This window comes from Emticicia sp. TH156 (assembly GCF_002855535.1).
Classification (GTDB): Bacteria; Bacteroidota; Bacteroidia; order Cytophagales; family Spirosomataceae; genus Emticicia; species Emticicia fluvialis.
In genome coordinates, this window is sequence record NZ_PKRS01000017.1 from 1 (window position 1) to 52,855 (window position 52,855).

A 52,855-nucleotide genomic window follows, 5' to 3' on the forward strand; every position below is an offset into this window, starting at 1 on the left:
CACCGTTCGACCCATCCGTTCTCCCTCTTTTGGGCATCGTTAAACGGTAAGCCAGGCTGTCGCCGTCGGCATCAAATGCACCCGGGTTATGGATGAATCTTCTGCCTACTCCGGCTGTATCTACCGGAATATTCAGCAGAACCGGCGTATTGTTCAGACCCAGTGCCCCGTTCACCACGATAGTGGTTTCTACAAAAAAACTAATCTGGTCGGTTGGGCCCTGAAGGTTAACTGTGTTGGCGTTTCGGTTGGTGATGGCACAGGAGATGGTGTAACGACCCGGACCGGGAAAGGTATAGGTGGTGTCGTAAACGTTGCACATGGTCCCTGAATTAATCAGAAACTTCTTTCTGCGTTTAACCTCAAAAAGAGGTACCCCGGTTACGCCAAAAGAAAACTGCGACGTATTGGCGGCATCGTTGGCTTGCACACCGTTTATCTGGTCGGTATAAGTAGTTAAAGTGATTCTGTAAGTTAGGGTAGTTGATGAAATTCTTTTTGCGGTTATCTCACCTGCGCGTAAGTGTGTGGCCTGTACCTGTGAGATTGCAAAAAAACTGAAAATAACAGAAAAAAAAGAGAATTTCAATGCTTTCATGAGCTCGCATTTAGGATTATCCGTAAATATAAACGAAAAAAAAACTTATTCGTTGTATCTGAAAGGTTTAGTATTATGAAATCATTCCGAATAAAAACCAGCCCTTGCCACAGTAAATGCCTGTTTTAAAAAAAGGGCTTTATTTTTATTGATTCTAAATAGTTTGTGGCTTACTTTTGACCCGCAAATGTAATTGTACTTTTCTAAGTATTTTTACTTAATAGCAAAATAGTTGAACCTTTAGTTTTCAAACTGGAATAAAGTATGTCTTGGCTTACAAAAACATTATCAAGCTCTATAGGGAAAAAGGTTCTGATGTCGTTGACCGGTCTTTTTCTTTGTACTTTTCTTGTAGTACACCTTTCGGGCAATTTACAGCTTTTCAAAAAAGACGGCGGTTATAGTTTCAATACTTATGCTGTCTTCATGACCTCGTTTCCTCCTATCAAGGTTATTTCTTATTTAAACTATTTTTTCATCTTATTTCACGCTTTCTGGGGATTGTACCTTGAGTATCAGAACCGTAAGGCTCGCCCTGTAAGATACGCTGTTGTAAGAAATTCTTCGTCGTGGTCCAGCCGCAACATGGCTATTTTAGGAACTGTTCTATTGGTTTATATTGTTGTTCACATGGGTGACTTCTGGTATAAATATCACAATGAGCCGCTTCCTTATGTACAATATGTTGAAGACGTAAGAACAGGAGAAGTAGCAGCCAGTGAAATGCCTTCTACGTACACACAGGAGGTTAAAAAGGTTGAAATAAGTGATCTGGAAACAGGAACGCACCTGGTAATTGTGAAAGACCTCTATAAAGTAGTTTCAGTGGCTTTCCAGAATCCTTTGCTTGTTATACTTTATATTGTAGGTATGATTGCTCTGGCTTACCACTTGTATCATGGGTTTCAGAGTGCGTTTCAGACACTGGGCTGGAACCACCCCAAATACACGCCACTGGTAAGATTTATCAGTACCTGGATTTTTGCCATCCTTATTCCTATCGGTTATGCGGCAATGCCAGTTTTCTTTTATGTAAAACACTTAATGGGTAATTGATTCTCAGACTAATTGATATACTGATATGTCCAATAAATTAGATGCCAAAATTCCCGCAACTCCTTTAGCGGAAAAATGGACAAAATATCGTTCTACTGTGTCGCTGGTGAATCCTGCCAATAAACGCAGTATAGAAATAATTGTAGTGGGTACAGGTCTGGCTGGCGCTTCAGCAGCAGCAACGCTAGCCGAGCTTGGTTATAAAGTAAAAGCTTTTTGTTTTCAGGATTCACCCCGCAGAGCACACTCTATTGCGGCTCAGGGTGGTATAAATGCAGCAAAGAATTATCAGAATGACGGTGACTCGGTTTACCGTCTGTTTTATGATACCATAAAAGGTGGCGATTACCGCGCCAGAGAAGCTAACGTGCATCGTCTGGCTGAGGTGTCTGGTAATATCATTGACCAATGTGTGGCGCAGGGTGTTCCGTTTGCCCGTGAGTACGGTGGGTTGCTTTCTAACCGCTCATTTGGTGGTACACAGGTACAACGTACATTTTACGCTGCCGGCCAGACAGGCCAACAATTGTTGCTGGGAGCTTATTCTGGTTTAGAACGCCAGGTAGGTATTGGTACAGTAACCATGTATAGCCGCCATGAAATGCTTGACGTGGTAATGATAGACGGTAAAGCCCGTGGTATTATTGCCCGGAATCTGGTTACCGGTGAGTTGGAACGCCATTTCGGGCATGCCGTATTGTTATGTACAGGTGGATACGGAAACGTTTTCTACCTCTCAACCAATGCTATGGGCAGCAATGTTACGGCAGCCTGGAAAGCCCATAAAAAAGGTGCTTACTTCGGCAACCCTTGCTTTACGCAGATTCACCCTACTTGTATTCCGGTATCAGGCGACCACCAGTCAAAACTGACGCTGATGTCGGAGTCATTGCGAAATGACGGACGTATCTGGGTTCCGAAACAAAAAGATGACAAACGCGCTGCCAACGATATACCTGAAGAAGAAAGAGACTATTACCTTGAGCGCCGTTATCCGGCTTTTGGTAACCTTGTACCGCGCGACATCGCCTCTCGTGCTGCTAAAGAACGTTGCGATGCCGGCTATGGTGTAGGTGCCTCTAAAATGGCTGTTTATCTTGACTATGCCTCGGCTATTGAGCGATACGGTAAAATTGAAGCCAATAAAAGAGGGTTGCATCACGCATCAAAAGAGGAAATTACCTTGATGGGTAAAGCCGTAGTAAAAGAGAAATACGGTAACCTTTTTGATATGTACAAACAGATTACCGGTGAAGACCCATACGAGGTTCCGATGCGTATATATCCGGCTGTTCACTATACCATGGGCGGCCTTTGGGTTGATTATAACCTGATGACCACCGTACCCGGACTATATGCTCTTGGCGAAGCGAATTTCTCAGACCACGGTGCTAACCGCCTGGGTGCTTCGGCGCTGATGCAGGGTCTGGCTGATGGTTACTTTGTGATTCCGTACACGATTGGCTCCTATCTTTCTGGAGAAATACGGACGAAAGCTATTCCGACAGACCATCCTGCTTTTGTGGAAGCAGAAAACGCCGTAAAAGAAAGAATAAATAAGTTTTTGAATATTAAAGGTAAACAATCACCTGAGTCTTTCCATAAACGCCTGGGTAAAATCATGTGGGATAAATGTGGTATGGCACGTAACGAGCAAGGCCTGAAAGAAGCGATTGAGGAAATAAGAGCTTTGAAAAAAGAATTCTGGTCTGATTTACGCGTGATGGGTGACGCTGATGAGTTTAACCCTGAACTGGATAAAGCCGGACGTGTAGCCGACTTTATAGAATTAGGTGAACTGATGTGCCTTGATGCCCTTAACAGAAACGAGTCTTGCGGTGGACACTTCCGCGAGGAATACCAAACCGAAGAAGGTGAGGCGCTTCGTGATGATGAAAACTATATGTATGTAGCCGCATGGGAATATGCTGGAGAAAGCCAATGGACCTTGAATAAAGAACCGCTGGTTTACGAAAACATTAAAATTGCGCAACGTAGTTATAAATAACCCTTTGCCCCGGCAGGGGTGAATTTAAAATATTTACTTTATGTCAGAAGGTAATATGAACCTCACACTGAAAGTGTGGAGACAAAAAAATTCAAAAACTAACGGTAGCCTTGAAACCTACCCCGTGAGTGGTATATCAGAAGACATGTCTTTTCTTGAAATGTTTGACGTACTGAACGAACGTCTGGTTTCTGAAGGAAAAGAACCGATTGCCTTTGACCATGACTGCCGCGAAGGTATCTGTGGTATGTGTTCAATGTATATCAATGGCCGCCCTCATGGCCCGCTTGAAGGCGTTACCACTTGCCAGTTACATATGCGTAGCTTTAAAGACGGCGATACCATTGTGGTTGAACCCTGGAGAGCAATGGCTTTTCCGGTTATAAAAGACCTGGTTGTAGACAGAGGTGCGCTTGACCGTATTGTTGCATCTGGCGGATATATTTCTGTTAATACCGGTAACGCGCAGGATGGGAACGCTATTCCGGTTCCGAAAGAAGATGCAGATAAAGCATTTGCTGCTGCAGCTTGTATCGGTTGCGGCGCTTGCGTAGCGGCTTGTAAAAATGCGTCTGCCATGCTTTTTGTATCTGCCAAAGTTTCGCAACTGGCTCTTTTACCTCAAGGACAACCTGAGCGTGAAGAAAGAGCTATTAAAATGGTAGCGCAAATGGATGCAGAAGGTTTTGGAGCATGTACAAATACCGGTGCCTGTGCCATTGAGTGTCCGAAAGAGATTTCGCTTGAAAACATAGCGCGTTTAAACCGCGAATATCTGGGAGCAAGCATTGCTTCAACAGTTGCTTAAAATACATCAAGCCAGCTTAAGGCCTGATTTAATATACAAACGCCTGTCATTTTCCGGATGACAGGCGTTTTTTTTATTGCTGTGCTTTCGCAAACTTTTGAGCCATTATGCTGGCGGCAATCAGCTGCAAAGCATGATAAACCATGAGCGGTAAAAGAATGATACCAATAATAATGCTTTGGGTAAACAACACTTTTGACATGACAGTGCCGTGTACTAACGATTTCTTTGAGCCACAGAACATCACTGTAATGGTATCGGCCATATCGAACCCCAGCAATTTAGCAATAAAGCGGGTTATGATAATAACTGCAAAGAACAAGCCAAGCAAACCGGCCATCAACAGAATGAGCTCAATAAACGATAAATGCCTGAACAGATTCAAAGCAAAAGACTTACAAAAAGAGGTATAAATAATGACCAGAATGATAGACTGGTCGAAGTTCTTCAGAGCGGTTTTGTGTTTATCAGCCAGCCAGCCCAGGCGCTTATTTAGCAGCAGACCTATTACCAGTGGCAATAATACCTGCAGGCAAAGTTTGATAACGATGCTTTGGGTGTCAAAACCGCCGGTATCGGCAGCAACAAAAATACCTACCCATAGCGGCGTCATAAACAAGCCTATCAGACTTGATATACTGGCATTAAAAATGGCCGAAGGCACATTACCGTTGGCCATTGAAACCATGACAACAGATGATGAAACCGTAGATGGCAAAGCCGCGAGGTAGAAAATTCCGAGCCAGAGATTTTCTGTATCTGCTCCTTTAAATAAGGGCTTTACCAGTAATGCGATGAGTGGAAACAATACAAAAGTAGTAAGCTGAATTACGAGGTGCATTTTCCAGTTGGCCAGGCCTTTCTTAAGTTTATCTATACTTAGCTTAAGCCCATAAAAGAAGAAAATGCCCGACACTCCATAATTGGCTAGTTCTTCTAAGGAAAAAGGCTCTTGCATAATGCCAAAAGAAGGGAAATAATAGGCCAGGACAACCATCAGAATAATGGCGCCTAAAAACCAGTCGAGACCGATACGAGAGAAAAAATTGCTTATCTTGTTCACAATTACTGACGGTTTTAGAATACTGAATCAAAAAAGTAAAAGCCCTACAAACCATTACTGGCTTATAGGGCTTTTGCATATCAATTAGCGGCTTATGCGTATGTATTTAACATTACCGGCATTACAAGCATCAAGGTATCTTCGTTATCAACTTTTTCTACAGGTATAATCAGACCGGCACGATTCGGCTGTGACATTTCAAGTGAGATATTCTTAACGCTCAGATTGTTGAGCATTTCTATCAAAAACTTGGCATTGAAACCAATCTCAATGTCGTCGCCGTCATATTCACAAGCCAGCTTTTCAGTTGCCTCATTTGAATAATCCAGGTCTTCTGCCGAAATAACCAGCTCGTTCTGTGATATTTTAAGGCGAATCTGATGCGTAGTTTTATTTGAGTAAATAGAAATACGTTTCAGGGTGCTCAACAATTCGGTGCGCTCAATTTTTAATTTATTAGGGTTGTTCTGAGGGATAACGTTTTCGTAATCAGGGAAACGCTCGTCTATCAGGCGGCAAATCATTTTTATATTGCCAAAACTAAAAAAAGCATTCGAATTACTGAATTCAGCCTTTACAGGCAATACTTCACCCGGCAAAGAAGACTTCAGGAGGTTAAGCGCCTTGCGCGGCAGAATCATTGAAGTACTGTTAGGCGAAGTAATATCTGTGCGTCGGTATCGTATCAATCGGTGTCCGTCAGTCGCTACAAAGGTAGTGGCTTTGTCTGAAGCCTGAACGAATACGCCGGTCATGGCAGGGCGGAGGTCGTCTGTGCTGGTGGCAAAGATAGTATTGGCAATGGCTGTACCCAGTATGTCTGAGTCCATTTCAATACTGAAATTTCTGTTGACCTGTGGCACACGAGGAAAATCCATCGGGTTTTCACCGGCTAGCTTATAACGGCCATTGGCGGTTACGAGTTCGGTGCCGAAGGTCTCTTCGTCAACATTAATCTGAACCGGCTGTTCAGGAAGGCTTCTCAGGGTATCAAGCAAAAGGCGGGCGGGTACAGCAAAAGATCCGGTATCGCGAGAATCAACCTCAAATTCGGTGATCATAACCGTTTGCATATCTGAAGCCGTTACCATTAAGTTGCCCTTGTCAAGCTGAAACAAAAAGTTTTCAAGAATAGGAACTATCGGGTTACTGGCAATGACACCATTGATGGTAGAAAGGTGTCTGAGCAGAGCAGATGAGGAAACAACAAACTTCATGTGTATATGCGTTTTTCTATTAAGTATCTCATTATCAATCCTTCACACAAAATACCATAAAAAGTAGCTTAGTTTGAGGATAAGTGAGCAAAAGTAGAAAAAAAATCACATATTACCCAAGTATAAGACAACAAAAAGCTTGCCGGCTTATTAACCGGCAAGCAGAGTATTGAGGTTAAATTCAGATGACATTAAAGCCGCTCTGCACCCAGGTTTTGGCTAGAAGAGCCAGTTTAATTGTACCAGGTACGCGTATTCGTTCCTGTTGAATCCGGGCAGCAGAAAGACTACGGATACGGCCAAAGAGTTTCAGATAATAGCAGTAGGCCAGGTATACGCCTTTTCTGGCGCCAGATGGTAGTGCCATTATACCAATGTAGGCATCATCAAAATCTTTCTGGATATCCTGCTCTATTTGTGTTTTGGCCGAAACGCCAAATTCGCTGAAATCTACATTCGGGAAATACACCCGCCCTCTTTCCATAAAATCGCTCTGCATATCTCGCAGAAAATTCACTTTCTGGAACGCCGCACCCAGGCTGCGGGCATGGTCTTTCAGTTTTTCATACATCGGCTCGTCTCCTTCACAAAACACCCGCAGGCACATCAAGCCCACTACCTCGGCCGAACCATAAATGTATTTGTTATAATTTTTATTGTCGTAGGCGGTATTAGAAAGGTCCATTTCCATGCTGTCAAGAAATGCGTCTATCAACTCCTGCTCAATTTTAAATTGCTTTACTACTTTTTGAAAAGAATGCAAAACAGGGTTGAGGCTGATGCCTTCTTCTATGGCTAAATAGGTTTCGTGGCGGTATCGGTCAAGCAAAGTCTTTTTGTCGAAATCATGGAAAGTATCAACAATTTCGTCAGCATATCTTACAAACCCGTAAATTCCGTAGATAGGGTCATGAAATTTACGGCTAAGTGTTTGTATACCCAGTGTAAATGAAGTACTGTAGTATTTGGTTATGAGCTTACTACAGGCAAAGGTGGTTTTTTCAAACAAACTAAACATATTTTGGTCTGTTAAAAGGTTGGGTAAAATCTATATTAGGCAATTGAAACTTCTTTTTGAGCTTTTCCAAACTCTTTTAATACCTCATTGGCCACTACCTGACCCGAAATTAAAGATGGAGGAACACCCGGCCCGGGAACTGTCAGCTGACCCGTGTAGTAGAGGTTCCTCACCTTTTTATTTTTTAAACTCGGTTTCAGAAACGCCGTTTGCAGCAGGGTATTGGCCAACCCATAGGCATTTCCGCGGAACGAGTGATATTCGCTTTTAAAATCGCTCACGGCAAAGCTGCGTTTATATACCACGTGTTCTTTTATGTTATGCCCCACGTAGTTTTCAAGCCGTGCCATTACCATATCGTAATACTTCTCACGCACGGTTTCATTGTCTTCCAGGTCTGGGGCGATGGGAATAAGAATGAACAGATTCTCTGAACCTTCCGGTGCTACTGAGGCATCAGTCTTTGAGGGCGCCGAAACATAGAACAACGGCTTTGAAGGCCATTGCGGACTAGTATATATTTCTCTGGCATGCTGGTTAAAGTCTTCATCAAAAAATAAATTATGATGTATCAGCTTATCAATCTTTCTATCTACACCCAGATAAAAGAGCAACGAAGAAGGAGCCATTGTACGGCTTTGCCAATAGCTATCGCTGTAGTTCCGGTAGGGTTTATCCAGCAGGTTTGTTTCTATATGGTGGTAGTCTGCGCCACCAATTACTACATCTGCATCATACCGGCCGGTTTTGGTTATTACCTTTTGAGCCATACCATTCTGAACTACAATCTGCGTTACCTCTTCGTTCAGGTGGATACCCACACCTTTTTCTTCAGCCAGTTGCACCATGGCTTTTACAATTTCGTGCATACCCCCCATCGGATACCAGGTACCCAGCGCTATTTCTGCATAGTTCATTAAACTATACAAAGCAGGCGTGTTTTGTGGCGTGGCTCCCAGAAAAAGAATCGGAAACTCCATTAACTGCAGGAGCTTTTTGCTGTTGAAAAACTTTCGGATATGCTTGCCAAACGAGGCAAATAAATCAAGGCTCAGGGCTTTGGTTAGTAGCCGAAAATCAAAAAATTCGGTAATCGACAAGCTGGGTTTCCAGACAAACTCTCCTACGCCAACTTCATACTTGTATTTCGACTCTTCCAAAAATGCTTCCAGCTTTTTACTGCTCCCGGGTTCTATGGTGTCAAAAAGTGTTTTCAGTTCGTTCAGATTGGCCGGTAGGTCAATGTCGTCTTCCGGTCCAAAAATCACTTTGTATGACGGGTTAAGCCTTACCAGATTATAGTAATCAGAAACCTTCTTACCATAGGTAGCAAAATATTGTTCAAATACGTCGGGCATCCAATACCAGCTGGGGCCCATGTCGAACATAAAGCCTTTCTCTTCAAAAATACGGGCACGCCCGCCTGCCATTGAGTTTTTTTCAAGTATTACCACTTCGTAACCTTCGTCAGCCAGTTTGGTTGCTGCTGACAACCCCGCAAATCCTGCCCCTATTACTACAGCTTTTTTCATTCAGAAATACCGGTTATTGCATTGTTAATTGTATAAACTTAGTTTGTTTAATTTTGTTTTCAAAAAGTTAAACAATTTATTTTCTTAGGTAAGATGCCTACTGCCCACAATCAGAAATTATCACTTTTTAAGTGTCGGGTATTCGTCTATCCCCAGGGTGGTTAGCTTCGGGTTAAGTGTTTTGGGAATAATAACTACCTGAAAGAATTTGGTTTTCATAGCGTCAAAGTCACACACAAATTTGTTTTTTGATTTCAATGCTCTATAAACGGCCGTGTAATTGACCTTCTTTTGCTCCCAGCCATTTATAGCCAGATTGGTCTGCACACATTCAATAGCTCTTTTAAGATTAGAGAAATAGACTGTAAATGGTTCCCGCTTTCTGACATCATTCAATGTACCAATGTATTGAATGGTAACTTCGTAAATAACTGATTGCCTCATAGAACATACAACTTAGTAATGTACCTGCCAGGTAAAAGAAGGCTTTACTTACTAAAACTACATATAAAAATAGAGTTTTTGACAAATTATTTGATAATTATTCTCAACCACAATAAAATCAATTGTAACACGTTATTATATCGTATTTCATTTAGTTATAAGAGAAAAAGCCTGAACATTTCATTTGTCGGGCTTTTTCTTTTGGTGGATGAGCTTATTTCTACGTTCTCCTGCCGACTTAAAACTCTGGGGCATCAACCGCACCGGCGCGAGTTATCCACATACCAACACACTTATCCACAGCATATTTTTAGTAGTTGCCTGTCATAATCTTTCGATTTTCCCCTGATTTTTCATAATAAATTGAGAACTTTGCCAGCTCATTTAAAATAGGCTGTAAAAAGGCCGCATTATCTTAAAAAAACCAATTTCAAATGACGCTTTTTAATGTGTATCCCCTTTATGACATTGAGCCGGTAAAGGCTCAGGGTTCTTATCTATGGGATAAGAACGGACAGGAGTATTTAGATTTATATGGTGGTCATGCCGTTATTTCAATAGGCCACACGCACCCTGTTTATGTCCGAAGGCTTACACAACAATTAAAAAACATTGGTTTTTATTCAAATTCTGTTAAAATTCCGTCGCAGGAAGAACTGGCAGATAAACTTGGTAAAATTTCAGGATTGAAAGATTATTACCTGTTTCTGGTAAACTCTGGCGCTGAAGCTAACGAGAATGCATTGAAGCTGGCTTCTTTTTATAATGGACGTAAAAAAGTAATTGCCTTTACCAAAGGGTTTCATGGCCGTACGTCTGCCGCTGTGGCCGTAACCGACAATCCTTCAATAAAGGCGCCCCTTAACTTTGCAGACCACGTGCAGATATTGCCGTTTAACAATGTGGAAGCGGTAAAGAAAGCCATTGACAATGAAACCTGCGCGGTAATTGTTGAGGGCATTCAGGGTGTGGGTGGTATTCAGGTGGCTAGCGATGCGTTTCTGAAAGCCATACGCACGGCTTGTGATAAAACAGGAGCCATTTTTATACACGACAGTGTACAGTGTGGATACGGCCGCTCGGGTAAGTTTTTCAGTTTTCAATACAGTGGTGTGAAACCTGATATTATATCAACAGCCAAAGGCATGGGTAACGGTTTCCCGATCGGGGCTATTCTTATATCGCCCAGGTTTGAGGCCAAGCATGGCATGCTGGGTACAACCTTTGGAGGTAATCATCTGGCCTGTACAGCTGCCAATGCAGTAATTGACGTTATAAAAAAAGAAAAACTGGTACAGAATGCCGCAGCCGTGGGCGATTATTTCTTTGAAAACCTGAAGCAGTTTAAGGGAATAAAAGAACTACGCGGCAAAGGATTAATGATAGGTATTGAGTTTGAACAACCGGTTGACCCTATCAGGAATTCTCTGCTTTTTGACCATAAAATATTTACGGGTGTAGCCGGGAAACACACCATGCGGTTGCTCCCCAGCCTTGCCCTTACAACCAAAGAGGCCGACATCTTTTTAGAAGCCCTGCATAAAGTTTTAGCTAAGGCTTAACAGCCTCAATGGCCAGCAGATACAATTTCATGGCCTGTGCTTTGTCAGCAATCCAGGTGTTATAATCCTGGATTGCTTTCCGCCGAACCTCTTCTGAAATAAACCCATCCTTCACAACCTGATTCCCACGTGTTTCTGCTACCACTGACCAGATTTCTGCATCACCTTTAAAACTAGCCTCTCCAACCCTGCTCATTTCATGTTGTTCAACGATTGTGACTGAATCCAGACCCAGGTCTTTGTAAATAGCGGGTAAATTATCAGCAATGGCGTTGTCATAACCGGCATCGGCCCGCCAGTTGAGAAATGCCTCATAAAAATCAAGCATTGACTGCGGTGGCTGTGGTGTCCATTCTATTCGGGTATGGTTATAATCAAGTATAGAAATTCGCCCGCCGGGCTTCAATAGATTTACCATATTTGAAACTACCTCTGCCGGGTTACTCACCCATTGCAAGGTTCGGGCCGCTATTACCAAATCAAATTTGTGGTCAGGGTTGTACGTGTTTATATCTGCCACTTCAAACGACAGATTGCTCAGAGTGGCATAATTTTTTGTGGCCATATTAATGAGGTGTTCGCTGAAATCGATTCCAACTACTTTACCATTTGGCCCTACCTGCCTGGCTACACCGGCAGTAATACTGCCCGAGCCACAGCCTACATCCAGCACTGACATACCTTCTTGCAGCAGTGGAATCAGTGACGAAAAGCTGTTTTCAACGGTACGGCGGTCAAGCACCTTGTTTGCTCCCTGCGGCATTTCTGCCCTTGTTTGAGACATCTGACTCATTACTTATTTGATAAATGGTTAATAATGCTTATTAAAAAATGGGGGGCCAACACAAAAAGCAATACATTTGTTTGTTCACATAAGCCTCTGAAAACATGGACATTGTACTATTAACTGTTGCCATTGTCTGCCTGCTGATTGGCCTTGCGGGGGCCGTTTTACCATTGCCCGGCCCACCGCTCAGCTTTGCAGGCATTGTTGCTTTGCATTTTACCAGATTTGCCCAATTCAGCGAAAACCTGCTCTGGACCCTGGGCTTGCTTACGCTTGTAGTAACAGTGCTCGACTACTACGTGCCCGTTTGGGGCACCAAAAAATTCGGTGGCTCAAGGTATGGGTCCTGGGGTAGTATGCTTGGCATGCTCATTGGTTTATTCTTTGGCCCCTTTGGCATCTTTATCGGTGCATTTGTTGGCGCATTGGTTGGCGAACTCCTTGCGGGTTCAACTTCTGAACAAGCCACCAAAGCTGCTATCGGGTCTTTTATAGGTTTTCTGGTGGGAATCGTTATGAAAGTAGCCCTTTGCCTGGTTATGATATGGTATGCCGGCAAAAACCTATGGTTTTATTTTAGTTAGGCCAGCTCAGGTATTTCGTTTCAGCTCCCACCTTAGCAGTTCATTCTCTACCCTAACCGATTGAAAACCTGCTTTTTGCAAAACTCTTTGCGAATGAAGCAAGTCGACAGGCGTATGTGCTACAATTGTATGCAGCTTGGGATGCATAAAAGCCCATTGGCTGATACACACCAGGGCTTCGGTAGCATAGCCTTTCCCTCTGTATTGTTGGCCTATTCCATAGCCCACCTCAGACTCCTGATTTTCATTAGGTAATCCGGTAAGACCAATGCCTCCAATTCCCACATTTTCTTCTTTCAACACCATAAGCCAGTTGGTAAACCACTGGTAATGCTGTGGGTTTTTCTCAACCGAGGGGATCCAGAAGTTTTGCAGGGCATCGTCAAACTCGTTCAGGAATAAAGGCTCCATAGCAATGCTTACTGAAGCAAGGCCCAGTTCTAGCGCCAGTGTGTCTGATTGCTGATATATACTTAAATGATGTAAATTTAAAGGGATGAGCTTTAAACGCTCAGATTGAATATAAAACATGATTGATAGTCTTTATTTGGATAAAAGAAAAGATCAGAACAAGTGAGAACTTGTCTTAAATTGTGCCGGTATATTGGTATTAAGCAATATCAGGCAGCAGACTATCGAGGAGTGAAGTATTAAATTTCAGAGGCAATAAATTACGCCTTAAAGGTATGAAAAAAAATTTAAAAAATAACCTAGACCTTAGTTGTAGCATATTTTACACAGTTCAATACAGGAAATTATCGACCCATAAACATTTAAAGCACATTAAGCTCACGCTTAAACCGCTACCTATCAACCTTTTGCATTGCCACCGTATAAATCTGGCACATTTCTTTAACAGACATTGAAGATTCATAAAATTCTAAATGTCATGAACCACACTAAATCCGTTTTTCAGCGAGGCCTTGCAGTATCGCTCTGTGGAGCCATACTATTGAGTTCTACTATCTCGTGTAATTCATTCAAGAAATTAACAAACGAACAAAAAGGCGCTATTATAGGCATAGGTACAGGTGCTGCCGCCGGTGCGGCTATTGGCAGCAAGAGTAAAAACCCGGCTGTTTATGCCATTATTGGTTCGGCGGTTGGCGGTGCTGCCGGGGTATTCATTGGCCGTTATATGGACAAACAGGCTGCTAAAATGAAAAAAGACCTGGAAGGTGTAGCTGAAGTTGAGCGTGTAGGCGAGGGTATTAAACTTACCATGAAGTCGGGTATATTGTTTGGCTTTGACTCGTACACATTAACACAGGCTTCAAAAGATAACCTCATTAAACTTTCGGAAACACTGAAGGAGTATGGCGATACCAATATTCTGGTTGGCGGCCATACTGACAACGTGGGTGCTGAAAACTACAACCTGAAGTTATCAGAAAAACGCGCCAATGCAGTTGCTGGTTTTTTAAGTAACAATGGTGTGAAACGCACCAGGATGTCGGTAATTGGATATGGGGAATCTACTCCTTTGGTTGATAATACCACAGAAAGCGGCCGTGATAAAAACCGCAGGGTAGAACTGGCTATTGTAGCGGACGAAAGCCTTAAAAAAGATGCCAAAAATGGCACTGGCGACATAGCCAAACAATAATAAGCGATTAACTAAAAAGCAGGTTTCAAACTTTTATTTGAAACCTGCTTTTTGTTTTGCTGCTTCAAAAACCAGTTGGCATAAGTTTTTGTTTAATTTAGTAAACTATAAAACTTTGTTTTCATGCCTCCACAACGTTTACCATTTAACTTGAAACTACCGCTTGCACTACTTTCAATTACCATTATTGTGTATTGGTTAAGTGTGTTGGAAGCCGTATTGGTGCCATTTATTATATCCATCATTCTGTCTATACTACTCTTCCCTGTCTGTGACTGGCTCGAAAAGCGGAAAGTAAACCGGGTGCTTGCCATTACAATTACGCTGGTTTTATTTGTTGTGCTTATAGCGGCCATCGTGTATCTGGCCTCTACACAGGTACGCGGTTTCTCAAAGATGATTCCACAGTTGATATCAAAAGTTGAACTGGCATATAAGAATCTGCTAAGCTGGACATCGAAAAAATTTGATTTGTCGATGGAAACCCAGGTTGACCAACTTAACAATTATACCGACCAGATTATTAATCAGGGTGGTGCAGTGGTGGGTACCGCGCTTTCTACTACATCAAACATGATCGGCAACATGTCTATCATGCCGGTGTATATGTTTTTTCTATTGCTTTACCGCGATTTCTTCAAAGAGTTTTTCTTTAAGGTGTTTAAGTCTACCAACAAAGACCGGGTAAACGAGATACTGGTTAAAATTTATGATGTCATTCATAGTTATTTATCTGGTGTTATTATTGTAACCATTATTGTTGGCACGCTCAATACCATCAGCTTGCTTCTGCTGGGTATTGAAGGCGCCATCTTCTTTGGTTTCCTGGCGGCAATTTTGCTAATTATTCCTTATATCGGTATTCTCATTGGCTCACTTCTTCCTATTGTTGTTGCACTGGTAACAAAAGACTCACCCATGTATGCAGTGGGTGTTGCGGCCTCTTTTTTTGCCGTGCAAATGCTTGAAGGCAACTTTATAACCCCCAATATTGTAGGTTCTAAAATCAGCATTAACCCACTGGCGGCTATTCTGGGCTTGCTGATGGGCGCCAGCCTTTGGGGTATTGCCGGCATGGCCCTGTGCCTACCCATTATTGCCATTATAAAAGTTGTTTTTGACTCGGTTCCCGATTTACAACCTTATGGCTTTTTAATGGGCGAACCCGCCAGCAGCGCTACCAGGATGGAAGAGAAGCGCAACAGAGCCAATAAAATTGAAAAAGAAATTGTTGAGACCATCAGTGAAACCACAGATGGCGTAAAAGCGCTATTCAAGAAAAAAGGTAACAACCAGAAAAAAAACAAATAAAAATTGCCTTAACCCACTTACCGGCTTGCTCATATTGTAGAGGGTTTTCCCCAGATGCAAGTGCTCGTTTTTCATAAAGTACTCATAATAAGCCACATACAAACTTGGCATATTAATTTTGACTGGGATAGTAACCATTTAACAATTAATAAATTTAAGCACGGTATGAAAAAAATTATTGCATTGGCATTTGTTTCTTTAATAAGTGCATCAGCATTTGCGCAAACTAAGGGTTTCACGGCGGGTTTAAGGCTGGGAACCAATCTATCGCAAGTGAGAGGAAACGACTTATCGATTACATCTGGCAATACTGTTTTTAATTTCAGAAACAACGAAAACAGAGCCTTTGGTTTTACAGGTGGTGTATTTTTAAGATTTGGTAAAACGTTCTTTTTACAACCGGAGATTCTGATTTCTCAGAAAGGCGGCAAGTATGAAATGTTCAACAACAATAACAACAGCACCACAACTGTCGATTTCAGAATGACCAACCTAGATTTCCCTTTACTTGTCGGTTTTAAACTGGGTAATGTGCTAAGAATCAATGCAGGCCCTATTGCCTCTTTTAATATCGGTAACGACGGCAACCTTGGCGAAGCAATTAAAGAAGCCAGCGGAGAAAGTACCGATGAGGTATTCAAGAAAGCGGTATTGGGGTATCAGGCAGGTGTAGGTTTTGATATCGGAAAAATCAACTTTGATGTTCGCTACGAAGGTAATGTAAACGACATTATTGATGTAAAATATAAAGATGCTGCCACGGCCAGCAAATTTGCCGCCAAAGGCAATTTGTTTCAGGCTACTGTGGGTTTCCATTTTTAACCTCCACAGCGTATCAGATACTATTAGTAAAATACATATCTAAATTATACACACTGAACAATGAAAACAAAAGTTATGCTGGCTTGTGCCCTTTTTGCTATCGGCACCATAGGCTTTACCTCTTGCTCAAGAGATGAAAAAAGAGAAGTAGCAGATACCGCCCAGGATACCCAGGACAAAGTAGAAGCCGAAGCTGAAAAAACTGCCGATGACATTAAAGACGGTGTTAATCAGACTTCTGAAGACATTAAACGTGAGAAAGATGAAATGGCTGCTAAAATTGAGAAGCAGCGATTAGAACTAAAAAAAGAGATTGATGAGGCGGAGGCAAAAGTTAAATCGGCCTCAGAAAAAGAAAAAGACAGATGGAAAGAAAGAAGAGAAAAACTAAAAGAGGAGCTTAACGACCTTGATAGTTCTCTTAAGGAAATCAGAAGCGATATGAAACAAGACTGGAAAGAGTTTAAGAAAAAACTGAACCAGAAAATAGATGATATTCAGAAAGATATTGACTAATAATAGGTGGTTTAGATTAGTAGCAATGGTTAGAAAAGCAGCGGATTTTATCTGCTGCTTTTTTTGTTTGTGGCTTTGTGCCGTTGTAAATCTTACGCATCCCTGCAATAGTTTTATACAGCGTACATTAAACACGACAGGCAAGATTATGGCTACGTAATACCCCTATTCTTTATGTTGTTAACCGGGTGTTTTTAAAACAGCCCCTACCCTATGAACAAAACTGCCGGTAATGGTACCCACCCGAATGGCAATTAAATGCGGATTAATTAGAAAAAAGCCAGTATAAAAAGCCCCCGGGGGACAAAAAAAACGGGAAATGCAGTTGAATGTGCATTTCCCGTTCTGAGTTAAACAAATAGCTGGCTAGGCCCTTCGTATCAACCCCACAATACCAAGTACTACCAAGGCGCCTATAACAGCTGTAAGAATATGTGCTATTGCACCCGTACCCAACGAGATACCAAGCGCTGCAAATAGCCAGCCACCTACCAGTGCGCCTATAATACCGACAATGATGTTGCCAATAAGGCCAAAACCGAAACCTCTTTTGATTTCGCCGGCCAGCCAACCTGCTATGGCTCCAATAATAATTGCATACAATAATCCTTGTCCTTCCATGTTTTTTGTGTTAAAGGGTTTAAAATAAACTGTTTATAAAACAATTCGATTTACTGCTTTTCTGACACGGATATACTGAAAGGTCATAAAAGTTGTGGGATTCAGTAAATCAAAATTTTTGTTTGCTTATTATAAAGAACTATCAATAGAAGCATAAGACAGGGGTTTTTCAATAAAGTTATGAGCCCCCACTTCTAACGCTTTTTCTTTAAGTTTACCAATGGCAGTTATCATAACTATTTTGGTATCAGGCAGTAACTTCTTGAATTCCGACAATTTTTCAATCCCCAGCCCATCAGGCAGGTTATTATCCAGAAAAACCCATTTGGGTTGTGGTGTCAGGCTACTGGCTTTTTCAAACCCATCCTGCAAAGTATGCGCATGAAAAGACTGTATTCCTTTCTTTTTCAAATACATCTTTATCAATAAGCAGGTATCTATTTCATCATCTACTATCAGGGCAGACAAACCATTTTCTTCTTCGCTTTTCATCTTTGCATAATTAACTTCTTTCTTGACTATTATAGAATAAAAAACTGTGCCAGCCCCATTTTTATTCATTTGGCAGGAGGGTAGTATTACACCCCAATAATGAGCAAAAAGTTCTACAAAATGGTTTGCGCCGTCATTTTATTGCACAAAATATGCTCTTTTAGCATAATGGAATAGGATTTTTACCTGTATATGCATCTTAATAAAAAACTTTTAAACATTAACTATTATGAAAAGTACTTCAAAAATCTTTTTGGGAGTTATCACGGCTGCAGCAGCCGGTGCAGTTATAGGAATGATGTTTGCCCCAGACAAAGGTGAGGAAATCCGCTCTAAAGTCAGAAAAACTGCTAACGAATTAGCCGACGAATTATTGAATGCGATTCGTCGTGGTAAAAACCAATACGAAGACACAAAAGATGAGCTACGCAATAAAGCATACGACCTGAAAGGTAAAGCGCAGCAAAAGTTTGATGATTTGGCCTCTGACGCCGAAGATCAATATAACTCTACAAAAAAGAAGCTTCAAATGGGCTAAGATCTTAAAAATAGCGTATGTCGAGTCAGTGAGCCAGGTTTAAACCCGGCTCACTATTTCAATTAAACAATCTGATGACATGGAAATATACAATGACATTAAAGAAAAAACAGAGGATGTCTTTGATGATTTATCCAATCATCTGGAAGCCCGATGGAATCTGGGAGTTCTGAATACCGTTGAAAAAGTTGCCGAAGGCATATCAACTGCCGCCTCTGCAATTGTACTGGGTGTGGCAGCAACTTTTGCACTTTTTTTTATAAGCCTGGGAGTAGCCTGGTTAATTGGCCAGCGCTTAAACAACCTGGCATTCGGATTATTTATTGTAGCCGGTGTTTATGTAGTTGCCGGATTTGTAATTTATCTGCAACGCAACAACCTGATTAAAATTCCAGTCATTAACTCTTTCATTCAGAAATTCTACTATGAAGACTAACATCAGAAATTTGAATGACCTGCGAGCCGAAAGAGCACGGCTAAAAAATGAGATTCAGCTTTCTCAATCAAAAATAAGAAGCAATTTTGATGCTATTAAAGAAGACCTGAGCCCTGCCCGCCATGCAGTGCGTTTTCTGGGAGACTTTCTGACCAACCGTAATAATGGTTTGTTGAATGTAGGCGTTGGGCTGGGTGTAGACACCATTGTGCGCCATGGCATTCTAAGGAGCTCGCCCTGGCCCATTAAGCTTCTGGTACCTTTCTTTTTGAAGAACTATGCAAGCAACATGATTCTCAAAAATAAAGATGCTATTATGGACAAAGGCCTGAACTGGGTAAAAAATGCAACTGACACCAAACCTAAGTTGGCAGAGCTTAACGGCGGCGCTTATATAGAAAATTACAAACCATCATTAATTGAAAAAGCATTAATGTGGGTAAAAGATAAAACCGCCGACAAACCTGCAACCCCGCCAACGGCCACACAAAGCAGGTTACCTGTTAATGCTTTGTAGGTATTGATGCTATGTTAAACCAGAACTTGTTTAGTTCGCCAATCATTTTCATGAGGCCTTCAAATGTAGAAGGCTTTGTTATAAAACAGTTTGCACCCAGAAAATAGCAATTTTTGATGTCTTCGGGTGAGTTTGAGGTAGTTAATATCAAAATAGGAATACTTCTAAACTTCGGATTCTCCTTAATCTCTTTTAGCGCCTCTCTTCCATCTTTTTTAGGCATATTCAAATCCAGAAGAATGATGCTTGGCAACTTCTTGGCCTTATGCAAAAAATCTACTAACTCCTGCCCGTTATCAACAAAAGATAATGGTGCCTCTATTCCGCTTTCTTCAAATGCAGATTTCAGTAAAAATTTGTCATCTTCATCGTCGTCCGCAATGAGGATTGATAATATGCTCATTCCTATATCCGAATTATTATTTATTTTGTTGGGAAATATAAAATAAAAGTGGCGCCTTCATCGGGTTGGCTTTCGGCAAAAATAAAGCCGTTATGATTACTCATAATACGTCTGCAAATAGCCAGACCAACACCGGTACCTTCGTAATGATTCCGCCCGTGTAAGCGTTGAAAAATAACAAAAATCTTTTCGGCATACTCTGCCTCAAAGCCAATACCGTTATCTTTAACAACTATTTTGTGGTAATCAAATTCTTTTCTCAGGTCCTCAATTCCCGGTATTTCAGCTCCTTTGGCAATGGTGTAGTCTATCTCAATAACAGGTAATCTGTTTTCACTGGTAAATTTAAGCGCATTACTGATAAGGTTGAGAAACAACTGATTAATCTGGAAAGAAACACCCCAAATATACGGCAATTTTTTGGTAATTATGACTGCTTTTTTTTCTTCAATTTTTACAGATAAATCGTTAAGAACCTTATCAAGAGTTTCCTGCAGATTAACATTCTGAAAATTGGCTTCCTTGCGGTTAACCAGCCTTGAGAAATCAAGTAAATCGTTTATCAGGTTCTGCATGCGTTCGGCGGCAGTAGTAATTTTCTCAAGGGTTTCTTTACCATCTTCATTCAGGGCGTCGGCATGCTTTCTCACAAGCCTGTCGCTAAACGACCTTATCTTTCGGAGTGGCTCCTGCAAATCATGAGACGACACATAGGCAAACTGCTCCAGATCGGCGTTAGAGCGGTTCAGCTCGTCAATCTTGTTTTCAAGCTTATGCTGAAACTTAAGCCTGCGGCGCAATTCTACAAAAATCAGAAAAAAACAAACAATCAGAAGAGAGAATGAAAATACAGAAAGCATTATCAGTATAGATGAGGTTTGTTGGTCGTTAACACTTTTCTGGTCTCTTCTTTTGTACAACAAATTCCGCTCTGTTTCCTGAAACTTGTTTATAATGGCTCTAATTTCATCCATCTCCTGCTTACCAAGTAAAAATGTCGACTTATCAATTGGCTTATTACTTTCAACTTGCAAAATATTAAGTTTCAGCAGACGTATACGCTCGGAAATAATACCCGACAGAGTATCTACCCTTTGCAATTGTTGAGGGTTTTTTCTAACAGCGTTTTTTAGTGTATGATAGATTCCATTTATCTGGTTTTCAGCTTTATAATAAGGTTCCAGAAAAATGCGCTCATGGGTAAGAATATAACCTCTTTGCCCGGTTTCGTAGTCTTTCAGAACTGATATGAGTTCTTCACTTTTGCGAAGCACCTCATGGGTGTCTTCTACGGCAATGGCATAGTTGGTTGACTCTTTTATTTTTTTATATGAAAGCCAGCTGAGCGTAGCCAGCAATATAACACAGATAATAAAAGATGAAAGAATTAACCGTAGACTTTTTTTCATAACAAAGGGTTGGTATCAATATAGGGCGTTTAAATCAAAATGTGGAATATTATACTCACATTGTGGAATATTTTTCTTTTGCCGTAAAACAAAAAAACATTACAGGAATTTTCTTAAAAAAAGTCTAATTTTTTAAATTACTGATAATCAAAATTTTACAATAACTTTTTTCGTTTTTTTATCTTGCTGATGCTTGTGGGCTATAAATTGATATATATACGCTTATAAAAAACCTTATGCCATGCTAAATCTCAGCCAGACCCAGAAACAAACTTTAAGAATTTCTCCGTCGCAGATACAACTATTAAACTTTTTGCAACTCTCAACCATAGAGCTGGAAGAACACATTAAAACAGAACTGGAAGAAAACCCCATGCTTGAAGAAGCCACAGTGGGCGAAGATACAGACGCAGATGATTTTGACCGTGACGATAAGGACGCACTTTCTGCTAGTTCTGCCGATTATCTCGACTGGGACGAATACGACGATGATACTCCCAACTACAAAACGCAGCTGAATAACTACAGCAGCGATGACGACTTCTACTCGGCGCCAATAATACAGCAAACATCGTGGCGAGACGACCTGAAAGAACAACTGCACGTACTTGCCCTGAACGAACGCCAACAATTATTAGGCGATTTTATAATTGATTCTCTTGATGAACACGGCTTTCTGAAATATGATGCTGAAGCACTGGCCGATGACGTATCGTTTACCAATAATATATTTGTAGACGTACCAGACGTTGAGGAAGTAATGGCTATTATACGTAATCTTGAGCCTATCGGAATTGGCACATCAAATCTGCAGGAGTGCCTGTTGATACAACTTGATAAAAAAAGAGAAGAAGGGCAGGACGTTGACCTGGCGTATGATGTTGTGCTAAACAACCTGGACGACCTGGCCGTGCGTAATTATGAGAAAATTATGCGTTCGAGAGAAATATGTTCAGAAAAACTCAAAAATGCTATAAATCTTATTACTTCTCTGCACGCAAAGCCTATTTCAGAAGAAAACACAAGTTCAATTCTGATAAAAGATAACATTATACCAGACTATCTGGTTTTTTATGAAGACAACAAGATTGAAGTGTCGCTTAACAGCAATCAGATACCGCCGTTACGGGTTAATAATTCTTTTAATGACTTAATACAAGGCACGCCCGATAAGGCAGCCGCAAACTATATCCACACAAAGGTTTCTGCAGCTAACTGGTTAATTGATGCTATACAGCAAAGAGAAACCACCATGCTGAAAACAATGAAAACCCTGATAAAAATTCAGGAAGAGTTTTTTAAAACCGGAAATGTGCAGAAATTAAAACCCATGACACTGAAAGATGTAGCAGAAATAATAAAAATGGACATCTCGACGGTATCAAGGGTAACCAGCGGAAAATACGCACAGACACCCTTTGGAACCATACATCTGAAAGACCTGTTTTCGGGAGGTATCTTTACAGATTCCGGAATTGAGGTATCGAATCGAGAGATTCAACAGACACTGGCGGGCTTGATATCTGAAGAAGACAAAAGCGCACCGCTGAATGATTTTCAGCTGGCCGATATGCTGGCCCAGAAAGGGTATCCTATTGCACGGCGCACAGTAGCAAAGTACCGAGACCATCTGGGTATTCAATCGGCCCAACTCAGACGTGTCTTATAATTTCCAGTTTTCAAAATCTTTAAAATTCAACCATTATACTATATGCAACGTATCCTTGTTATTGATGATGATACCGATATTTGTCTTTTACTACGCCGCTTTTTAAGCAAAAACGGGTATGATGTGGCTATTGCCCAAAACGGACAAACAGGCCTCAGTTTGCTGGAAGAGTTTACACCAGACCTGGTAATGACTGATTTTAGGCTGGGCGACTTAGATGGCGGCCAGATTCTCCGTAAAATAAAAGAGCGTTTCCCAGAGGTGCCGGTACTGATTATTACAGGCTATTCAGACATCAAAATTGCGATAGATGTAATGAAGATGGGTGCTTTTGATTACATCACCAAGCCGCTTTTCCCTGACGAAATTCTTTTGACAATTAAAAAAGCCTTAGGCCAGGAAAAACCGTCAGGCCAGATGCAGTCTGCTATTGAAAAAGACACAAATACGAGCGTTAATAAATCGGCACATAAAACCTCCAGAAGCAAGTCTGATAACAACTATATTTTCGGAAGCGGGCCTGAATCAAAAAACCTTTACAGACAAATAGACCTGGTAGCGCCAACCAATTATAGTGTTATAATATATGGCGAAAGCGGCTCAGGAAAAGAATCAGTAGCACAGGAAATCCATAAAAGAAGTAAAAGAGCCAATGGCCCTTTTGTTGCCATGGACTGCGGAGCGATATCAAAAGAGCTGGCAGCAAGCGAAATGTTCGGCCACGAGAAAGGCTCATTTACCGGCGCGTTGAATCAGAAAATAGGGCATTTTGAAATGGCCAACGGTGGTACGCTTTTTCTTGACGAAGTAGCCAACCTGCCATACGATGTGCAGGTTGCTTTGTTACGGGTTGTACAGGAACGTAAATTGCGCCGCATTGGGGGTAATAAAGAGATTTCGGTAGATGTAAGAATATTGGTGGCGTCGAACGAACGATTAATGGAAGCCTGCCGCAAGGGGAAATTCAGAGAAGACCTATACCACCGGTTTAATGAATTCAGCCTTGATGTTCCGCCTTTGAGAGACCGCAAGGCTGATATCATGGAGTTTGCCCGGTTTTTTCTGGACAACACAAATGAAGAACTCGGCAAAGATGTAAAAGGCTTTGAAGAAGACGTAAAAACCGCTTTTTTGAGTTATCCGTGGTATGGAAACCTGCGCGAGATGCGCAATGTAGTAAAAAGAGCCACGCTGTTGTCAGACGGCGACTACATAGAGTCTAAATCTTTGCCTTTTGAGATTATAAACTATTCAAGGCTTTTGTTCTCAGACCCTATTCAAACGGTGGTGCCAGAAGAGATTGCCCCCAAACAGGAAGACCCCGTTAAGCCGAATCTGAAATCGGCTGCCCTGGACGCTGAATATGAAATGATACTGCAGGTACTTAAACAAGTAAACTACAACAAAAGTAAGGCAGCCCAGGTATTGAGCATTGACCGCAAAACGCTCTATAACAAAATGAAGAGCTATAATTTATAAATTTTCTTAACCTGAGTACAGTTTTAAATAACCATTATAAAACCTTAACTCTCTAAATACCACAATAATGATTCAATTTCAAAAAGACAAAAGCAGTATTATGATTTTGATGGCTGACGATGACCCGGACGACAGAGCGATGACAAAAGAGGCTCTGGAAGAGAATTTTTTATTAAATGAGTTAAGATTTGTAGAGGATGGTGCCGAATTAATGGATTACCTGCGACGCAACGGTAAATATAGCAACCCGGACAGCTCGCCAAGACCCGGTGTAATTTTGCTAGACCTTAACATGCCTAAAAAAGATGGCAGAGAGTGTTTAAGAGAAATAAAATCAGACGATGACCTGAAGAGCATCCCTGTTATTGTACTTACCACCTCAAAGGCAGAAGAAGATATTCTGAGAACCTATGACCTGGGCGTAAACAGTTTTGTAACCAAGCCTGTAACATTTGTTGAATTGGTAGAAGTAATGAAAAACCTGGGCAACTACTGGTTTGATATAGTTCAATTACCCAAACTTAACGCATGAAAGAACTCGACACAATCAGGGTTTTAATCGTTGATGATGATGAGGATGATTTCTTCCTGACAAGCGACTACATTAATGACATACAAGGCAAAAAGTTTACTATAGATTGGGCAAAAAATTTTGACAATGCCGTTGAAAAAATCATAACTGCAGCGTATGACATTTGTTTTTTCGACTTCCTGTTGGGTGCCAAAACTGGTTTGGACCTCTTGAAGAGAGCCATACAGGAAGGGTGTCAGAGTCCGATAATCTTACTTACCGGTAAAGGCGACCAGAGAATTGATATGGAAGCCATGAAGCTGGGTGCGGTGGATTATCTGATAAAAAACGAACTGGACCCCGAAAAACTGGAACGATGCATCAGATACTCTCTTGAGCGTGCCGATACCTTAAAAACACTGCGCGAAAGTGAGCAGCAGTATCGAACCATTTTTAATCATGTAAGGCAGGGTATAATTGTTACCCAGCCGGAAAGCGGCCGGTTTATTTATTATAACCCGGCCACGCTTGAAATGCTTGGCTATGCTGCCGACGAGCTGAGCCAGATGAGTACCGCCACCATTTTTGAAAAGCCGGAAGTTTGGGAGCAGTTTAATGAAAAACTGGAAGAAAACGGCAACCTTGACAAATTTGAGGCCATTTTCATAACCAAAAAAGGAGAAAAGAAAATATGCCTGATTGATGCCCAAAAACAAAAGAACAGCGAAGGCAAAGAATCTTTTCTGAGCATTATTCATGATGTAACCGCACAGCGAAAAGCCGAACGTGAAGCCATGATGCACGAAAAAATGGCTGCTACCGGGCGGTTGGTACGCACTCTGGCACATGAAGTACGTAATCCGTTAACAAACATCCACCTTTCTGTTGAGCAACTTGAAAGTGAATTTGATGATGAAGATGCAAAGCTTTTTCTGGGGATTATCAGACGTAACAGCCAACGCATCAGCGACCTCATAACAGAACTGCTGAATAACTCCAAGCCATCTGAGCTGGCGTTTTCTAAAATATCTGTTCATGAAATTCTGGACGAGACACTAGAGCAGGCCATAGATCGCATCAATTTGAAAAACATTACGCTTGAAAAACAATATGGGAGCGATGTGCTGCTGAATCTGGATAGAAATAAGATAAAAATTGCATTTCTTAACATTATAATCAATGCAGTAGAAGCCATGGAAGAAGGCAATGGCGTTTTGATTATAAAAAGTACAATAGATAATGACCTCTGCTATATCTCTATCAAAGACAATGGCACAGGTATAAGCCCCGAAAACATGAGCCGTTTGTTTGAGCCCTACTTTACGGCAAAAAATAATGGCATAGGTCTGGGCCTTGCGGCCACCTTAAATATTATCCAGTCTCATAAAGCAACAGTAGAGGTAAACTCTGAACTTGGCAAAGGAACCGAATTTATTATTACGTTTTTGCTAAAATAAAATAGCCATCGGCTCACCAATGGCTATTTTGTTATTTTATTTCCTGCTTATTTAATCATCATTAGAGCCGGCCTTCCATAAATAGCCGTTTGTAAGCTCAATAAAAATGGCTATACCTACAATAGCTATGCCTATCCACGCACACAGCTCTATGTATTTATGATAAATTATGTTATTTCTTCGCTGAGTGATGATCCCGCCTAGCGCCCAAATGACCGACAACCCAGTATAAATACTACTAAATCTGAAAATAGCTACTATACTTATTATTGCCCCTACTATTATCATAATAAACGCCCACGACTCTTCACTTAAACCGAAGCCTTTCCACCCATAACTAACCAGTAGCGCCGTAACATTGGCAATGGTGGCTATGCAAATCCAGCCAAGGTAAAGACCAAACGGAGCCTTCAAAAAAAACTTCTCAGTTTTTGATAGCCAGGGGTCAAGGGCTACCAGATAACTGTTTAACACAATAAGCAGCAATAGAAGCAATAGCATGAGGATCACACTTAGCAGTATAAGGCCATAATGCCAGGCTACAATCCAGCTCATGTTAATAACACAGGTAAAAATAAAAACCACGTTAATGTTTTGTACTGAAGAACGGGTGTCTTTTTTTTGTTTTAAACCGGGTGAACCGGTAAGCTGAAAAATCAAAAAAACAAGAATAGATAGATAAATTACACCCCAGATTGAGAATGTGTACGGAGCAGGGACAAACAAATTTGGATACTGCGCCGAAACCTGGCCTGTATTTTTGCCGTTAATGGGCAGGTAATTTGCCAGAAAATTGATAAATACCATTGCCAGATAAAACAGAAAACCAAGTATTAGAATTGAATTGTTTTTAATTGCACTCCTTTTAATTTCCATTGCCAGATAATTTAATTTCGATTTCCTTTTTTTCCAAAAGCACAGCGTTTTTGTCAGGTTGTATGGGAGTTCCATAATGGCGGGTATAAACTTTGGTAAACTCGGCCCCTAAAAAAAGTATAGTAGACGAATAATAGACCCAAAGCAAGATTATTACTATAGAACCAGCCGCACCGAATGTGGTAAGAACAGTTGACTGCCCCAGGTAATAACCAATTAAAAACTTACCCACCATAAAAAATACAGCAGTTACCCCAGCTCCAAAAAAGGCATCTTTCCAAGCTATTTTCCCATCAGGCAAAACTTTAAAAATAATGGCAAACAGAAGGGTGATAACGGAAAAGACTATCAGCAGATTAATGACGAAAAAAAAATAGACAGTTACATCTTCAAATAGCAATTGCAGGCGTTGGCTAAAGATATCAAGCAGGGTATTAACCAACAATGATACGATTAACAAAAAACCAAGTGACAAAATTAATGAAAATGATAATAACCTGTTAAATAAATATTTCAGAATACCAGATTTTGGCTTAGCCTTAAGCGACCATATAAAATTGATTGAATCCTGAATTTCAGCAAAAACCCCAGTGGCACCCAAAAGCAGGGTTATTGTACCTATAATTGCCGCCATGCCCGACTTTCTGGAAAGGCTTGCATTTTTTATTAACTCCTGCACCTGCGTAGCCGCATCTTTACCTATAAGCCAGTTTATTTGTCCGTAAACTTCACCCTGTATGGCTTCACGACCATAAAAAATGCCGGCCACAGAAATAATAACCACAAGCATAGGAGCCAGAGAAAAAATGGTGTAGTAAGATAAAGAAGCACTCAATTTGGTGGCATTATCTGAGCTGAATTCATTAAATACTTCTTTAGCAAAAGAAATATAGTTTTTCAGCTTTGTTTTCACTGATGTCATAAAGTGGCTAGATTTCCGTCAGATTTTTACTTTCAGTATTACACGTTGATATTGATATGTTTATATTGATAAATAATTTGTACCATACCACCATTGTGGCACAACTCCATTGATTGGGGCATATTTTCTACACTTAATTTCCCAAAACACCACACTTTCCTCAATTTTCAACTAAAAAACCGGCTTACCTGCATTAACTAATTAATGGAATAACATTTTTAACCTATCTGGTGTAAGTTTCATTAAATTATTGAAATTATGACACCCATCATCTTCATAATAGGTATAATGACCATGTTCAGTATGGCGGTGGTTTTGTTAAAGATTGTTAGCATCAATCAACAAAACTGGGATGGCAGAACGAGGGGTTCTCAAACTCATGAATTCAATAATTTTATGAAACGAACGAAACTTTACTCTTCTAAAATGAAGAGAACGCACATTGCGTAAGCCAACCATATAGCCATGAAAACCCTCATAAGGTTTACTTGATAGAATAACTAACAGAAGAAAAATATGTTTTGAAGCGATGTTTGTCTGATTGCACGGATGCAATAAAAAACAGATTTGCCAGGAAACATGAAAGATAAAAACGAAGTACGCTTAGAATGCAGTTTCAGCAGTTTTTCTAACGAGATTTCACTGAGCAGCTAAAAGAAGCTCAACAAGAGTTTAGGGTAGTGTTTAGGTTAAAAAAGGTGGTACAAAAGGGGCAATTTTTGCCCCTTTTGTATTTGTAGTCAGTGTAGCATTATTGCTGGCAGATGCCACTAAAAAGGGGCAGATACCTAACCGCATCTGCCCCTTTTACGATATATCTATCTTATTACAAGTGTATCACTTCACCATAAGCCGCTGCCGCTGCTTCCATAATGGCTTCCGACATGGTTGGGTGCGGGTGAACCGACTTGATGATTTCCATACCGGTGGTTTCCAGTTTACGGGCAACAACGGCTTCGGCAATCATTTCTGTTACGTTGGCGCCAATCATGTGGCAACCTAACCATTCGCCGTATTTGGCATCAAAAATCACTTTTACAAAGCCTTCCGGGCTACCGGCAGCTTTTGCCTTACCAGAGGCCGAGAACGGGAATTTACCTACTTTGATTTCATATCCTGCCTCTTTGGCAGCTTTTTCTGTATAACCCACTGAGGCGATTTCTGGTGTACAGTAAGTACAACCCGGAATATTCTTGTAGTCAATCGGCTGAGGATGATGCCCTGCAATCTTCTCAACGCAGATAATGCCCTCTGCTGATGCTTTGTGCGCCAGTGCAGGCCCCGGAGCTACGTCGCCAATGGCATAGTAACCCGGCACGTTAGTTTCTGACCACTGATTTACAGTAATCTTGCCTCTGTCGGTAGCAATTCCTACTTCTTCCAGGCCAATGTTTTCAATATTTGCAACAATACCCGCCGCTGAAAGCACCAGTTCTGATTCAATTTTTATTTCTCCGTTAGGCGTTTTTACTGTTGCTACACAACCATTGCCACTGGTATCTACTTTCTCAACGCTAGAGTTGGTGTAAATTTCAATACCTGCTTTTTTGTAGGCTTTTGCCAGTTCTTTAGAAATATCTTCGTCTTCAACCGGAACAATATTTGGTAAAAACTCTACGATAGTTACCTTGGTACCCATGCTGGCGTATACGTAGGCAAACTCTACACCAATCGCTCCCGAACCAATCACCAATAGTGATTCCGGTTGTTTTTCGAGGCTCATAGCTTTGCGGTATTCTATTACTTTTTTACCATCAATGGGCACATTAGGCAATTGTCTGGCTCTGGCGCCGGTAGCTATAATTACATGCTTGCCTTCCAGTTCAGATTTTTTACCTTCCGCATCAGTAACCTCAACTTTTTTACCGGCTTTTACTTTACCAAAACCATAGATAACATCAATCTTGTTTTTTTTCATCAGAAACTGCACGCCTTTACTCATGCCGTCGGCCACACCGCGCGAACGCTTAATAACCGCCTCAAAATTGGCATGTGCCTCGCCTACCTCAATACCATAATCTTTAGCGTGTTTAATATATTCATAAACCTGGGCAGACTTCAACAATGCCTTTGTTGGAATACAACCCCAGTTAAGGCAAATACCTCCAAGGTTCTCTTTCTCAACAATGGCAGTTTTCATGCCTAATTGTGAAGCACGAATTGCGGTTACGTAACCACCGGGCCCACTCCCAAGTACAATAAGATCATACTGTGCCATAATATATAATTTTCTGGTTTACATAAATTTTGATGCAAAATTAGACAAAATAGCTTATCTGCAAAATCCTTTTTGTTGGTTCAGAGGCATACAAACCCTGCTCTCCGGCTTTAAAAAACTATTCTGTTCTTATAGAACAAATCAAGCCAGTTATTAAATTCCGGTGATGACCAATAAATCAGAAATACTTCTTCAATCACTATTGGCAGCAGGCGGCCAGCCTGCTGTTTAATTCAATAATTTTCTCTTAAATGCGAACGATTTCAAAAAATCTTCTCAAATTTAGCATTCAATTATTACCAAATCTTTTTAATCTTATGAGCGGTATAGCCGGGGCCAAGTGTTTTTTATCATTCGTTTTAATACTTTCTGGTTTTTACTTATCCTCTTGCCAGTCAAAATCCTCTGAATCTTCTCGAAGAGATATATTAACCGAAGTTGTAGATACTACCGTATTGCCAGGTGATGATTTCTTTAAATATGCCGTTGGCAACTGGATTAAGCATAATCCTATTCCGGCCTCTGAAAGCAGCTGGGGAATCGGCAGCCTGGTGCAGGAAGAAACTTACAGCAGATTAAAGAATATCAGTGAGGAGTCGGCGAAAAATCCGGGCAAAGCGGGCTCAAATGAGCAGAAAATCGGCGATTTCTGGTTTACAGGTATGGATAGCATCGGCACAGAAAAACAAGGCCTAAACCCTGTGAAGCCTGATTTAGACCGCATTGCCGCAATTAAAGATATGGATGGTGTTTTGAAAGAAATTGCGGTTCAACACACTTATGGTGTTGGGGTATTATTTGGCAATTATGTGTTTCAGGACGAGAAAAATAGTGAAGAGCAAGCCCTGCACTTGTATCAGGGTGGTATCCGACTTCCGGACAGAGACTATTATTTTAATACCGACAGCCGGAATACCCAGATACGGAAAGAGTATAAGGCACACCTGCAACGCATTTTTCAATTGTTGGGCGCTGACCAAGCCAAAGCCGCAAGTAATGCCGCCAGCGTGTATGCATTAGAAGAGGAGCTGGCCAGACACTCACGCAAGATAGAAGACCTGCGAGACCCTTACAAAAACTATAACAAAATGGATATGGTGGCTCTGGAAAAGCTGGCTCCGGCCATGAAATTCCGTGAGTTGTTTGTGAACATGAAAATGCCGCAGGTAAAAAGCGTAATTGTAGCGCAGCCTGAATTCTATACTGCAGTTGACAAGCTATTGAAAATCACCCCTGTTGAAACCTGGAAAGCCTACCTGACCTGGAACTTCATCAGCAGCTATGCCAGTGAATTAAGCAGCCCTTTTGCAAAAGAAGACTTCTATTTTTACAGAACCGTGTTGCGTGGGGTAAAAGAAATGAAACCGCGCTGGAAAAGAGTACTGGATGCAGAAGAAAACCTGTTAGGAGATGCCCTCGGCCAGCTTTTTGTAAAAAATTATTATTCAGAAAAAACTAAAAAACGCTATGAGGAACTGGTGAAAAATATCTTCAGCACTTATAAAGAGCGTATTGAAAAACTGGATTGGATGTCTGACAGCACCAAGCACAAGGCTTTACTTAAACTATCAACGGTAATGCCAAAGGTGAGTTATCCTGACAAATGGAAGGATTTTTCGTCGCTTGATATCAAACGAGACTCCTACGTTCAGAATATCATCCGGGCTAACCAATGGTGGTATCAGTACAGTATCAATAAAATAGGCAAGCCAGTAGATAAAACCGAATGGGATATGACCCCACAAACTTATAATGCGTATTACAACCCCTCAAACAACGAGATTGTTTTACCGGCAGCCATTTTCTTTATAGCCGGTTTGAACGACGAACAACTGGACGACGCCATTATTTATGCCTATGCAGGCGGCTCTACCATTGGCCATGAAATTACACACGGGTTTGATGACCAGGGCAGACAATTTGATGAAAAGGGCAACCTGAAAGACTGGTGGACCAAAAAAGACAGTGATGAATATAACAAGCGTGCCAAAGGTATTATTGAGCAATTTAATGATTACGTGGTGCTTGACTCTCTGCACGTAAGAGGAGAAGCCACACAAGGAGAAAACATTGCTGATTTGGGTGGGGTGGTTTTAGGGCTTGAAGCCTTTAAGAAAACAGAACAGTATAAATCTGGCAAGAAAATAAATGGCTTTACCCCTTTACAAAGGTTCTTTCTGGGATACGCACTGGCTTGGATGGGGCACACACGCAATGAAGCGCTGGCAAACCAGATTATGACCGATGTGCATGCACCGGGTTTTCTTCGTGTAAACGGCCCTTTGGTTAATATTGACGAGTTTTATGAGGCGTTTGGTATAAAACCAGGCGATAAGATGTATCGAGCGCCTATGAAACGGGTGAAGATATGGTAAAGATAGTGCCGGTTAAAGACATCTTTATTTTTGCCGAGGCCTGGGTAACAATTGCTTTGGCAAGGTTAATACTGCTTTTTGTGCCTTTTTCGAGAATTATTCCTTTGATGGGCAAGCCGGTAGATACAAATGAAAATGTGATTGAAAATAAACGTGAATTGTATGATATACAGGTAGCTATTAACCGTGCCTGCAGGTACTCTTTCTGGCGAACCATGTGTTTTGAACAGGCATTATGTGCCAAATGGATGCTTAAACGCAGAAAATATGCAAGCACTATTTATTTTGGAATCAAAAAAGAACAAGCAGATAATCTGATTCAGGCACACGCGTGGGTTGTTTGTAATAATGAAATCGTTACAGGGGGCAAACAAGCTGGTGAGTTTAAAGTTATCAGTAGATTTTACCAGTAAATTTCTTTTCTCTTTTACCTTATAAATGGTGCCGCTTACTAATGTTTTGCCTTATGACTTGTGAGAATTTAAAAATTGCTTAACTTGCAGTTGAATGTATTTAGGATAATAAACAATACTAACATGAACAATCAAGTTACTTCAAAAGAAACTCAAGAAGTTGAACAAATAAAATCTACTTGGAATACCCCTGAGCTGGAAGTGTTTTCTATTAAAGATAAAACACAGGCAGGTCCAGCAGGTGTTTCTGACGCCGGTATTTTTTCTTAATCAGTTTTAAGACACAGCCCTAGCTATATTGCCTCAATATGTTAGGCCAGGTGCTGTGTCTTCATAACCTAAAAATACTTACTTAAAAAATCTGCAGCCTGCAAAGTTTTTAAATCTATTTGGATGTTTAAAAGCGATGCTTCATTATTTCCGTTCAGATACCTTTCAAGGTTTTTCTCAAGTTTTGCCATATCTATATAATAGTTAGCCACATCAGACCCACTTAAACGGGGCAGGTCTTTCAATATTTCAGCTTTAGAATTTCTTACTCTGGATAAAACATCAGAGCTCTGTAGTCCTTTGTTCTTAGCAAATAATACTTCATCAGGCATTTGGTTTTGCATCATACGCTTTACCAGCATTCTGTTGGTAAAGTTATCATCGAAAAACACTTCATTGGGTATAGTAAAAAAGAAATTCATTAAATCAATGTCAGTTGTAGGGTCTCTTAATTCTATACCGTAATGATTTCCGAAAGTTGCGCCCAATAAAGACCGCATCTGGTACAAGACTTGAAAGTATCGTTTTAAATCCAAAACATGCTGATAGTATTTCAGAAACCCGCCATCTATTTTTCTGATATCAGCCATGATGTTGTACTTAGTAAGCATATCTGTACTTAAATACCCCACTTTTATCTGATCCAAAAGGTTATTAAAACCAGACATAGACCTGAAATACTTTAAAACCAGTGGCTTGGCTACCTGCCTCCTTAAATAATTATAAGGGTTTCTTAAAAACCTGTTCAGACTAGGTGTTCGTTGATAATCAATACCCGCAAACGAGGTGGAGCCATTGCCTCCTTCACCAGTCAATAAAACACCATAACCCTGCAGTACGCTGGTTTTATAAATTTCGGTTAGCCAGTAAGCATTGCTGGCTCCATGCAGAAAGCCGTCCAGAACTTCAATACTTTCAAGACTTCCTTGCCAGGGAGAAAACTGGGCGGAATCTAAATATTGTGCGTTGATATTGCCTGATGCCCTCACTACGGCATCAATCAATGGTGTTTCATCAAGCACCCTGCTTTTTGCCATCTGGTTATTGGCCAGCTCACTCTTAAACAAAGGCACATGGCTGAAGGTTGTAAGCGATGAGTTCTGTTGTTTTAGCAAGTCGGCAGCAATATAGCTGACCATGCTGCTATCAAGCCCGCCACTAAGCATAGATGCTACCGGCTTATGACTCCTGAGCCTTGCCTTTACGGACTTATATATGAGTTCCGACATTTGGTCGGTGTAGTCCTGCTTATTTTTATAATGGATTTCATTAATGTTGGCTGGCGGCCAGTACTGCTTGGTGCTGATTTCCTTGTTTTTCAGACTTAAAGTAAATCCGGCTTTTAGAAAGAGTACATTTTTATAAAATGTCTGGTTGCCGGATACTAATTCAGTGATGTTCCAAAGGCTTAAGAACGAAACAAAGTATGGCTCGTTTAAATTCTTATTGAAATAAGGAAGCGCTAAGATAGATTTGAGAGATGTACTAAAAGCAAAATACTTACCTGTATTATAATAGTAAATGGCCGTATAACCCATGGTGTCGCGGGCTATAAACAGCTCTTTTATCTGGTAATTGTACGCAGCCAGGCTCCAGTCGCCCTTCAGTTTTTGTTGTACTTCTTTGCCATATTTCAGATACGCCATTAGCATAAAATTGCTGTCTGATACAGTATTGTGGTTTGGCAGGCCGAGCAATGCTGACAACTCTTCTCTGTTGTCTATACGACCTTCTGCCGTGAAAAGTATATCAGATTGCTGAACATAAACAGGCATCGAATCAAATACGTCTTCCGGCGTCTGATACCTCAGAACCCTTCCAAATGCTGCTTCATGCTTCTGTATTTTGTCAGATTTTTGCTGTGGAAAATCCTTCAATGGCTCATACATGGCCTGAAGCATTTGTGAATCAATTGCATCTTCATTATGGCAGATAATGCCAAATATTATACTCATAATGACACCAGGTTTGCTTTTTTGTGATGGCGGTAAGATTTCAACTTATCAAACCCTGTTCTTTTAGTTTTTCAAGGAACGCATAAGTTTCTCTGGCACATTGGTCTTCGTTAACATCAAATCTGGAAATAAGATGCTGAATTAAGTTTTCGGCAGTAGTTGGCTGTTCTAACTTTTCCCATATTACTGTGGCTATGTTATTGAGTGTAATATATTTCCCAGTTTCAACATTCATTATAACCAGCTCGTCTCCCAGTATATTACTTTCGATATTTTCTTTTTTGCGGATAATAATCTCTGTTGTATTGAGTTTTTGGTTCATAAAATGTAGAGTAGATTTTTAGTAAAGTTACCAATACACCAAACAAAAGCAAAGCATTTGATTCATATCCCAACTAAACAGATGAGCGATTGCACTCAAAACAAAGAAAGCCGCTTTTTTCAAACGGCTCTCTTTTATTAAAAATTCTTAGCAATTGTCTCCGTCAATTTCGCAGGCATTGCCGCTTACTTCAACAGGTTTCAGCTCTTCAGCCACTTTTTCAAGCGCCTCCTTAAAAACCGAGGTTGGCTGAGCCCCGCTTAACCCATATTTATTGTTGAGAATAAAGAAAGGAACACCCGAAACACCTAAATTCTGGAAATGCTTTATTTCCTGTGTAACCCAGTAGGCTATCTGGTCGTCGGCCAGAACACTCTCTGTTTTTTCACGGCTCCAGCCGAAATCTTCCATGAAAGCCAGAATATTTTCTTTTTCAGAGAAATCAACGCCATCAGTAAAATAGGCCTTAAATAAACGCCCCTCCAATTCATTCTGGGTTCCTTCCTCACGAGCAATATGCAATATTTTGTGCAAAGGTATGGTATTGATAACCTTTGGCATTTTTTCAAATTCGAACTGAATACCGGCTTCTTTACCTACGCCCTCAACGCGCTCATGCATTTGCTGAATGCGCTCGGCACTTCCGAATCTGTTAATGAAATACTCTTCCCGGGCAAGGCCTTCTGCCGGGATTGTCGGGTCAAGCTGAAAAGGATGCCAGGTAATGTTAAACTCCTGATTTTCAAAACCTTCTAACGCTTTTTCCAGATGTTTTTTACCAATATAACACCACGGGCACGCTACGTCTGACACTATATCTATCTGAATGGGTTTATTTGTCATATTATTCAATGTATTTTAATAATAATAAAACTGCCTCGTTTAAAGAATAGTTCAATTAATGTAGTTACATACAATTACCCCTTAAAAGCTGAATTATTAGATAAACATTAATAAAAAATGCGAGGCTACATACCTCGCATTTCCTGATTATAACTATTTATTTCTCTTAGTTAATGCTATCAAACCCACAGTATGGCACCAATACTTTTGGTATCCTGATGCCCTCCGGTGTCTGGTTGTTTTCCAGAATTGCCGCTAATATACGAGGCAAAGCTAAAGCAGAGCCATTCAAAGTATGCAGTAACTGGTTTTTACCGTCTACCTTATAGCGTAATTTAAGGCGATTAGCCTGATAGGCTTCAAAGTTTGATACTGAACTACACTCTAACCATCTTTTTTGTGCGGCAGAATATACCTCAAAGTCGAAAGTTAAGGCAGAGGTAAAGCTCATGTCGCCACCACACAGGCGAAGAATACGGTATCGCAGCTCTAGTTTAGTGAGCAACCCCTTTACGTGCTCTACCATTTCTTCTAAAGCCTGATATGATTCTTCCGGCTTGCGTATCTGCACAATTTCCACCTTATCGAACTGATGCAGGCGGTTCAGGCCCCTAACGTGCGCACCCCAGCTACCTGCCTCGCGGCGGAAACACGGCGTGTAACCTACATTCTTAATCGGTAATTCGTTTTCTGACAAAATTACATCACGATAAATATTGGTGATAGGCACCTCGGCTGTCGGAATCAGGTATAAGTCGTCGGCAGTGGCGTGGTACATCTGCCCTTCTTTGTCGGGCAGCTGACCGGTACCAAAACCTGAATCTTTATTAATCAGAATCGGCGGTTGGATTTCTCCATAACCAGCTGCCAGGGCCTCATCTAAAAAGAAGTTTATCATGGCACGCTGTATTCTTGCTCCTTTCCCTTTGTAGACCGGGAAACCCGCTCCGGTAATCTTATTGCCTAAATCAAAATCAATGATGTTGTATTGCTTGATTAGCTCCCAATGAGGTTGCGCCGTTTCAGGTAACTCAGGTATTACGCCCGCTTCAAAAATGTTCAGGTTCTCTTCAGGCGTGCGTCCTTCAGGTACACTGGCATGGGGCAGGTTGGGTAAAGTAACCAGCACTTCATAAAGCTCGGCCTCCAGTCCTTTCAGGCTTTCTTCCAGTACCTTCGATTGCGCCTTCAGTTCAGCAGTTTGCGCTTTGGCTGCTTCGGCCTCTGCTTTTTTGCCTTCTTTCATCAGGCCGCCAATCTCTTTTGCCAAGGCGTTTGATTTGGCCAGTGTGCCGTCTAACTCGGCCTGAGTATCGCGTCGCCTCTGGTCAATATCCAGCAGGGCATCAATAGTTTCTTCAGCGTTTTTAAAATATTTACGCTTCAGCCCGTCAATAGTAGCCTGCTTGTTTTCTTTTATATAATTCAGTTGTAACATGGTATTCCTGATAATGGAGCCACAAGGCTTTTCAAAATGTTATTCAAAAGTAAATAAACCTTCGTTCAGGGCATTGAGCGCTGCTTCTTTGTCTTTGGTATCAACCAATAAAGATATGTTATGTTCGGAGGCTCCGTAGGCAATCATTCTGATAGGTATGTTTTTCATAGCCTCTATTACTTTAAGTGCCACCCCGGCTTTATCAGCCTTGAAGTCGCCCACGATACAGATAATCGTCTGGTTGCGGTCGTGTTCTTCCAGCTCTGCTATCTGGCTAAGGGCTGCGCTTATATCTGCCAGGTGTTCGGGGTTGTCTATAGTTACTGCCACCGATACTTCGGAAGTGGTAATCATATCAACCGGGGTTTTAAACTTCTCAAATACTTCAAAAACCTTGGTTAAGAATCCGTAGGCATTCAACATACGTGTCGAGTGAATGTATATTGCCGTAATGCCGTCTTTGGCCGCAATGGCTTTAATTTCAGACTCGGTTGTGTTATGCGCTATTACGGTGCCAAAGGCGTTTGGCTCCATAGTGTTTTTCAAACGCACAGGTACTCCTCTCATTTTTGCAGGTGTAATGGTATTTGGATGTAATATTTTTGCTCCGAAATAAGCCAGTTCAGCGGCTTCTTCAAATGTCAACTCACGCACCGGGAATGTCCTTTTTACGATACGCGGGTCGTTATTGTGCATGCCGTCAATATCTGTCCAAATCTGTATCTCCTCAGCACTGATGGCGCCACCAATCAGCGAAGCTGTGTAATCAGAGCCTCCGCGTTTCAGGTTATCTACTTCGCCACGAGGGTTGCGGCAGATAAAGCCCTGCGTAATGAATATTTCTGTGTCTGGTAATTGTGCAAGCATGGCCGACAGCTTCTCTTCCGTAAAACTCAGTACTGGCTCGTTGTCAGCATCAATCAGCATAAAATCAAGCGCGGGTAACAAAGTTGAGCTTACGCCTTCTTCTTTCAGGTAGGTCTCAAACATTTGTGTACTTAGCAGCTCACCTTCGGCCACTATTTCTTTCTCCTGCTTTAGTGTAAAAGGTTTGATACTTACCAGCGAGCGGATAAAGCCAAATTCTTTATCTACAATTGCCTTACCTGCATAATAGCCTGCTTCGGTTTTATACAAATCTTTAATAAAAGCCTGATAGTGCGCATAAAGGGCATCTATTTTTTCGGTGGCTTCGGTATCATTATTTGCCTTCAGAGATTCGCCGATGGAGATAAGAGCGTTTGTTGTACCCGAAAGGGCAGATAAAACAACAATCTTACGCTGACCGTCTTCTGTAATCAGTGTACGAATAGAGTGCATACGCTCCGGTTTCCCTACGGATGTACCGCCAAATTTCCAAACTTGCATTTTTTGTATTGTGATTTTGTGATTAAGTATTTTTCTATAAAAAATCAGGCACTAATAACCCTATTCATTCCATTGAACTTAAATACTTTTGAACTTCAGCCTTTATCACTTTTTTTACCTCTTCCCAATTAGTCTGCACAATCATATTCAAATCAATATCATAATTTGCATCTTCAAAATAAACCAGACTTTGAAGCAGCATGAAAATCTCCGCATCGTATTTCTGTTGATACCATTCTATAATTTGTTTTAAGGAATAAAGCTTTAACAGAAAATACAAATCTATAAAATCACGTTTTCTACCTCTATTTGTAATAGCTGCCATTTTCATAGTTGCAATATCAGGTAAAACAACCATTCTTATTTCCTCTAATTCTACAAGGTCTTTTATAGGTTTATATGGGTACTTCAAAATATCAACTTTTATGTCTTTTATTTCTCCCTGTAAAAAATACCCTCTGTTAAGATTCTCCTTAAAATTATACTTTTCTTTCAGTTCGGCAGAAAGGATAATTGAATCAAACGGATTGTTTGTAAACAAGTCAATATCTACCGAAATCCTATGACCAATTTGCAAGGCGAGAGCGGTTCCACCAACTAAGTAAAACTCTTTAAGAAGTGGGTCCTGCATTAATTGCTTTAAAACTCCCAAAGTTTCGGGATAGACTGTTTGTGTTTGTAACATCTGAAATCCTCTTTGGGAATTTTATAATAAAAACTACAAAAGTTTAAAGCCAAATCTGATAAATAGCGCATTTCAACCAACTCTTTTTTTATCTTTTCAGCACCATAATATTTATTCATTTCTACCCAATCCGACAATTTACCATTCATCAAAATACGATTGATAACATCCCGAACATGTTTATCAAAGTCAATCTCTTCAAAATTGACATCCCAGAATGCTGCTTTCGATATGTTTGGTTTTACTTTTGACATCTCCTTACTGCAATCCTAACATCTTTATGGCTGTAATAGCTGCCTCGTCACCTTTGTTGCCGTGTATGCCACCGGCGCGGTCAAGCGCCTGCTGTTGGTTATTTGGCGTTAATACTCCAAAAATAACCGGCTTGTTATATTTCAGGGCCACATTGGTAAGCCCCCCGGCCACGGCATGGTTAATGTAATCGTTATGCTTGGTTTCTCCCTGTATTACGCACCCTAATGCAATTACAGCGTCTATCTCCGGCTTTTGGGCAAATATCTGCGAGCCAAAGCTCAATTCATAACTACCGGGTACATTTGCCCTTACAATGTTCTCTGCCTTTGCGCCGTTGTCAAGCAATGTCTGATATGCGCCTTCAAAAAGTGCCTCTGTTATTTCACTGTTCCATTCGGCCACTATAATGGCAAATTTTTTATTGCTCACATCAGGCAAGCCTGTGGTGCTGAAAACGCTAAGATTTTTATTTGCTGACGACATACCGTTAAATATACTTGATAAACAGATACTTTAATTATTAAAAAAGGGATAAACCTGATTCGGCTCATCCCTTTGATTATACTGAATAACCAAATTTTACTCGCCGACAACGCCTTCGAGTTTGGACTTATATTTCTTCGCATTAGTTACTTCAACTGACTCAGGGAATTTTTCAATTAACTGCGTATAAGTATCTATAGCTGACTTATTATCTTTAGCAACTTCATAAGCTCCGGCCAGTTTCATCAAATATCCCGGTGTGAAAGACTTGTTAGGCTTGTAATCGGCTGCTTTTTTATAGTAACTGATTGCGTCTTCGGTATTCTTTTTCTCCATATACACATCGCCGATCAAGGCAAAGGCACGGCCCTGAACTAATAAATCGCCTGAATTGAATTTTTTCAGATGCTCAATAGCCTCATCGTATTTGGCTTGTTTTACCAATGCAACACCTGCATAATAATGAGCCAGATTACCGGCGTCAGTTGAGCCGTAGTTTTCTGCCACGCTCAAGAGACCTTCGTTACCGCCTGTACCGTTCAGTGCCTGTTTTAAAGAATCGGCTTCAAATGCATAAACAGCATTAAACATCGCTACCTGTGCTTCTTCATCCTGCGATTTCGACCAGTAATTGTACCCTACAACACCTAAAACTATAGCCAAAATACCTCCACCCAGATAGGCAAGCAATGTCTGATTCTTTTTCAAAAAGCCTTCTGCTTTTCCGAAGTCTTGCTTTAAAGCGTCTGCATTTTCAAGAATCTCAACTCCTGTTTTGTCTTTTTTTGCCATTTTTAAAACCTAATGATTGATTGACTGAACGCGCATGTATCAGGCAATCTGATATTTTATTAAAATTTTTGAATGTCCGCGATTTTCGGACTGCAAAGTTATAAAATTGATTCCGAACTTGTTGTATTCTTTTATAAAAAATATACCAGAATCTTGCCACTTTATTCTATTTTCTTTGTTTTTACAGTGGCTGTGGCCAACAAGCGGCCTGGCAATTACATAAAAAAGCCGGAGAATACACCTCCGGCCGGTTAATAATACGTTTTTAAGCTGCCATGAAATAATCCTGCACCTCATGTGGCTGGACCTTTATGACATTGGCCAGAACCAATACCACCAGTGTTCGCGAGGCTATCTTACGGGGTATATTAGCAATACTTGCGTAGGTTTCAACAGTAATGTGTTTGTTATCTGCCAGATACTTCATCAATGTCCGCTCTTTGTCTCCGTAATGAAATCTGATATTCTGTGCCTTGCGTTCACCTTTCAGAATTTCTCTCATTTCACGGCTTGCCTGTACCGAGCGATCTTCTACACGTACGTAGGCTCTTCTGTTTTCCACTATTCCATCAAGGTCTACATAGTGGGGCTTGGCCTGGCTTTTCGGAATGTTAAATATCAGCACATCACGGTCTCCTTCCAATTCAATGCGTTTTACGTCATACTCAATAGCCGGAAAAATATGCCGCTCTATAGCCCTGCGTAGAATAAACTCATCCTCATCGGCAAATTTCAGTCCTTTTATGCTTCTGTCATCACCAACACCGATAATGAGCTGGCCTCCGTCTGAATTGGCGAAAGCAACTATTTCACGGATAATCTTCTCAGGATGATTCGTCTTCAATTTAAACTCAACGTGCTTGTTTTCTCCGTGTCTGACAAGCTCTCTGAGCTCCCTCAAATCATTTCTTGACTGCGGGGCAAATGGATAATCCAATATCATTTCCAGAATGATTTTGGTTTCTTAAAAATATAAAAACCAATTCTTTTGTGCAATAGCTGTTTATAATAAACGAATATTAGTCGCAAAAGTTTATTCAGAAACCCCAAACATCTGAAAAATATTTATGCGCCTTTACAAATGAAAGGCATTCAGAATGAGCGCGGCAATTACTCCGCCAATCACCGGGCCCAGAATCGGAATCCAGGCATAGCCCCAGTCGCTTGTTCCTTTACCGGGTATCGGCAAAATTGCATGTGCAATACGTGGGCCAATATCACGCGCCGGATTAATGGCATAACCTGTTGGCCCGCCCAGAGACAAACCAATTGACCATACCAGAAAACCTACCAGCAAAGGGCCATAGCCAGAGTCTGGCATACTATAAAAAGATGATGAGGCGATAATCAGCACAATAGTGCCTATTACTTCGGCCATCATATTGCCTGTTGTATGTCTGATAGCCGGGGCTGTAGCAAAAATACCCAGCTTGGCGCCTTTGTCTTCTGTTATGCTCCAATGCGGCAGATAGGCCAGCCAAACCAGCACCGCCCCTAAAAAAGCACCAATAACCTGGGCGGTTATAAATGGCACCACATTAGACCAGTCGCCGGTTCTTACTGCCATGGCTACAGTAACTGCCGGGTTCAGGTGTGCGGCAGAACTGCCGAACTTCTGAGCCACAAAGATACCCGTCATTACGCCAAATGCCCAGCCTGCTGTAATAGATATCCAGCCGGCATTTTCACCTTTTGAGCCTTTTAATAATACATTGGCTACCACGCCGTTACCAAGTAGAATCAGTACAAGTGTACCTAAGAGTTCTCCTATAAAATTAGAGGTTTGCATTGATCAGGTTTTGTTGAATAGGTTGAAAAGTGGAGCAATTTAATTTTTTTTTTGATAGAACCATGATTCCGTTACCATTAAAACATTAAATTTGTAGGTAATTAAGCAAAAGACCCTCAATTGGTAATGCACCACTTTACTTGTAGCAATCTTAACCTTTAATTATCTCTGCCATAGAAGATTGGCTACATTTTAAATAACATATTTATGATTTTAAGTTCTCTTTCTGCTATTTCTCCTGTCGACGGTCGTTACCGTAAACAAGTGGAGGACCTAGCGAAGTATTTTTCAGAGTTCGGCCTGATTTACTACCGTGTTCGTGTTGAAATAGAGTATTTTATAGCATTGGTTGAATTACCCCTTCCGCAACTTTCTGCTTTTGATAAATCGCTCTTCAAAGACTTAAGAGCTATTTACCTAAACTTTACGGAAGAAGATGCTCTTACAATTAAAGAAATAGAAAAGACTACTAACCACGACGTAAAAGCGGTTGAGTACTTTATAAAAGATGCTTTTGAGAAACTCGGTGTCAGCCAGTATTCTGAATTTATTCATTTCGGGCTTACTTCGCAGGATATTAACAATACGGCTATCCCGCTTTCACTTAAAGAGGCCGTTGATAATAACATTCTACCGGTTTTTGCACAGGTGCTGGAAAAACTACATTTTCTGGCCGAACAGTGGAAAGATATTCCTTTGCTGGCACATACGCACGGCCAGCCGGCATCGCCAACCAAACTGGGTAAAGAAATTCTGGTTTTTTGTGAACGCCTTGAAAAACAGCTTGATTTACTGAAAACCATACCTTACGCTGCCAAGTTTGGTGGCGCTACCGGCAACTTTAATGCCCACTTTGTGGCTTATCCGCAAACAGACTGGGTAGCATTTGGCAACACGTTTGTAAACAATCAGCTCGGGCTGAGCCGCAGCCAGAAAACCACCCAGATAGAACACTATGATATGCTGGCCGCAATGAGCGACAACATTAAGCGTATCAACAATATACTGATAGACTTCTCGCGCGATGTCTGGACATACGTGTCTATGAACTACTTCAAGCAGAAAATTAAAGCCGGCGAAATTGGCTCTTCAGCCATGCCACACAAAGTTAACCCCATTGACTTTGAAAACGCAGAGGGGAATCTTGGTATTGCCAATGCCGTTTTTGAACATTTTGCGGCCAAATTGCCTGTTTCTCGCCTGCAAAGAGACCTGACAGACTCAACAGTGCTAAGAAACCTGGGTGTACCTGTGGCACATACGGTAATTGCCTTGAAATCGTTACTGAAAGGACTGGACAAACTGGAACTTAACCGAGACGCCATAGACCAGGATCTGGAAGAAAACTGGGCAGTAGTGGCTGAAGGTATCCAGACCATCTTAAGAAGAGAGGGTTTCCCGAAACCTTACGAAGCGCTTAAGTCGCTGACCCGTACGAACGAGAAAATCACTGAAAAGAAAATAAAGGAGTTTATAGACACACTAGATGTGGGCGAAAAAGTAAAGTACGAATTACGCCGTATTACTCCGTTTAATTACACCGGTATTTAAGGCATAACCTCATCTTTCTTCCCTTTACCAGTAGCAGCATGATTCTTCATGTTGCTACATTTTTTTTATTCTATCGCTTCCTTGCAAATCACCTAATCTATGGTCATTTTTGTAGTTTGTTGAATGAACAAAGTCCACGCCATGACACGGATAAGAAAAGTTTCTCCTAAACACCCAAGCGGCAGGGCTTCCTATTTTGTAAACATGAAAGTATCTACTTTACAACCTTTTCAAATCGTATATTCATTATTTGAACATGAGTATCTGGGCTTTTTGTTTGAATCTTTCATTATTCAGCTCAATAGCAAAGGAGAGCTTACACTTCAAAACCAGAACGTTTCGTCTAAGAACATCAAAGAATTTGCAGAGCGGCTCGATTCTACCGATTTTGAACTCGTGAAATTGATAGATGCCATACAGCAGGAAGCTATTTTAAAGAAATTCAGTACCCGAAAAATAAGTCCGCTTGATTTTTTCCTGAAAGTTTACGACACAGAAAAAGGAGATAAACTATTGCAGGAAACCATTCATAGCTATATGGAAAAACACCGGGCTCAGATTTTAGAAAAGCTGATGCCCAAGCAGGTTTTTATAATGGGTACCGACGGCGACCCAACCTGGAGAGAGGTAAGAATGATACCCGAAGGTGCACGGGTATTCTTTAATTTTGTTCGAAATGAAGAAAACACCCATTATTTCCCGACGATCAAACACCAGGGCGAACGGGTACAGTTTCAGTTTAAGAATGCCAGCATTTTGTGTGAAGAACCCGCCTGGCTGCTCATTGATGATAAACTATACCATTTTGAAAAACAGGTTGACGGCAAAAAACTACGGCCGTTCCTGAACAAAAATCATATCATTATACCGCGTAACATTGAGGAGACCTATTATCAAAAATTCATAGCCCCGCTCATAGCGCAGTTTGATGTTTTTGCACAGGGTTTTGAAATACGATTTGAGAAGCATACATCTAAACCATTGCTGACAATAAGTGAGGTAGTAGCCAGTAGTCAGAAAGTGTTGGCCTCATTATTTGAACAAGACGAAGACGAAAAAGATGAAAAAGAAAGCAAAATTGTTTTTGACCTGGCATTTCAGTATGGCAGCTATACTTTTCGTTTTGATAGTTTCTCGGCCGAAGCCTACGTAAACGTAGAAAAAAAAGGCAATGACTGGATTTTCCATAAGGTAAAGCGCGACCTGGCCTATGAGCGAAAGCAAATAAACCAGTTGAAAGAATGGGGGCTTGATTTACGACAGGGACGGATTTCGTTCCCGAAACCTCAGGCTTTTTCCTGGTTACAAAAAAATGCACAACTACTTGAAGAAAACAATTATAAGGTAAAACAAGATGAAAACAGCCAGAGCCAGAAACAGTATTTTCTGGGGTACTCGGCCATTGAAATAAACATTGAAGAAAAAAACGACTGGTTTGATATTCAGGCAAAAGTGCGATTCGGTGAGTTTGAGATTCCGTTCCTGAAACTGCGCAATCTGATTATGGCCAATAAACGGGAGTTTGTTTTGCCCAATGGGCAGATAGCCGTGATTCCTGAAGAATGGTTCACGCGCTATTCAGAGCTGTTCAGCTTTGTAGAGCGAAACGATGAAGATGAAGTAATTCTGAAAAAACACCACCTGGTGCTGGTGCAAGACCTTACCGATGAAGGACTGGCTCATTCGGTTATTACCAGAAAACTGGAAAGACTCCGCGATTTTGAGAAAATCAGTCAGTATGATACCCCACAAAGGCTGTTAGCAACCTTGCGGCCCTATCAGAAAGCCGGATACGATTGGCTGCGGTTTTTATCGGAATACAAGTTTGGAGGTTGCCTGGCCGACGACATGGGCTTGGGAAAAACCATTCAGACATTGGCATTTCTACAGTCGGAAAAAGAAATGGGATTAGCCCAACACCCCACGCTGCTGATAATGCCTACGTCATTGGTATATAACTGGCTAAAAGAAATTGAGAAGTTTACACCAGACCTGAAGGCATTTGTTTACACCGGTACGTACCGCGAGAAAAACACCCAGCAGTTTGATAATTATGATTTGATTCTGACATCTTACGGCATTGTAAGGCTGGATATTGATTTACTTAAAGATTACCGTTTTCATTATGTGATATTGGATGAGTCGCAGTCTATTAAAAATCCGACATCGTTCATCTCAAAAGCAGTAATGCAATTGAATAGCGCCAACAGGCTGATATTGACGGGCACTCCGCTTGAAAACAGTACAATGGATTTATGGACACAGATGACCTTCATTAATCCGGGTTTGTTGGGTACACAGCACTTCTTTAAGAATGAATACCAGATACCCATTGAAAAACATCAGGACGAAAAACAGACCAGGCACCTTTATAGTCTCATTAAACCTTTTATGTTGCGCAGGCATAAGTCGCAGGTGGCAACGGAGCTTCCGCCCAAAGTAGAAAGCGTGCATTATTGCGACATGTCGGAAGAACAGGAAAAAACTTATGAAGAGGCCAAGTCTTACTATCGCAACATTATTCTTGAACAGATTGAGCAGGATGGGCTGGCGAAGTCGCAGATGGTAGTTTTGCAGGGCTTAACCAAGCTACGCCAGCTGGCTAATAATCCGGTGATGATTGATGAGAATTATGACGGCAGCTCTGGCAAAGATGAGGAAGTACTGCAAAGGTTAGAAACCATTGTAGACGAAAACCACAAGGTATTGGTGTTCAGCCAGTTTGTAAAACACCTAGCTATTTTCAGGCGATATCTGGACGAAAACAAAATACCTTACTGTTATCTGGATGGCTCTACGGTTAACCGCCAGGAACAGGTAGACCGCTTCCAGAATGACAAGAACATTAAGATATTCCTGATATCATTAAAAGCAGGGGGGCTAGGCCTTAACCTTACTGCAGCCGAATACGTTTTCCTGCTTGACCCCTGGTGGAACCCGGCCATTGAGGCCCAGGCAGTAGACAGAGCGCACAGAATAGGCCAGCAAAATACCGTTTTTACCTATAAGTTTATTACACGAAACTCGGTAGAAGAAAAAATTCTGGCTTTGCAGCAAAACAAAAGGAAGCTGTTCGATAACCTGATTACCACCGAAGAAACCTTTGTGAAATCTCTATCAAAAGAAGACATCATGAATTTACTGGCCTAGTGGCCGGCAGTGCAAAACCATTCAACCTTAAAAGAACAAACGTATGAAAATAGTATATCTTGATGCCCATACAATAGACATCCTTGGCGACCTTGATTTATCGGTTCTGAACGATTTGGGTGAGGTAACTCTCTATGACCGCACGCCTAAAGAACAGATTATTGAACGTGCCAAAGACGCAGAAGTTATTCTGACCAACAAATGCCCGCTGGATAAAGATACCATCAGCCAGTTGCCTGATCTTAAATACATTGGAGTAACAGCCACCGGTTTTAATATTGTAGATGTGGCGGCGGCAAAAGAGCAAGGCATAATAGTTACCAATGTGCGTGGCTATAGTTCTGCCTCGGTAGCCCAACTCACATTTGCGTTATTATTAAGCTTTACCAACCGCGTTGCGCAACATGCCAATAATATTGACCAGACCTGGCCATCATCTGCCGACTGGTGTTTTTATCATTCGCCTTTAATTGAACTGGAGGGTAAAACGCTGGGTATTGTGGGCTTTGGCGATATCGGCAAAAAAGTAGCGGGCATTGCCCTGGGCTTTGGCATGAAAGTACTGGCTAATAAAAGAGACCTTACCAAAGGCGGTATGGAAGGCGTAGAACTATGCGAGGTAGAAAAAATTCTGAAAGAGAGCGACTTCCTTACTTTGCATTGCCCTCTTACAACCGCAAATCAGGGATTCATCAATCAGGCTTCTATAGGTCTTATGAAGCCAAACGCAGTTTTAATTAATACTTCGCGCGGGGGTTTAATTAATGAACCCGATCTGGCCCATGCACTAAACGCAGGCCAAATTGCCGGTGCAGGGCTTGATGTACTTTCTATAGAACCACCGGCATCTGATAACCCGCTACTCAAAGCTCAGAATTGCATCATAACGCCACATATTGCCTGGGCCGGTGTTGATGCCCGTAAAGCGCTTTTAAATGGTATAGCAAGCAATATTGCGGCCTATCAGAAGGGGCAGCCAGTAAATGTGGTTTCATGATAAACATGAAATTATATCTGTTTACATAGTATCTTTGCATTAAAGTACTATCCGTATTATACACTTTTATGAAAAAACTTTACTTAGCCATAGGAGTATTCTTATGCGCTTTGAACCTGATTGCACAAGAAAACAAAACCTCAAACGAAGAGAAATACGTTATCCATATTAAAAAATCTGTTGCCCCGATTAACCTTGACGGGCATTTAGATGAAGAGATTTGGAAAACCGCAGACGTGGCCGGGAATTTTTTTCTGAAACGCCCCTACGATACTTCTTTTGCCCAATTACAAACGGAAGTACGCGTAGCTTTTGATGATAACTTCTTGTATGTGGGTGCCGTTTGCTACCAACCACGTAATACCTACACCATTGCATCGCTCAAAAGAGATTTTGAACCCGGCACCAGCGATGTATTTGCAGTGAACCTGGATACTTTTAAAGATCGCCTTAATGCGTTTCAGTTTGTTACCAACCCTTATGGGGTGCAGCGTGAAGGACTGGTTTTTAACGGAGAAGAAATCTCTAATTTCTGGGATAATAAGTGGTATTCGCACGTTAAAAACTTCGATGACTATTGGGTGGTTGAAATGGCCATTCCTTTCAAGACAATACGTTATAAAGTGGCCGATGGAGAAAACAGCTGGCGCGTAAACTTTACCAGAACTGTATTAAAAACAAACGAACAGTCTAGCTGGAGACCCGTTCCACGTAATTTTGCACCAAGTAACCTGGCCTTTACAGGTCTGATGGTCTGGGATGAAAAACCGCCCAAGCCAGGTGCCAATGTATCTGTGATTCCGTACGTTTCACTGGCCGCTGAGAAAGACTTCCCCCGAAATGAACAAGACCTGAGCCCTATCGGAACAACTACCGGCTACCCAAAAGGAATCGGTATGGATGCCAAAGTGGCGGTTACGCCATCACTTAACCTGGACCTTACAATAAACCCGGATTTCTCGCAGGTTGAGGTGGATAAACAGGTAACAAACCTAAGCCGCTTTGAGTTATTCTTCCCCGAACGGCGCCAGTTCTTTCTGGAAAACAACGACCTGTTTGGCAGTTTTGGTTTCCCCGATACCCGACCGTTCTTCTCTCGCCGTATAGGCATTACCCGTAATCCAAATACGGGGCTCAATCAGCAGGTGCCTATCCTGGCCGGTGCACGCCTGAGTGGCAAGTTAAACGATAAATGGCGCATTGGTCTCATGAATATGCAGACCAAACGCGTGAGCTTCGGTAACAATAAATACCTGCCTGCTGCCAATTATTCTGTGGCCACAGTGCAAAGAAAGATTCTGGACCGCTCAACCATTGGTGCTGTTTTTACAGATAAAGAAAATATATTTGGTAATTTAAGCGAAGAACAAACCGGTAGTTACAGAAAATATAACCGGGTTGGTGGCCTTGAATTTAACTACTACTCTAAAGACAGTCGTTTTGAAGCTGAATCCTACTATCATCAGTCGTTCTCGCCCAATGAAAACAAAGATGCTGCCAGCGCGGCACATTTTATGGGGTATCATCACCCCAATATAGACTTGAATTTTGGTGTACAGCGGATAGGTAAAAACTACCGTGCAGACGTAGGCTTTGTGCCTCGCACGGGTATATGGCAGTTGTTTCGTCCGGTTACTGTAATATTAAACCCGAAGTCGAAGAATATATCCAGATATATAAATGCCTATGGGGTAGGGTCTGAAGGTTCTGATGTTTTTGATTTGAAAGGAAAGTTGCTCGACAGTGAGTCTAACCTGTTTGTTTTTGCTAACAGCCCTGCAGGAGATGAAGCCTATATAGCCTACAGCTGGCAATTTACTCATTTGTTTGAAACTTTTGACCCAACTAATGCCTCAGATAATCCGAATCCGGATGCTTTCAGGAATGTTGTAGAATTGCCCGTTGGTAATTATAGCTCCAGATTTTTCAATATGGGCTACACCAGTAGCCAACGATATACCTTAAATGGTACTTTTGACTTCAGTAAGGGCAAGTATTTTAATGGTAATGCTACAATCTGGGAAAGCAGCATAGCGTATAGATTCCAGCCGTACGGCATATTAACAGTAGACTGCAACTTTACTGACATCCGCCTTCCACAACCCTACAACAGCGTAAAATATTGGTTGTTAGGACCCAGAGCCGAACTGGCCATATCAAAAAGCTTATTTTTTAGCACGTTCTTTCAGTATAACACACAAACCAACAACATCAATATAAACTCACGTCTACAATGGAGATTCAGGCCGGTGAGTGATGTTTTTCTGGTTTATACAGATAACTACTTTGCTGAAAACATTAGCAGGTACTACGTAAATGCATGGGCTCCTAAAAACCGGGCGCTGATTTTAAAAATGACCTACTGGCTAAATATATAGATAGCTAATTCTAAACCAGATAAAAAACTATAGAAATGGGGGAAAGATTACGATTAATTGTCTTTGTTAAAAATAGAAACATGCAACCTTTAAGCTTGCAAGCGCATCATTTACAAAAACAAACTGAATCATGAAACGATATGCTTTTTCTCTTTTCATTCTGCTTTACTTTTTGTTCGCTACCGAAACAAATGCCCAGAGAAGGGCAAACAGATATAGGCATAACTATGGCCCTTATGTACGAGTTATTCCACGTGTGTTTGTCCCACGGATTGTCGTACCACCACCAATAATTGGTTTTTCGTGGGGCTATAGCCCAAGAGTATATGTAATACCCCCACCGATTATTATAGGAGGCGGAAGAGGCTGGCGCCACTACCACGGCCGCGGATATGATTGTAATAGCCATTGCCACCGCTGGAGCGAGGACCCTTATTATCAAGAAAGAGAGCGAAGGTATCATGACCACAGAAGAGACCGTGAGTACTATGACGACCGCGACAGACGCTATAATGAAGATAATCGTAACCGCAGATACAAGGATTATGATAACTATTATAATCGTTTAGAAAATAATCAGCAGTCAACTCCGAAGACTTATAATACTGACGAGGACACTTTTGAAGACGAAATTGAAACGATTTGATTTAAATAAACTGAGAGCGAGAAACAAAAGGATAGGAGATTCTTCTATCCTTTTTTGATGTTTTTAAAGTTCTACTCTACATCACCATGTGGATTTCTTAATATGTATAGGGAATATCCGTTTGAATCTGACGATCCCTAAAAATATTCGCAACTCTATGCTTAACTTTATCTACCCCACAACTTTTAGAGTTGATGCGAAATCAGTTCAGAGGTGTAAGAAATATTACTTTCTTCCTCTTTAGACTTACAAAAATTTATGCTTAGCCCCCAACTTTTTCACTTGAGCCGCTGTTTTAACTGCTCGGTTCGGGATGGGAAGGGTATAAAGCAAAAAAAAAGACCCTAGAATTGCCTCTAAGGTCTCTGAATAAAAAACTGGGCGGACGGCTAGTCCATCTACTTACTCTCCCAAGTATGAACCGGCGAGCGCATCGTCAGAACCATCACGCGGCGCGTAGCCGCGGTGCGGACTGGGCGTCCCCGGGCCGGAACACGCTGTTTTAACTACTCTGTTCGGGATGGGAACGGGACACGTAGTCGAGGTGTTCACCCGCCCTATGGACGCTATGAAAATCTTTTGTGATTTGCGTTAGGTAAAATGCAAAAAAAAAAGACCGCTACTTTCGTAACGGTCTCTGAATAAAAAACTGGGCGGACGGCTAG

50 protein-coding genes and 1 pseudogene are annotated in these 52,855 nt (G+C 41.3%); 25 read left to right on the top strand and 26 right to left on the bottom strand.

Annotated elements, in window-relative coordinates:
* Window positions 1-598, bottom strand: a pseudogene (locus C0V77_RS21970) (gliding motility-associated C-terminal domain-containing protein); the annotation flags it as partial.
* Window positions 599-862: 264 nt separating this feature from the next.
* On the opposite strand from C0V77_RS21970, the gene C0V77_RS21975 reads away from it, so the two are divergent.
* Genes C0V77_RS21975 through C0V77_RS21985 form a run of 3 tightly spaced genes read left to right on the top strand, consistent with a single transcriptional unit; the run spans window position 863 to window position 4,470 of the window.
* Window positions 863-1,654 (top strand): succinate dehydrogenase cytochrome b subunit, encoded by a 792-nt coding sequence (locus C0V77_RS21975; protein WP_101728549.1) that lies wholly within the window; start codon window positions 863-865, stop codon window positions 1,652-1,654.
* A gap of 25 nt (window positions 1,655-1,679) precedes the next feature.
* Window positions 1,680-3,662, top strand: a complete 1,983-nt coding sequence (locus C0V77_RS21980; RefSeq protein WP_101728550.1) for a fumarate reductase/succinate dehydrogenase flavoprotein subunit — start codon at window positions 1,680-1,682, stop codon at window positions 3,660-3,662.
* A gap of 55 nt (window positions 3,663-3,717) precedes the next feature.
* Window positions 3,718-4,470 (top strand): succinate dehydrogenase/fumarate reductase iron-sulfur subunit, encoded by a 753-nt coding sequence (locus C0V77_RS21985; protein WP_216824463.1) that lies wholly within the window; start codon window positions 3,718-3,720, stop codon window positions 4,468-4,470.
* A gap of 73 nt (window positions 4,471-4,543) precedes the next feature.
* Here C0V77_RS21985 and C0V77_RS21990 read toward each other — a convergent pair whose 3' ends face one another.
* From C0V77_RS21990 to C0V77_RS22010, 5 genes are all read right to left on the bottom strand, one after another.
* Window positions 4,544-5,533 (bottom strand): bile acid:sodium symporter family protein, encoded by a 990-nt coding sequence (locus C0V77_RS21990; protein WP_216824462.1) that lies wholly within the window; start codon window positions 5,531-5,533, stop codon window positions 4,544-4,546.
* A gap of 92 nt (window positions 5,534-5,625) precedes the next feature.
* On the bottom strand, window positions 5,626-6,750 hold the full coding sequence (gene dnaN / locus C0V77_RS21995) for a DNA polymerase III subunit beta (RefSeq protein ID WP_101728552.1): 1,125 nt from the start codon (window positions 6,748-6,750) through the stop codon (window positions 5,626-5,628).
* 181 nt (window positions 6,751-6,931) lie between these two features.
* Window positions 6,932-7,768, bottom strand: coding sequence for a phytoene/squalene synthase family protein (locus C0V77_RS22000; RefSeq protein WP_101728553.1), 837 nt, complete (start codon window positions 7,766-7,768; stop codon window positions 6,932-6,934).
* A gap of 35 nt (window positions 7,769-7,803) precedes the next feature.
* Window positions 7,804-9,300, bottom strand: coding sequence for an NAD(P)/FAD-dependent oxidoreductase (locus C0V77_RS22005; RefSeq protein ID WP_101728554.1), 1,497 nt, complete (start codon window positions 9,298-9,300; stop codon window positions 7,804-7,806).
* Window positions 9,301-9,420: 120 nt separating this feature from the next.
* Complete coding sequence (locus C0V77_RS22010) at window positions 9,421-9,744, bottom strand: hypothetical protein (RefSeq protein ID WP_101728555.1); 324 nt, start codon at window positions 9,742-9,744, stop codon at window positions 9,421-9,423.
* A gap of 434 nt (window positions 9,745-10,178) precedes the next feature.
* Between C0V77_RS22010 and C0V77_RS22015 the strand changes: the two genes are divergently transcribed.
* Window positions 10,179-11,306: an aspartate aminotransferase family protein gene (locus C0V77_RS22015; protein ID WP_101728556.1), complete on the top strand. Its 1,128-nt coding sequence runs from the start codon at window positions 10,179-10,181 to the stop codon at window positions 11,304-11,306.
* On the opposite strand, the gene C0V77_RS22020 is transcribed toward C0V77_RS22015, so the two are convergent.
* Window positions 11,296-12,090 (bottom strand): methyltransferase domain-containing protein, encoded by a 795-nt coding sequence (locus C0V77_RS22020; RefSeq protein WP_229236348.1) that lies wholly within the window; start codon window positions 12,088-12,090, stop codon window positions 11,296-11,298. The two genes, C0V77_RS22015 and C0V77_RS22020, sit on opposite strands and share 11 nt — an antisense overlap.
* A 104-nt stretch (window positions 12,091-12,194) precedes the next feature.
* Between C0V77_RS22020 and C0V77_RS22025 the strand changes: the two genes are divergently transcribed.
* Window positions 12,195-12,677, top strand: coding sequence for a DUF456 domain-containing protein (locus C0V77_RS22025; protein WP_101728558.1), 483 nt, complete (start codon window positions 12,195-12,197; stop codon window positions 12,675-12,677).
* Between the two features lie 6 nt (window positions 12,678-12,683).
* Here C0V77_RS22025 and C0V77_RS22030 read toward each other — a convergent pair whose 3' ends face one another.
* Window positions 12,684-13,208 carry a GNAT family N-acetyltransferase gene (locus C0V77_RS22030; protein ID WP_101728559.1) on the bottom strand — a complete coding sequence of 175 codons (525 nt, stop codon included), beginning with the start codon at window positions 13,206-13,208 and terminating at the stop codon, window positions 12,684-12,686.
* 358 nt (window positions 13,209-13,566) lie between these two features.
* Between C0V77_RS22030 and C0V77_RS22035 the strand changes: the two genes are divergently transcribed.
* From C0V77_RS22035 to C0V77_RS22050, 4 genes are all read left to right on the top strand, one after another.
* Entirely contained in the window at window positions 13,567-14,283 is a 717-nt protein-coding gene (locus C0V77_RS22035) for an OmpA family protein (RefSeq protein WP_101728560.1), read from the top strand.
* A 123-nt stretch (window positions 14,284-14,406) separates the two neighbouring features.
* Window positions 14,407-15,594, top strand: coding sequence for an AI-2E family transporter (locus C0V77_RS22040; RefSeq protein ID WP_101728561.1), 1,188 nt, complete (start codon window positions 14,407-14,409; stop codon window positions 15,592-15,594).
* Window positions 15,595-15,759: 165 nt separating this feature from the next.
* Window positions 15,760-16,416, top strand: coding sequence for a porin family protein (locus tag C0V77_RS22045; protein ID WP_158237991.1), 657 nt, complete (start codon window positions 15,760-15,762; stop codon window positions 16,414-16,416).
* Window positions 16,417-16,476: 60 nt separating this feature from the next.
* Window positions 16,477-16,932 (top strand): hypothetical protein, encoded by a 456-nt coding sequence (locus C0V77_RS22050; RefSeq protein WP_101728563.1) that lies wholly within the window; start codon window positions 16,477-16,479, stop codon window positions 16,930-16,932.
* 366 nt (window positions 16,933-17,298) lie between these two features.
* Here C0V77_RS22050 and C0V77_RS22055 read toward each other — a convergent pair whose 3' ends face one another.
* Both C0V77_RS22055 and C0V77_RS22060 read right to left on the bottom strand, forming a co-directional pair.
* Window positions 17,299-17,553: a GlsB/YeaQ/YmgE family stress response membrane protein gene (locus tag C0V77_RS22055; protein WP_101728564.1), complete on the bottom strand. Its 255-nt coding sequence runs from the start codon at window positions 17,551-17,553 to the stop codon at window positions 17,299-17,301.
* Window positions 17,554-17,682: 129 nt separating this feature from the next.
* Window positions 17,683-18,045: a response regulator gene (locus tag C0V77_RS22060; protein WP_101728597.1), complete on the bottom strand. Its 363-nt coding sequence runs from the start codon at window positions 18,043-18,045 to the stop codon at window positions 17,683-17,685.
* A gap of 229 nt (window positions 18,046-18,274) precedes the next feature.
* Between C0V77_RS22060 and C0V77_RS22065 the strand changes: the two genes are divergently transcribed.
* The 3 genes from C0V77_RS22065 (at window position 18,275) to C0V77_RS22075 (ending at window position 19,536) form a co-directional block, all read left to right on the top strand.
* Window positions 18,275-18,583 carry a YtxH domain-containing protein gene (locus C0V77_RS22065; protein WP_101728565.1) on the top strand — a complete coding sequence of 103 codons (309 nt, stop codon included), beginning with the start codon at window positions 18,275-18,277 and terminating at the stop codon, window positions 18,581-18,583.
* Between the two features lie 79 nt (window positions 18,584-18,662).
* Window positions 18,663-19,019 (top strand): phage holin family protein, encoded by a 357-nt coding sequence (locus C0V77_RS22070; RefSeq protein ID WP_101728566.1) that lies wholly within the window; start codon window positions 18,663-18,665, stop codon window positions 19,017-19,019.
* Window positions 19,009-19,536, top strand: a complete 528-nt coding sequence (locus tag C0V77_RS22075) for a hypothetical protein (RefSeq protein ID WP_101728567.1) — start codon at window positions 19,009-19,011, stop codon at window positions 19,534-19,536. The genes C0V77_RS22070 and C0V77_RS22075 overlap by 11 nt, the downstream gene beginning before the upstream one ends.
* Here the strand turns inward: C0V77_RS22075 and C0V77_RS22080 are convergent.
* Both C0V77_RS22080 and C0V77_RS22085 read right to left on the bottom strand, forming a co-directional pair.
* Window positions 19,523-19,939, bottom strand: a complete 417-nt coding sequence (locus tag C0V77_RS22080) for a response regulator (protein WP_101728568.1) — start codon at window positions 19,937-19,939, stop codon at window positions 19,523-19,525. The two genes, C0V77_RS22075 and C0V77_RS22080, sit on opposite strands and share 14 nt — an antisense overlap.
* A 20-nt stretch (window positions 19,940-19,959) precedes the next feature.
* Window positions 19,960-21,348 carry a CHASE3 domain-containing protein gene (locus C0V77_RS22085; RefSeq protein WP_101728569.1) on the bottom strand — a complete coding sequence of 463 codons (1,389 nt, stop codon included), beginning with the start codon at window positions 21,346-21,348 and terminating at the stop codon, window positions 19,960-19,962.
* Window positions 21,349-21,589: 241 nt separating this feature from the next.
* Here C0V77_RS22085 and rpoN point away from each other — a divergent pair, with 241 nt between their 5' ends.
* The 4 genes from rpoN to C0V77_RS22105 all read left to right on the top strand — a co-directional run bounded on the left by rpoN (window position 21,590) and on the right by C0V77_RS22105 (window position 26,464).
* On the top strand, window positions 21,590-23,017 hold the full coding sequence (gene rpoN / locus C0V77_RS22090; RefSeq protein WP_101728570.1) for an RNA polymerase factor sigma-54: 1,428 nt from the start codon (window positions 21,590-21,592) through the stop codon (window positions 23,015-23,017).
* A gap of 42 nt (window positions 23,018-23,059) precedes the next feature.
* Window positions 23,060-24,496 carry a sigma-54 dependent transcriptional regulator gene (locus tag C0V77_RS22095; protein ID WP_101728571.1) on the top strand — a complete coding sequence of 479 codons (1,437 nt, stop codon included), beginning with the start codon at window positions 23,060-23,062 and terminating at the stop codon, window positions 24,494-24,496.
* Window positions 24,497-24,563: 67 nt separating this feature from the next.
* Window positions 24,564-25,028 carry a response regulator gene (locus C0V77_RS22100; protein ID WP_101728572.1) on the top strand — a complete coding sequence of 155 codons (465 nt, stop codon included), beginning with the start codon at window positions 24,564-24,566 and terminating at the stop codon, window positions 25,026-25,028.
* On the top strand, window positions 25,025-26,464 hold the full coding sequence (locus C0V77_RS22105) for a hybrid sensor histidine kinase/response regulator (protein WP_101728573.1): 1,440 nt from the start codon (window positions 25,025-25,027) through the stop codon (window positions 26,462-26,464). Before C0V77_RS22100 ends, C0V77_RS22105 begins: the two co-directional genes overlap by 4 nt.
* Window positions 26,465-26,515: 51 nt before the next feature.
* Here C0V77_RS22105 and C0V77_RS22110 read toward each other — a convergent pair whose 3' ends face one another.
* Together C0V77_RS22110 and C0V77_RS22115 are read right to left on the bottom strand one after the other, a co-directional pair.
* Entirely contained in the window at window positions 26,516-27,340 is an 825-nt protein-coding gene (locus C0V77_RS22110) for a tryptophan-rich sensory protein (protein WP_101728574.1), read from the bottom strand.
* On the bottom strand, window positions 27,330-28,262 hold the full coding sequence (locus tag C0V77_RS22115) for a YihY/virulence factor BrkB family protein (RefSeq protein WP_101728575.1): 933 nt from the start codon (window positions 28,260-28,262) through the stop codon (window positions 27,330-27,332). Before C0V77_RS22115 ends, C0V77_RS22110 begins: the two co-directional genes overlap by 11 nt.
* Before the next feature lie 258 nt (window positions 28,263-28,520).
* Between C0V77_RS22115 and C0V77_RS22120 the strand changes: the two genes are divergently transcribed.
* Window positions 28,521-28,712 carry a hypothetical protein gene (locus C0V77_RS22120; protein ID WP_101728576.1) on the top strand — a complete coding sequence of 64 codons (192 nt, stop codon included), beginning with the start codon at window positions 28,521-28,523 and terminating at the stop codon, window positions 28,710-28,712.
* 376 nt (window positions 28,713-29,088) lie between these two features.
* On the opposite strand, the gene lpdA is transcribed toward C0V77_RS22120, so the two are convergent.
* Window positions 29,089-30,480, bottom strand: coding sequence for a dihydrolipoyl dehydrogenase (lpdA, locus tag C0V77_RS22125; protein ID WP_101728577.1), 1,392 nt, complete (start codon window positions 30,478-30,480; stop codon window positions 29,089-29,091).
* Between the two features lie 317 nt (window positions 30,481-30,797).
* On the opposite strand from lpdA, the gene C0V77_RS22130 reads away from it, so the two are divergent.
* The 3 genes from C0V77_RS22130 to C0V77_RS23210 all read left to right on the top strand — a co-directional run bounded on the left by C0V77_RS22130 (window position 30,798) and on the right by C0V77_RS23210 (window position 33,538).
* The gene (locus tag C0V77_RS22130; protein WP_101728578.1) at window positions 30,798-32,855 is read left to right on the top strand and encodes a M13 family metallopeptidase; all 2,058 of its coding nucleotides are present in this window, start codon (window positions 30,798-30,800) and stop codon (window positions 32,853-32,855) included.
* Window positions 32,849-33,268 (top strand): lasso peptide biosynthesis B2 protein, encoded by a 420-nt coding sequence (locus tag C0V77_RS22135; protein WP_101728579.1) that lies wholly within the window; start codon window positions 32,849-32,851, stop codon window positions 33,266-33,268. Before C0V77_RS22130 ends, C0V77_RS22135 begins: the two co-directional genes overlap by 7 nt.
* A gap of 123 nt (window positions 33,269-33,391) precedes the next feature.
* Window positions 33,392-33,538, top strand: a complete 147-nt coding sequence (locus C0V77_RS23210) for a hypothetical protein (protein WP_158237992.1) — start codon at window positions 33,392-33,394, stop codon at window positions 33,536-33,538.
* A gap of 68 nt (window positions 33,539-33,606) precedes the next feature.
* Here the strand turns inward: C0V77_RS23210 and C0V77_RS22140 are convergent, their stop codons facing one another.
* The 11 genes from C0V77_RS22140 to C0V77_RS22195 all read right to left on the bottom strand — a co-directional run bounded on the left by C0V77_RS22140 (window position 33,607) and on the right by C0V77_RS22195 (window position 43,468).
* Window positions 33,607-35,493, bottom strand: a complete 1,887-nt coding sequence (locus tag C0V77_RS22140; protein WP_101728580.1) for an asparagine synthetase B — start codon at window positions 35,491-35,493, stop codon at window positions 33,607-33,609.
* Between the two features lie 40 nt (window positions 35,494-35,533).
* Window positions 35,534-35,815, bottom strand: coding sequence for a PqqD family peptide modification chaperone (locus C0V77_RS22145; protein WP_101728581.1), 282 nt, complete (start codon window positions 35,813-35,815; stop codon window positions 35,534-35,536).
* 147 nt (window positions 35,816-35,962) lie between these two features.
* Window positions 35,963-36,658, bottom strand: a complete 696-nt coding sequence (locus tag C0V77_RS22150) for a DsbA family protein (RefSeq protein WP_101728582.1) — start codon at window positions 36,656-36,658, stop codon at window positions 35,963-35,965.
* Between the two features lie 166 nt (window positions 36,659-36,824).
* The gene (serS, locus tag C0V77_RS22155) at window positions 36,825-38,096 is read right to left on the bottom strand and encodes a serine--tRNA ligase (protein ID WP_101728583.1); all 1,272 of its coding nucleotides are present in this window, start codon (window positions 38,094-38,096) and stop codon (window positions 36,825-36,827) included.
* A 39-nt stretch (window positions 38,097-38,135) separates the two neighbouring features.
* Window positions 38,136-39,464 (bottom strand): aspartate kinase, encoded by a 1,329-nt coding sequence (locus C0V77_RS22160; RefSeq protein WP_101728584.1) that lies wholly within the window; start codon window positions 39,462-39,464, stop codon window positions 38,136-38,138.
* Between the two features lie 64 nt (window positions 39,465-39,528).
* Window positions 39,529-40,149, bottom strand: a complete 621-nt coding sequence (locus C0V77_RS22165) for a nucleotidyl transferase AbiEii/AbiGii toxin family protein (protein ID WP_101728585.1) — start codon at window positions 40,147-40,149, stop codon at window positions 39,529-39,531.
* On the bottom strand, window positions 40,104-40,403 hold the full coding sequence (locus tag C0V77_RS22170) for a DUF6922 domain-containing protein (RefSeq protein ID WP_101728586.1): 300 nt from the start codon (window positions 40,401-40,403) through the stop codon (window positions 40,104-40,106). Before C0V77_RS22170 ends, C0V77_RS22165 begins: the two co-directional genes overlap by 46 nt.
* Window positions 40,404-40,407: 4 nt before the next feature.
* Window positions 40,408-40,887: a 6,7-dimethyl-8-ribityllumazine synthase gene (ribH, locus tag C0V77_RS22175; protein ID WP_101728587.1), complete on the bottom strand. Its 480-nt coding sequence runs from the start codon at window positions 40,885-40,887 to the stop codon at window positions 40,408-40,410.
* A 96-nt stretch (window positions 40,888-40,983) separates the two neighbouring features.
* Window positions 40,984-41,679: a tetratricopeptide repeat protein gene (locus C0V77_RS22180; protein ID WP_101728588.1), complete on the bottom strand. Its 696-nt coding sequence runs from the start codon at window positions 41,677-41,679 to the stop codon at window positions 40,984-40,986.
* Between the two features lie 265 nt (window positions 41,680-41,944).
* Window positions 41,945-42,622, bottom strand: a complete 678-nt coding sequence (locus C0V77_RS22190) for a helix-turn-helix domain-containing protein (protein ID WP_101728590.1) — start codon at window positions 42,620-42,622, stop codon at window positions 41,945-41,947.
* 132 nt (window positions 42,623-42,754) lie between these two features.
* Entirely contained in the window at window positions 42,755-43,468 is a 714-nt protein-coding gene (locus C0V77_RS22195) for an MIP/aquaporin family protein (RefSeq protein WP_101728591.1), read from the bottom strand.
* A 207-nt stretch (window positions 43,469-43,675) separates the two neighbouring features.
* On the opposite strand from C0V77_RS22195, the gene purB reads away from it, so the two are divergent.
* From purB to C0V77_RS22220, 5 genes are all read left to right on the top strand, one after another.
* On the top strand, window positions 43,676-45,019 hold the full coding sequence (gene purB, locus C0V77_RS22200) for an adenylosuccinate lyase (protein ID WP_101728592.1): 1,344 nt from the start codon (window positions 43,676-43,678) through the stop codon (window positions 45,017-45,019).
* A gap of 204 nt (window positions 45,020-45,223) precedes the next feature.
* Complete coding sequence (locus C0V77_RS22205) at window positions 45,224-48,169, top strand: DEAD/DEAH box helicase (protein ID WP_101728598.1); 2,946 nt, start codon at window positions 45,224-45,226, stop codon at window positions 48,167-48,169.
* 43 nt (window positions 48,170-48,212) lie between these two features.
* A complete protein-coding gene (locus tag C0V77_RS22210; RefSeq protein ID WP_101728593.1) occupies window positions 48,213-49,166 on the top strand; it encodes a D-2-hydroxyacid dehydrogenase in 954 nt (317 codons plus the stop codon).
* Between the two features lie 68 nt (window positions 49,167-49,234).
* The gene (locus C0V77_RS22215; RefSeq protein ID WP_101728594.1) at window positions 49,235-51,544 is read left to right on the top strand and encodes a DUF5916 domain-containing protein; all 2,310 of its coding nucleotides are present in this window, start codon (window positions 49,235-49,237) and stop codon (window positions 51,542-51,544) included.
* A gap of 130 nt (window positions 51,545-51,674) precedes the next feature.
* Window positions 51,675-52,190, top strand: coding sequence for a hypothetical protein (locus C0V77_RS22220; RefSeq protein ID WP_101728595.1), 516 nt, complete (start codon window positions 51,675-51,677; stop codon window positions 52,188-52,190).
* Window positions 52,191-52,855: the final 665 nt, after the last annotated feature.

What these genes read in the sequence shown, in the direction of transcription:
- C0V77_RS21975 (WP_101728549.1), top strand. Translation starts at nt 863, where the DNA reads ATGTCTTGGCTTACAAAAACATTATCAAGCTCTATAGGGAAAAAGGTT.
- C0V77_RS21980 (WP_101728550.1), top strand. Translation starts at nt 1,680, where the DNA reads ATGTCCAATAAATTAGATGCCAAAATTCCCGCAACTCCTTTAGCGGAA.
- C0V77_RS21985 (WP_216824463.1), top strand. Translation starts at nt 3,718, where the DNA reads ATGAACCTCACACTGAAAGTGTGGAGACAAAAAAATTCAAAAACTAAC.
- dnaN (WP_101728552.1), bottom strand. Translation starts at nt 6,750, where the DNA reads ATGAAGTTTGTTGTTTCCTCATCTGCTCTGCTCAGACACCTTTCTACC.
- C0V77_RS22000 (WP_101728553.1), bottom strand. Translation starts at nt 7,768, where the DNA reads ATGTTTAGTTTGTTTGAAAAAACCACCTTTGCCTGTAGTAAGCTCATA.
- C0V77_RS22005 (WP_101728554.1), bottom strand. Translation starts at nt 9,300, where the DNA reads ATGAAAAAAGCTGTAGTAATAGGGGCAGGATTTGCGGGGTTGTCAGCA.
- C0V77_RS22010 (WP_101728555.1), bottom strand. Translation starts at nt 9,744, where the DNA reads ATGAGGCAATCAGTTATTTACGAAGTTACCATTCAATACATTGGTACA.
- C0V77_RS22015 (WP_101728556.1), top strand. Translation starts at nt 10,179, where the DNA reads ATGACGCTTTTTAATGTGTATCCCCTTTATGACATTGAGCCGGTAAAG.
- C0V77_RS22020 (WP_229236348.1), bottom strand. Translation starts at nt 12,090, where the DNA reads ATGTCTCAAACAAGGGCAGAAATGCCGCAGGGAGCAAACAAGGTGCTT.
- C0V77_RS22025 (WP_101728558.1), top strand. Translation starts at nt 12,195, where the DNA reads ATGGACATTGTACTATTAACTGTTGCCATTGTCTGCCTGCTGATTGGC.
- C0V77_RS22030 (WP_101728559.1), bottom strand. Translation starts at nt 13,208, where the DNA reads ATGTTTTATATTCAATCTGAGCGTTTAAAGCTCATCCCTTTAAATTTA.
- C0V77_RS22035 (WP_101728560.1), top strand. Translation starts at nt 13,567, where the DNA reads ATGAACCACACTAAATCCGTTTTTCAGCGAGGCCTTGCAGTATCGCTC.
- C0V77_RS22040 (WP_101728561.1), top strand. Translation starts at nt 14,407, where the DNA reads ATGCCTCCACAACGTTTACCATTTAACTTGAAACTACCGCTTGCACTA.
- C0V77_RS22045 (WP_158237991.1), top strand. Translation starts at nt 15,760, where the DNA reads ATGAAAAAAATTATTGCATTGGCATTTGTTTCTTTAATAAGTGCATCA.
- C0V77_RS22050 (WP_101728563.1), top strand. Translation starts at nt 16,477, where the DNA reads ATGAAAACAAAAGTTATGCTGGCTTGTGCCCTTTTTGCTATCGGCACC.
- C0V77_RS22055 (WP_101728564.1), bottom strand. Translation starts at nt 17,553, where the DNA reads ATGGAAGGACAAGGATTATTGTATGCAATTATTATTGGAGCCATAGCA.
- C0V77_RS22060 (WP_101728597.1), bottom strand. Translation starts at nt 18,045, where the DNA reads ATGAAAAGCGAAGAAGAAAATGGTTTGTCTGCCCTGATAGTAGATGAT.
- C0V77_RS22065 (WP_101728565.1), top strand. Translation starts at nt 18,275, where the DNA reads ATGAAAAGTACTTCAAAAATCTTTTTGGGAGTTATCACGGCTGCAGCA.
- C0V77_RS22070 (WP_101728566.1), top strand. Translation starts at nt 18,663, where the DNA reads ATGGAAATATACAATGACATTAAAGAAAAAACAGAGGATGTCTTTGAT.
- C0V77_RS22075 (WP_101728567.1), top strand. Translation starts at nt 19,009, where the DNA reads ATGAAGACTAACATCAGAAATTTGAATGACCTGCGAGCCGAAAGAGCA.
- C0V77_RS22080 (WP_101728568.1), bottom strand. Translation starts at nt 19,939, where the DNA reads ATGAGCATATTATCAATCCTCATTGCGGACGACGATGAAGATGACAAA.
- C0V77_RS22085 (WP_101728569.1), bottom strand. Translation starts at nt 21,348, where the DNA reads ATGAAAAAAAGTCTACGGTTAATTCTTTCATCTTTTATTATCTGTGTT.
- rpoN (WP_101728570.1), top strand. Translation starts at nt 21,590, where the DNA reads ATGCTAAATCTCAGCCAGACCCAGAAACAAACTTTAAGAATTTCTCCG.
- C0V77_RS22095 (WP_101728571.1), top strand. Translation starts at nt 23,060, where the DNA reads ATGCAACGTATCCTTGTTATTGATGATGATACCGATATTTGTCTTTTA.
- C0V77_RS22100 (WP_101728572.1), top strand. Translation starts at nt 24,564, where the DNA reads ATGATTCAATTTCAAAAAGACAAAAGCAGTATTATGATTTTGATGGCT.
- C0V77_RS22105 (WP_101728573.1), top strand. Translation starts at nt 25,025, where the DNA reads ATGAAAGAACTCGACACAATCAGGGTTTTAATCGTTGATGATGATGAG.
- C0V77_RS22110 (WP_101728574.1), bottom strand. Translation starts at nt 27,340, where the DNA reads ATGGAAATTAAAAGGAGTGCAATTAAAAACAATTCAATTCTAATACTT.
- C0V77_RS22115 (WP_101728575.1), bottom strand. Translation starts at nt 28,262, where the DNA reads ATGACATCAGTGAAAACAAAGCTGAAAAACTATATTTCTTTTGCTAAA.
- C0V77_RS22120 (WP_101728576.1), top strand. Translation starts at nt 28,521, where the DNA reads ATGACACCCATCATCTTCATAATAGGTATAATGACCATGTTCAGTATG.
- lpdA (WP_101728577.1), bottom strand. Translation starts at nt 30,480, where the DNA reads ATGGCACAGTATGATCTTATTGTACTTGGGAGTGGGCCCGGTGGTTAC.
- C0V77_RS22130 (WP_101728578.1), top strand. Translation starts at nt 30,798, where the DNA reads ATGAGCGGTATAGCCGGGGCCAAGTGTTTTTTATCATTCGTTTTAATA.
- C0V77_RS22135 (WP_101728579.1), top strand. Translation starts at nt 32,849, where the DNA reads ATGGTAAAGATAGTGCCGGTTAAAGACATCTTTATTTTTGCCGAGGCC.
- C0V77_RS23210 (WP_158237992.1), top strand. Translation starts at nt 33,392, where the DNA reads ATGAACAATCAAGTTACTTCAAAAGAAACTCAAGAAGTTGAACAAATA.
- C0V77_RS22140 (WP_101728580.1), bottom strand. Translation starts at nt 35,493, where the DNA reads ATGAGTATAATATTTGGCATTATCTGCCATAATGAAGATGCAATTGAT.
- C0V77_RS22145 (WP_101728581.1), bottom strand. Translation starts at nt 35,815, where the DNA reads ATGAACCAAAAACTCAATACAACAGAGATTATTATCCGCAAAAAAGAA.
- C0V77_RS22150 (WP_101728582.1), bottom strand. Translation starts at nt 36,658, where the DNA reads ATGACAAATAAACCCATTCAGATAGATATAGTGTCAGACGTAGCGTGC.
- serS (WP_101728583.1), bottom strand. Translation starts at nt 38,096, where the DNA reads ATGTTACAACTGAATTATATAAAAGAAAACAAGCAGGCTACTATTGAC.
- C0V77_RS22160 (WP_101728584.1), bottom strand. Translation starts at nt 39,464, where the DNA reads ATGCAAGTTTGGAAATTTGGCGGTACATCCGTAGGGAAACCGGAGCGT.
- C0V77_RS22165 (WP_101728585.1), bottom strand. Translation starts at nt 40,149, where the DNA reads ATGTTACAAACACAAACAGTCTATCCCGAAACTTTGGGAGTTTTAAAG.
- C0V77_RS22170 (WP_101728586.1), bottom strand. Translation starts at nt 40,403, where the DNA reads ATGTCAAAAGTAAAACCAAACATATCGAAAGCAGCATTCTGGGATGTC.
- ribH (WP_101728587.1), bottom strand. Translation starts at nt 40,887, where the DNA reads ATGTCGTCAGCAAATAAAAATCTTAGCGTTTTCAGCACCACAGGCTTG.
- C0V77_RS22180 (WP_101728588.1), bottom strand. Translation starts at nt 41,679, where the DNA reads ATGGCAAAAAAAGACAAAACAGGAGTTGAGATTCTTGAAAATGCAGAC.
- C0V77_RS22190 (WP_101728590.1), bottom strand. Translation starts at nt 42,622, where the DNA reads ATGATATTGGATTATCCATTTGCCCCGCAGTCAAGAAATGATTTGAGG.
- C0V77_RS22195 (WP_101728591.1), bottom strand. Translation starts at nt 43,468, where the DNA reads ATGCAAACCTCTAATTTTATAGGAGAACTCTTAGGTACACTTGTACTG.
- purB (WP_101728592.1), top strand. Translation starts at nt 43,676, where the DNA reads ATGATTTTAAGTTCTCTTTCTGCTATTTCTCCTGTCGACGGTCGTTAC.
- C0V77_RS22205 (WP_101728598.1), top strand. Translation starts at nt 45,224, where the DNA reads ATGAAAGTATCTACTTTACAACCTTTTCAAATCGTATATTCATTATTT.
- C0V77_RS22210 (WP_101728593.1), top strand. Translation starts at nt 48,213, where the DNA reads ATGAAAATAGTATATCTTGATGCCCATACAATAGACATCCTTGGCGAC.
- C0V77_RS22215 (WP_101728594.1), top strand. Translation starts at nt 49,235, where the DNA reads ATGAAAAAACTTTACTTAGCCATAGGAGTATTCTTATGCGCTTTGAAC.
- C0V77_RS22220 (WP_101728595.1), top strand. Translation starts at nt 51,675, where the DNA reads ATGAAACGATATGCTTTTTCTCTTTTCATTCTGCTTTACTTTTTGTTC.